This window comes from Aurantiacibacter gilvus (assembly GCF_038289935.1).
GTDB classification, from domain to species: domain Bacteria; phylum Pseudomonadota; class Alphaproteobacteria; order Sphingomonadales; family Sphingomonadaceae; genus Alteraurantiacibacter; species Alteraurantiacibacter gilvus.
Genome location: NZ_JBBYHV010000002.1, coordinates 57,079 through 114,228, shown reverse-complemented (window position 1 = coordinate 114,228; position 57,150 = coordinate 57,079). Strand labels below are relative to the sequence as shown.

The window sequence follows — 57,150 nt, the reverse complement described above, 5'->3', positions numbered from 1 at the left end:
CAAACTGGTTCAGGGGCCGTCAGTTCATGGAGTGGGCTTTTCATGACTGGGGCCGTGCAAGAAATGGGGTGCAAGATGACTTTTACAAAGAATATTGATTCACGCGTATTGACCGCTGGTGTCGCGCTTGCCGCTATGGCCTGGTCAACTTGTGCCGCTGCGCAGGATAGTGATGCCGGGGAGTCTTCGTCTGGCGACTTCGCGGGCAATACCATTATCGTGACAGCACAGCGCCAGGAACAGTCGCTGGACGATGTGCCGATCAGTGTGGCTGCGTTCGACACCCGCGCGATGGATGAGCGAGGTGTGCGCAGTATCGACGACCTTTCGCAGATTTCGCCTGGTCTCGTTATTCAGCGCAGCGATACCCGCAACGCCTCTGCCGCTCGGATTTCGATCCGCGGCATCAACTCGTCTGCGGGTGCGGCGACGACAGGTATCTATATCGATGACGTCCCCATCCAGGCGCGCAGCCTTGGTTATTCCAGCTACAGCGTATTTCCTCAGGTGTTCGATTTAGAGCGCGTCGAGGTCTTGCGTGGGCCGCAAGGGACGCTCTTCGGTGCCGGTGCGCAGGGCGGTGCCGTTCGCTTCATTACGCCTGCCCCGTCCCTCTATGATGTCTCGGCCTATGGCCGCGCCGAGGTGTCGACGACGGAGAACGGTGACGAAAGTTGGGAGGTCGGCGCTGCGATCGGTGTGCCACTGATCGAGGACAAGCTGGCGCTGCGCGTCAGTGCGTGGCATCGAACCGAAGGTGGCTATGTCGACCGCATGATGTACGACCGGCCTAACGGTGGAGGGCCGTACATTTCCTCCTTCTTCTTGCAGCACCCATATTTCCAGGCGTCCTATCCCGGCGTTCAGCCCGTCGATGGTACTCCGGAACCGACTACGGGCACCATCGTGGAAGAGGACTCCAACTATCTCGAAACTGATATCGTGCGTGCCGCGCTGCGATTTACGCCAATTGAGGAGCTCAATATTACTGCGTCGGTGTTCTACCAGAACACGTACAGTAACGACTCGGGGAATTACTGGCTCAACCTCTCCGATGTCGATGATCGAGATTTCGTGCAGGGTAACAACCAAGCGCAACCAAGCAGTGACGAGTTCTACATTCCTGCGCTTGAGGTGGAGTATGATGCCGGGCCGTTCTCAATCATTTCCAACACATCGTTCTTCAAGCGAGACCAGGAAGCGTTCAATGACTATACGGCTTTCGAACATTCGCTCTATTTCGGCTCCTACCTCTCTGACATCGACGAGTCGACTGACGCCTACCAGTTCAACGAACAGGAGAACTTCACGCAGGAATTGCGCTTCCAGTCCAATGGCGAGGGACCGCTCAGCTGGGTGCTCGGGTTTTTCTATACCGACAATTTCCAGGAAGCACGGCAGTACAACGACATCAGCACCTTGCCTGTACCCTTCCCATCCCAGGGTTGCCCGGCAAGTCCGTTTCCTCCGGGCTTCGTGACGCCGCCCTTCTGCTATGGTCCCCCGGTGACGGGCAGTGATCGCTCTCCGGTGGATGGCCCGGTTCTCGGCAATGCGCTCGATCCGATGACTCTGGACGAGACCCAGGCGGCCGTTTTCGCGCAGCTCGACTATGACATCACCGATCGTCTCACGTTGACGGCCGGCCTGCGGGTCGCCCAGACCGAAGTTGAAATTTCGGCAACGAACTATGGCCCGATCGTCGGTCCGACCCCGGTTATCGCAGAAGCTCAACAGAACGAGACGCCGATCACTCCCAAATTTGGCCTGAACTACCAGATCAATGACGATACGCTGGTTTACGCGAGTATCGCGAAGGGCTTCCGCACGGGCGGTGGCAATCCTGAGATTGGCCAAGGGTGTAACCTCAGCCTCGCGAACAACAACTTGAGCTTCTACAACTCCGACAGCTTGTGGAGCTATGAAGTCGGCGCCAAGGCCGGGTTCTTCGACAATCGCGTGCGGATCAACGCGAGTGGTTACCACATCGATTGGGACAATATTCAGCAAAGCATCGGCCTGCCGTGCGGGTTCCAGTTCGTTATCAACGGGGGGTCAGCGGTCAGCCGCGGTTTCGATGCCGACATTACGGTATGGGCAACCGATAACCTCATGCTGAGCACCGCGTTCGGCTACAACCATACCGAGTTCCAGGAAAACGTGCTCAATCCCGCGGGACCCGGCAACCTGCTGTCGGAAGGAGATCGCGTTGCCGGTTCTCCGTGGCAAATTGCCACCAGCGCCATGTATGAGCTGCCGCTGGGTTCGGTGGACAGCTATCTGCGTGCCGACTGGAACTATCTTTCCGGTTGGCCAGATGACCTTATCAACCAGAATCCCAACAACAACAGCTTCAACCCTGCACTTCGAGTTCAGCCAGGTTATCATCAGGTCAACTTCCGGGCGGGCGTGAGGCTGGATACGTTCGATCTCTCGCTGTTCGTTCGGAACGTCTTCAACGATGCTCCCGAACTTGGCTTCAGCCAATCGCCAGCTCCGTTCAGCGGAGTGGGTCCGAACCTGCTCCAGGCCGTCACCTTGCGGCCGCGGACTTTCGGGCTGACGCTCGTCGGTCGCTACTGACAAGAGAAAGGGAGGCGTCGAGCAGACGCCTCCCTTTCCAGCTTTCGAGATCGCCGCAAATCCAATCCAATCCAATCCAGTTGAGGTGCTCCTAATGCCAAACAAGATATCCAAGGTAGCGACATCTTTGTGCCTTGCCATGACCTGGGCAAGCGCTGCCACCGCGCAATCCGCCGAGGAACGCGCGGTCGCTATCGAGGAACCCGCGACCGTGGTTATCGTGAACGGGCGGGTGATGACTCCCGACGGGTTTGAAGAGGCCGTAGCGATCGAGAACGGCATTATCGTGGCGGTGGGCTCGAATGACGAAATCTCGGGCTTCGCGGGCTCTGCCACCCGGATTCTGGATGCGCAGGGAGGAGCGGTTCTGCCCGGCTTCCATGACCTCCACGTGCATTCGATCGGTGGCGGAATGTCGCAGACTGCCTGCGGATTCAGGCCGGCGGCTTCGCCAGAAGAAATTCGGCAGGCGGTTGCGGGATGCGTTGCAGAGAGCGAGGACGGCGAGTGGATTCAGGGGGGCAACTGGATCGCCAACGTCTTTGCTGATGGCCAGCAGACGAAAGAATTTCTCGACGAAGTCGCGCCGAACAATCCGGTCATGCTGTCCGATGAATCGCATCACAGTGCCTGGGTCAATTCGGCGGCGCTTGCCGCTGCCGGCGTCACGCGCGACACCCCCGATCCCGTCAATGGGCACATAGAACTCGACGCCGAGGGTGAGCCGACCGGGGTGCTGCGTGAAGCGGCGATGGGATTGGTATCCCGGGTAGTTCCACCGCCAACCACCGAAGCGATGGCAGAGGCGCTTGGCATCGCTGCCGATCTCATGTTGTCCTACGGTGTGACTTCCTACACGGATGCGGGGCTTAATCCCGTTAGCATGCAGGTCATTTCTGATGCCAGCCGGTCCGGCGATATCAGATTGCGGATACGCGGTTGCATGATGTGGAATCCCAACACGCCGGACGGTGGCGAAAGTGCGCTGGCAACGATCGCCAGCCGTCATATCTATGCCACCGATCGTTTCACGCCCGACTGCGTCAAGACCGGCCTCGACGGGGTTCCGACAGAAAGCCACACCGCCGCAATGCTGGAGCCCTATGCGCATTCCGAGGAAACCGGGATGAACAGCATTGCCCCGGAGGTTCTGTTCCCAGCCGTCATCGACTTTGATCGACAGGGCCTGCACGTGAAGTTCCACGCCGCGGGCGATGCGGCGGTTCGCAACGCGATCAATGCCATTGAGGCGGCACGGTCCGCCAACGGTGCTGGTGGGCCATTTCACGACGTAGCCCATGCCAGCTTCGTGTCGCCATCCGACGTCGACAGGGTGACCGAGCTCAATGCCAGTTGGGAGTTCTCACCCTACATCTGGTATCCTTCCACCATCACGCGAGACATTGTCCAAGCGATTGGACCCGAGCGGATGGAGCGTTGGATCCCGATTGCCGATGCGCTTGACGCGGACGCCCTCGTAGGTGCCGGTTCCGACTGGTCAGTGGTACCGTCGATCGATCCGTGGTTGGCGATCGAGACCATGGTCACGAGGCAATTACCGGGTGGAAGCGACGAAGCACTTGGCGCTGGCCAGGCCGTTTCGCTCGAACAGGCCTTGCAGATCTTTACGCTCAACGGAGCCAGGATCATGCAGCAGGCGGACCGGGTTGGCACGATCGAGCCCGGCAAGTTTGCCGACATCTTCGTGACGCTTCAGGACCCGTTTTCCATGCCGGTGACAGAGCTCCACAATGTCGAGGTGCGCTGGACCTTCATCGAGGGTGAGGTGGTCTACGATTCCACGACGCCGCCGGCTTCGCTCGAAGGCGTCAACCGTTAGAAAAGACGCCTCCAGGCGTGATCTCCGGTTTCCTTCGAATCCGAACTTGTCTGCGCCGATTGGTAAACTGAGGAGACGGCAATGGCGCCCTTTTCCAGCCTGACTCGCAGATCGATGCTCGTCGGAGCTGGCTGGGTGGGGGCGTGGGGGGCCTTGCCGTTTCACCCTGCCATCGCCTTATCGGGCAATCCCGATCCCGCCGCAGTAGTTGCAACGACCACCGGAAAGATACGGGGCGGACTCGTGCGGGGAGTCCATGTGTTCCGCGGTGTTCCCTTCGGCGAGCCAACGGGAGGTGAAAACCGTTTTCGGTACCCGCGGGCGCGAAGGGCTTGGGCGGGTGTCCGTGATTGCCTGCAATTCGGCGATCGTGCGCCGCAGGAGTTCGTGACGCTCGAACCGGCCAGGACCTCCGATGATCTTCGCCGCAATATCGATGACACCATGCCAACCTTCCAGGATGGCATGAGCGAAGACTGCCTCAACCTCAACCTGTGGACCCCGACCTTGGAGCGTGACGCGGGACTACCGGTCCTCGTCTGGCTGCATCCCGGAGGTTTCGAGTTCGGCAGCGCCAATCTTGCGTTCAGTGACGGCACCAACATCGCGCGGCGCGGTGATGCCATTGTCGTAGGGATAAATCACCGTCTCGGTGCACTGGGGTTCCTCCATCTTTCAGACCTCGTCGGTGACGGCCATTCGCACAATGGGAATCTCGGACTGCACGATATCATCCTTGGCCTGAAATGGGTCCGCGACAATATCGAGAGCTTTGGTGGCGATCCGCAACGCGTGTTGATCTTCGGTGAATCCGGAGGTGCGCGCAAGGTATCGACATTGCTGGCCATGAGAGAAGCTAAGGACTTGTTTTCGCGGGCTGCTATGCAAAGTGGCCCCGGCATTCGTTTCCCTTCGAACGAAAACCAGACGAGACGCGCAGAACTTGTGCTCGAGGAACTCGGTCTCGCCCGGAACGAGGCTGCACGGCTGCGCGATGTTCCCGCCGAGCTGCTGGTGCGTGCGGGGGTAAGGGCGGGGCAGCGCATACGAGCCCAACTGGAGCCGGGGGTGCCATTCTACGAAACCTACGGTTTTGCGCCGGTTGTCGGCAGCGGGCTTGAAAATGCGCCGTTCGATCCGGCGGCACCCGAGACTGCCCGCAATGTCCCCATTATGATCGGCACCAATCGCCATGAAATGTCGTTATCGTACACTGCCGATCGGCGGTTTGATCTGGTCGACCGCGAACAACTTGAGGGCGAAGCGGAGCGAATCGCGGGCCGCCATGCCGACCTTCTCCTCGCGGGTTACCGGCAATCCTATCCCGAGGTATCGAACCGGGACTTGCTGCTCTTGATGACGGCCGATCATTCGCATCGGAAGGATTCGATAACTCTGGCAGAGCGCAAGCTGCAGCTGGGCGGCGCAGACGTGTTCATGTACCGCTTCGACTGGGAGAGCCCCGTTTTTGGCGGGCTCATGAAGGCTGCGCACACCTATGAAATTCCACATGTATTCGATAACACGCAGCTGTGCGCCGGGATGACCGGCGGGACTGCGGATGCTTTGGTGCTAGCGCAGAGGATGAGCGATGCGTGGGTGAATTTCGCACGCGATGGCAGTCCGCAAACGCCAGACCTGCCGGAATGGCAGGCCTACAACCTGACCACGCGTACGACGATGGTATTCGACAATGACTGTCGCGCCGTTGCTGATCCGGGGCGGGCGGAACGCTTGTTGTGGCGAAAGGTTGAAAGCGAGCAAGGACTCTGGTCATGAACTTAAGCGGCCTGCGCCTCTTGCTATTGCGCAGGCCACTTTTGTCCCATTGCCTTACAAGGGCATTGGTCAGTCAGCCGCGCGGAAGTCCGGATCACCTGTGACAAACTTGCCGGCCAACATCGTGCCCAAAACCTGCGTCTGGTGCACCGTCTCGATCGGGACTTCGAAAATGTTGCGATCAAGAACGATAAGGTCGGCGATCTTTCCTGGCTCCAGCGTTCCGACTACGTCTGAACGATGCATGTGCCGGGCTGCATTGATGGTGAACATGTCGAATGCTTCTTCGACCGTGATCGCTTCGCTTCCGCCGACCTGTGGGCCATCCGTAGCACCGGGGGCTCGCCGCGTGACCAGGGTTTCGATTGCCAGCCAGGGGTTGATGGAGGGGACTACATTCCAGTCCGAACCAACCACGGTAAAGGCACCGGCATCGATCGCCTCTCGCACCGGGATGAAGCGCTCCATGCGTTCCTCGCCAATCGCCTGGGTTATTCCCGTCACAATAGGTGAAGGGAACCAGATGTAGGGCGAGAACTCGAGTACGGCGTCAATCTCGGCTGCACGGGCCAAGTCTTCTGTCGCAACAAAACTGTTGTGCGATACGTTGTGAAGAATCCCGGTTTGGCCATTGGCTTCGCGCGCGGCTTCGATCGCATCGAGGCTTTGTCGCACGGCTGCGTCTCCCGCGGCATGCAGCTTCACCGTCAGCCCCATGGCGTCGTAGCGGATAAGTTGCCGATCGAGAGACTCGCTCTCCACGAACAGCATACCGCGGTCGCTCCGTTCGGCGTGGCCGGCATGGGTGTCCGCGTAGGCATCCAGCATGGCTGCCGTGTGGCTGTCAGTCGGGACGCCATCGGTGATCAGTTTTACGCAAGACGGTGAGAAGCGATCGCGTGCATATACCTGTCGGCTTGCGATCAAGGCCTGATCACCACCTATCACGCACCCTCGAACATAGGGCAGCAGCTCACGACTGTCGGCCAAGTCGGCATAGGCCTGTGCCACGGTGCCCGAAACCAATGCGTCCTCGAACGATGTGATGCCGAAACTCAGGATATAGTCCAGAGCGGAGCCCAGCGCCTGGGCATTTTGTTCACGCGTCGGCGGCGGAACCAGCCGTGCCACAAGTTGGCTGGCGGATTCGCGCAGAACGCCGGTCGGATCGCCATTCCTATCCCGTTCGATGATCCCGCCTTCGGGATCGGGCGTGTCGCGATCGATCCCCGCCATTTCGAGCGCGAGAGAGTTGGCCCAGGAACTGTGGATGCTGACATCGGTCAGCAGGACGGGATTGTCTGGGGCAACACTGTCGAGCATTTCCCTCGTCGGTGTCACACCAAGCGCTGCGGGTTCATATGCCCGGCCGGTTATCCATTCGCCGGGCAACTTTTCAGCGACGCAGGCCTGCACTGCCTGCAAGGCTTCGTCGATCGTGCTATCCGGGTTCACCTGGCATTGCATGGCGGCCATGCCGCCGCTCAACGGGTGAACGTGCATGTCGTGTAGTCCGGGAAGCACAGTCCGCCCGGCAAGGTCGATCACCCGCGCGCCGGGAGCGGCGATTGCCCGGACAGTGGCTTCATCGCCCATCGCCAGGATTACGCCGTCGCGTAGCACCATCGCCTCGGCCCAGGTTTCGTCCATCCTGATTTCGCCGTTGACGAGGATCGTGTCGGCGCTTGGTGCTGCAACCTCGCCACCACCTAGCTGCGCATGGGCGGGTGTCGGCAGCGAGGTGGCCAAAGCGGATGCCGTGCAGGCAAGGAGGAAGCTACGCGGAATCATCAAAATTGACTCCTTGAATTGCCGGCATTTTCGCCAGCATCCAAAACCTTCTCGCCTTCGATATAGACTTCGAGGACGTTGGTGCGGTGAATCTGCGTCAGTGGGATCTCGAATATGTTCTGGTCGAGGATGAGGAAGTCAGCGAGCTTTCCGGTTTCGAGAGTTCCCAGAACCGACAGCTCGCCGCGACTGCGGGCCGCGTCATGCGTGAATAGGTCGAACGCATCTTCAAGGCTGATACGCTCGTCCTCGCCGAGGATTGGGCCACCACCTCCCGGCACCTGCCTCGTGACCAGCGTCTCGATCGCCAGCCAGGGATTGGCGGACGGCGTTACCGGCCAGTCCGACCCCGGCACCGAGTTTGCACCAAGGGTCAGGGCGTCGCCGACTGGAACCCAACGTGCCATGCGTTCTTCGCCAACTGCCCGCTCGATATCCACCGTAATGGGCGAGGGAAACCAGATATAGGGCGAAAACTCGAGCGTTGCACCAACTTCGCGGGCGCGCTCGATGTCACTCATCTGTGCAAGGCTTGTGTGCCCCACGTTGTGCATGTGCGGAGTGAACCCGTTTGCTTCACGTGCAGCTGCGATGGCATTGACGCCAGCACGTACTGCAGCGTCGCCTGCCGCATGAAATTTCACGGTCAGGCCCCGCGCGTCGAGGTCAGTCACCAGTTCGTTCAGCTCATCTTCGGGTATCATGAGGAGGCCCCGCTCGCGCCCTTCATAGCCGGCGTTATCGTGAGGCATGTAGGGATCGACCATCGCTGCCGTCCTGCCATCGGTTGGCACACCGTCCAGCATGATCTTCACGCAGGAAGGATCAAACCGGGGACGCCTGAACAAGGCCCGGTCGGCAATGAGACCTGGATCGCGCACCATCATGCAGCCCCGTACGCGCTGGTGCAGCCGCCCCTCGTCGGCAAGCTGGGCATAGGCAAGCGCGCCCGCTCGTGACAAGCCGGCATCGTCGAAGCTGGTAATGCCATAGGTCAGCAGGTGATCGAGCCCCCAGGCGAGGGCTTCGCGGTTCTCCTCAAGCGTCGGTCCGGGTATCTGTGAGTATACTAGCCGTGACGCACTTTCGCGCAAAATGCCGGTGGGCAAGCCGTCAGCGCCACGCTCGATCACGCCGCCTTCCGGATCGGGCGTGTCGCGGTCAATCCCGGCAATTTCGAGCGCGCGCGAATTGGCCCAGGTAGAATGGCCGCTGATATCGAAGAACAGCATCGGCTGCTCTTCGGAGATTTCGTCCAGCATGTAGCGGTTTGGCGGGGTCTGTCCGAACGAGGCATTATCGTGGCCATTGCCAACGACCCATTCATCGTCCCCTTTGTCTGCCGAGCACTCGCGAATGGTGGCGAGGACCTCGTCCCTTCCACTTCCCTGCGCGAGGGCGCAATTGCGCGCGTTGAGGCCCGCGCCCAGTGGATGGACATGCATGTCGTAAAGGCCGGGAACAACCAACCTCCCGCCAGCATCGAGGATTTCAGTGCTTTCGCCGAGGAACTGTTCGACTTCTGCTCGCGTTCCGATCGCGATGATCGCGCCGTCCTGGATGGCCATGGCGTCTGCCCATCCTTCGCCGGACAGGATCCGGGCATTGCTCACCATAAGCTCGGCTTGCGGGTCGGGAACCCGCTCACCCGGGCCGTGAAACTGGGCACCAGCTCCGCTCGCCGTCAGCAGGGCACCCGTTGTAACAAGCCATTTCAGTGAACCCATACTACCGTACTCCTGCTCTTTGCCGAGAGGTCAGGCTGGCAGGCATATCGGCGACCGACTACTCAACCAAAGGCTTAGAAGGCGGCAATCGCTCAAACTTGGCCGGAAATACAAAGCGCGGGCTCGGGATCTTCAGGAGACATGTCGTGAGAAGGACGCGGAGGCAGAGGGTTCCATATGCTACCGATACCCGGTTCAGTCATTGATCAATTGCTTGCTTCAATTCGCGACCTGATGCCCATCGCCGGTGCGAGCTGCTACTTCGTTGACGAGCAGGGACGCCCCTTCGGACACAGGCTGGATGGTTTGTCGCGCGAACAATTGCAGGAATACCGGCAGGACTACTGCGAATGCGATCCCTTCCTTCCTGCCCTGCATCAGCCTTCGGGGAAAGACATCGTCGCGCTGCAGGATATTTCAGCGCACCGCGACATTGCCGGCTATCTCGAGGGCTTCTTGCATCGTCATGGTTATTGCGACGAAGTGGAGATGTTTTTCAGAAGGCCTGACGGACGCATCGCCATGGGTATCGGCATGATTCGCGACGAGCGATCAGGGCGGTTTCGTGCCAGCGATCTCGAGTTGATCGAGAAGGTGAAGCCGTTCCTGCATCTGGCGCTCGCCGCCTATCTGAACGCCAGTACAGATGACGCAAAATGGCGTGCCTCAGCCTTCGCCAGCCAGTTGACCAATCGTGAAGTGGAGGTCGTCCAGCATCTGCTCAGTGGCGCAAGCAACCGGGAAATCGCCAACCTGTGCAACGTCACAGTCGCCACGGTTAAGGCGCATTTTTTCAATATCTTCGGTAAAACCGGGGTTTCATCCCGGACGGAACTGGTGACGAGGCTTCTCAGCCATTGAACGGGTCATGTCAGAATAACTGCACCGCTTGCGGATTGATGCGGCACGGGTAGGGCGATTGGATGCCCAGACGTCGCAAACCGGATAGCCCATTCAAACGTTTCAACTCATCGCCCGTGGTCATTCGGCTCGTTGTCATGATGTACGTCCGCTTCCCGCTGGGTTTGCGCAATGTAGAGGACCTGCTGTTTGAGCGAGGCATAGATATTTGCCACGAGACCGTGAGGTTTTGGTGGAACCGTTTTGGCCCGATGTTCGCGGCTGACATCAAGCGCCAACGGATCAGTAGGATGCGAGACTTCACGCATTGGCGCTGGCACCTCGATGAGGTCTTCGTGAAGATCAATGGCGAGACGCACTACCTATGGCGCGCGGTCGATCATGAGGGCGAGATCCTCGAAAGCTACGTCACCAAGAAACGCGACAAATCGGCCGCTTTGCGGTTCTTCAAGAAGACGCTGAAGCGGCACGGGCGAGCCGAGACCATCGTCACCGACGGCCTCAAATCCTACCCTGCTGCGATGCGCGAACTGGACATCGAAAATTGGCGCGAAATGGGCAGATGGCTCAACAATCGAGCCGAGAATTCGCACTTACCGTTTCGACGAAGAGAGCGGGTCATGCAGCGGTACCGCAGGATGAAAAGCTTGCAGAAATTCGCCTCGGTCCACGCCAATTTTTACAATCACTTTGATACTCAGCGCCACCTCGTAAATCGCCAGACCTACAAAGCAGCTCGCTCAGCCGCCTTGGCTGAGTGGCAGAAACTTGCGGCCTGAATTCTGGACGGCAAAGGCCGAGTTGTGCAAATCGGAGACGAGTTGCCGTTAGACTGACAGCACCATTGCAACGGGCGATGGAAAAATTGCCGGTTCAGCCTTTGAACTTGAGATAGGCTAGCGCCATCCGGGCCAGTTCGCCCTTGGTGACGCGCCAGACATCGACGTCGCCCGATTCCGCCGTTGCGCCCAAGCCGAATTGACGGACCATGGTGGCGAAGATGATCTGGAAGATGGCTTCGGCCTTGATGGCCTTGTCGGCGCCGCCAATTTCCTTCTCGAAGCTCATGATGGCGTCGATCGACATGGCCGCGGACTTGCGCGCGGTTTCCCGCCCTGGGCCGGATACCGCCGGATCGAAGGACGCGCGTTGCATGATCGTGCGCAGCAACGGGGCATTGTCCGCCAGGAAAGCGCTGTAGCGGTCGATATACATGGTCAGGAACTCGGAGAGGTCGCTCGCTTGCGCCAGCACCAGGTCGAGCATGGCCTTCTCGCTCTCGATCACCGTGGTCAGTTCCTGCGCGATCACTGCGTGAATCAGCCGGTCCTTGCTTTCGAAGCGCAGGTAGATCGAGCCGATCGACACGTTGCCGCGGTCGCTGACGTCTTGCAGGGTGAAGTCGTCGCTGCCCCGTTCCAGCATCAGCGCCTTGGTCGCGTCGAGCATGCGTTCGAACGAAGCAAGGCTGCGGCCCTGGCGCGGTTTCCGGCTGGGAGCACCTTCGGCGAGCGCAGCGGTTTCTGGTCCGATGATTGACATATCTGCTCCAATCGCTCAAAGGAATAAGAACTGCAATTCTAATTTTGATTCGTGGATCGGTTTTGATTCGATAACGGTTTGGAATTGTGGGTGGAGAGAGATGTGAAGAGGATTTGGGAAGCCTGAGATCGGGTGTTGCTGACGGGCGGAAGGCGCCAACGAGCACGCCAATGTATCCATAGAATTGATAGCGATTGATGGAAACATACAATTTGCTTCGATGTCTGGACTGCGCGATCACTGATCAGGTGGGAGAGATGCAAGACCAGGCTGCACGCGACGTGGCGGCGCCGAACTAAATCAGAGGATGTTGGCTGGCGGCAAACCGTCAGTCGCCGTGAAAAGGCGCAAACCAGAAAGATCAGAAAACGCGGTGCCGCCGGCGCCGTCTGGGAGGATGTAATGAAGATCATTTCGAACAAGTCGTTGCTGTTTGTCGGCTGCGCCGCAATGGCAATGTCGGTCCCTGCCATGGCGCAGGACGGGGAAGAAGGCGTACAGGCCGATTCCACCATTTACGTGACCGCGCAGAACCGCACCGAAGACGTGCAGGATGTGCCAATTGCCATGGACGTCGTCGGGAGCGACGAGCTGGCCGCAGCCGGTTTCAGCAGCGCCAACGACCTGACCGCGATTGCTCCGGCCGTACAGGTCGTGCAGGACCAGGGTACGGTGAAGATCACCCTGCGCGGCATCGGCACCACGTCGAACGACGAAGCGCAGGACACCTCGGTGGTCGCCAACATTGATGGCGAATACATCAACCGTCCCAACGTGCTGGGCATCGCCCTGTTCGACCTCGACCGCGTCGAAGTACTGCGCGGCCCGCAGGGCACGCTCTATGGTCGTAACTCGACTGCTGGTGCGATCAACTTCATCATCCGTCGCCCCAGCGGTGAATTCGGTTTCAACGCCTAGGTATCCTACGGCAACTATGACGCCGTTCGTGCTGACGCAGGTATCGACATCCCGGTCGGCGACATTGGCGGCCTACGTATCTCCGGCTTCTACGAAGATCGGGACGGCTATGTTGAGCACCCGGCAGGCTACGGCTTCGGTCCGTTCCCGGCTTTCGCTGGTGGCGCTTCCGACGACAACAACGCATTCGGTGGCCGCACTACGCTGCTGCTCGAAAGCGATGACGGCCTGACCTTCCAGATCGCCGCCGAATATGCCGAGCGCGAGTTCACTCCGTAGGCGTTTGCCTTTGGCGATCTCAATGGTGCTGGCAACGGTCCTACCGGCCCTGGCTGTAACGCAAGCGGTTACGAGCCGGTTGCCCCGGCATATACCCAGACGCTCTGCGTCCCCTCGGGCACCAACTTCCTCGACGGTATCGACCGCGGCGAATATGCTTCGCCCGGCTTCGGCTTGGGTCTTATCCAGGACGAGACCTGGGCTGTGCGTGGGCGCCTATCCTATGAATTCAGCCCTGCTGCGACCCTGAGCTACATCGCCGGTATTCGCGGCTTCTCGGCTGACGACAGCAACTTCGTCACCCTGCCGGTGGCTTACCGCAGCTTCACGTTCATGGATGAAGCCGAAACGCAGAGCCATGAGCTGCGCCTGAACGGCGAGTTCGACAACGGCATCGTCTACCAGGTCGGTGCCTTCTACTTCAACGAAACGCAGGACCGCGAAAGCGGCTTCTTTCTGCCGATCGGCAACAACGGTACTTTCCTCAGCTACTTCGGTCGTGACGTCGAAAGCGAGAGTACCTCTGTCTTCGGCCAGATCGAAGTTCCGTTGGGCGATGTGCTGACGGCAGTTGGCGGCATCCGATACACCGACAACGAGCGTTCGGCAGTCTACCTGAACGGTTCGCCGTTCGGTGCCGGCCCGCCTGACTCCTACCTGTTCAACGCAGGTCCGGCCCGCAAGGACTTCAACCAGATGGCCTTCCTGTCCACGCTCAACCTGGGCAGCCAGGATGACCGTGTGACCTGGCTGGCCGGCCTGAACTACGAGCCGAACCCCGACACCCTGTTGTTCGCCAAGGTTTCGACCGGCTTCAAGGGCGGCGGTTTCGACTCGGTCGGTACCTATGAACCCGAAACCAACATTGCCTACGAAATCGGCGGCAAGTTCACCTTCGGCAACATGGGCCAGTTCCAGCTGAACACCGGTGCCTTCTACTACGACTACTCGGGTTTGCAGGTCTCCGTCCTGCTCGACACGACTGTCGGCGGCCAGACCTTCAACGCCGGTGCGGCAACGATCTGGGACCAGGAAGCGGACTTCGTCGCCGAACTGACGCCAAACACCGTGTTCGACCTGTCGGTGAACTACCTCAGCGCCGAGTACGACGAGCTGTTTGCCCAGTTCAACGTCTTCACCGTTTCCGGTACCGGCGACGATATCAACGGTATCGGTGACCTTGATCCGACGACGGTCGCCGTGGAATCGCCCAACTTCGCTGGCAACACCGCGCCGTTCTCGCCGGAATGGGTGATCCGCGCAGGTCTGAACCACACCTTTGACCTGGGCAATTCCGGCTCGCTGACCGCTGGTGTCTCGACCACGTTCAAGAGCTCCTACTTCACCGACTTCTACAACTATTCGGACGGTGAGCAGGGCAGCTAAACGCAGACCGACCTGCTGCTTTACTGGCGCTCGGCGAACGACATGTTCGGCATCCAGCTGTTCGCTCGCAATCTCGAAAACGAGCGTCTGCTGACCTACGGCAGCTTCGTCTCGGCCGGTCCGGACGATATCTTCAACTGGCAGTTCGGCACGCCGCGTACCTACGGTGTCCGCTTGCTGGTCGACTACTAAGTACCTGATTACCGGGGGACGGATTGGCGACTGTCCCCCGCCATCCGGCAGCCTGCCGACCGTTGAAAGGTTGGCAGCAATGCGACTGTCGTCGTGTGTCGAATGGCAATTTGCCGAAGCCGGGGATGGCCTCCCCGAAAGGATCCGGGCGGCAGCAGCCGCGGGATACGAACTGGCCGAATTCCATCTCTGGCGTGACAAGGACCTGCCCGGCATTGCCGCGGCCATGGCCGAGACGGGCGTCGCCCTGACCGGCATCTGTGTCGACCCGCGCCGTTCCATCGTCGATCCTGCCGAGCATGGCGAAATGCTCGCCGCCGTGGCCGATACGCTGGCCGAAGCGGTGAAGCTGGGCTCACCCCCGCTGATCGTTGCCTCGGGCTTCCGCGTTGAGGGCATGAGCGAGGAGGAACACTTCGCCAATGCCGTGTGGGTGCTGAAACGCGCCGCCGCGCTGGCCGAGGAGGCCGGCGTCACGCTGGTGCCGGAACCGCTCAACACGGAGCTGTTCGCGACCATGTACCTCGTCGACACCAAGCTGGGCCTCGACCTGGTGGAAGCCGTGAACAGCCCGCGCCTCAAGCTGCTCTACGATGTCTACCACAGTCGCGTGATGGGCGAGGACCCGCGCGAGGTTCTGGCCGGCCGCATGCACCTGGTCGAACACGTTCAGGTCGCGGGATGCCCAGGCCGCAACGAGCCGGGCACGGGCGACCTCAACTATGCCGAGGTGATGCAGGCGCTGGCCGACCTTGGCTACAGCGGTCCCATCGGGCTCGAATACTTCCCCACCATGCCGAGCGAGCAATCGCTCGCCAAGGCACGCGAGGCGCTGGGTGGCTGACGCCGCTCCGCTCCGCTCCGCCCGCTCGAGCGCTGGAGCTAAGGGGGGCGTTCGCCTGGGCAGCGACCGAACTATCTGCCGACAGCACCACCGCCTTGACGCCCGAAGTGCCGAAGTCGATGCCGAGAAACACGATGATACCCTCCCGCAGATCAGGGCTATGACCCTTGACGCAAGGGTTGTTATCAAACTAGAATAAGCATTACAAATTGTTTGGGAGAGTGAGAATGCGGCGCCTCAGGATGGGCATGATTGGCGGCGGGCCGGGGGCCTTTATCGGTCCGGTGCATCGCTTCGCCGCCGAGCTGGATCGCGAGATCGAGCTGGTGGCGGGTGTGTTCTCTTCAGACCCCGATCGGTCGCGTTCTGCTGCCGCCCAGTACCTGATCGATCCGGCCCGCGCCTATGGTTCGCTGGACGAGATGTTCGCCGCCGAGAAAGCGCGGGAGGACGGGATCGACTTCGTCTCCGTGGTCACGCCCAACCACAACCACCTGCCTTCGGCGCGGGCAGCGCTGGCAGCGGGCTTGCCGGTGATGACCGACAAGCCGCTGACCGCCACGCTCGCCGAAGCGCAGGAGTTGGCGGGACTGGTGGCATCGGCTGGCCTGCCGTTCGGCGTCACATTCACCTACACCGGCTATCCGCTTGTCCGCGAAATGCGCGAGCGGATCGCGGCGGGCGCTATCGGGACCTTGCGCAAGGTGGTAGTCGAATATCCGCAAGGCTGGCTGTCACAGCCCGCAGAGGGCAAGCAGGCCGAATGGCGCGTCGATCCGGCGCAAGCGGGCGCGGGCGGCTGTATCGGCGATATCGGCGTCCACGCATTCAACCTCGCCGAGTTCGTTACGGGTCAGAAGGTCAAGTGCCTGCTGGCAGACCTTGCCGCCGTGGTGCCGAACCGCGCGCTCGACGACGATTGCGCCGTGCTGCTGCGCTTTGCCAATGGTGCGCGAGGCGTGCTGCTGGCCAGCCAGATCGAGGTGGGCGAACTCAACGGACTGCGCATCCGCTGCTACGGAGACAAGGGCGGGATGAACTGGAAGCAGGAAGAGCCCAACTCCTTCCTGCAACACCAGGCCGATGGCCGCACCGAAGTGGTGCGCGCCGGCGATGCTTCGCTCGGCCCGCTCGCAGCCAGCTTCACCCGCACGCCTGGTGGCCATCCCGAAGGCTACCTCGAGGCCTTCGCCAATATCTACCGCGATTTCGCCGCCAAGCTGCGCGGCGAAGACGCGCCATGCTTGCTGGGCATCGCCGAAGGGCTGCGCGGCATGGCCTTCATCGATACCGCCGTCCGCGCCAGCAATGCCGAGGCGGGTTGGGTGGACCTCAACGTCTGATTACCGGGAGAGAGCACATGAAAACGATCAAGGGACCGGCGATCTTCCTCGCCCAGTTCGCGGGCGACACAGCCCCGTTCCACTCGCTCGATGCGATCTGCGGATGGGTCTCGGGCCTAGGCTACAAGGGCATCCAGGTCCCCAGCTGGGACGGGCGTCTGTTCGACCTCGAGAAGGCTGCCGACAGCCAGGACTACTGCGATGAGGTGGCAGGTGTCGCCGCCTCGCATGGCCTCGAAATCACCGAGCTATCCACCCACCTGCAGGGCCAGCTGGTTGCCGTGCATCCTGCCTACGATGCCATGTTCGACGGCTTCGCGGCGGAACACGTACGTGGCAACCCGAAGGCGCGGCAGGAGTGGGCGGTCGACCAGGTGAAGAAGGCGGGCACGGCCAGCAAGCGTCTGGGACTCAACGCCCATGCCAGTTTCTCGGGTGCGTTGGCTTGGCCCTACATCTACCCTTGGCCGCAGCGGCCCGCCGGACTGGTGGAAGACGCCTTCGACGAACTGGCACGTCGCTGGCTGCCAATCCTCGACCACTTCGACGATTGCGGCGTGGACGTCGCCTACGAAATCCACCCCGGTGAAGACCTCCACGACGGGATCACCTACGAGATGTTCCTGGAGCGGGTGAACAACCATCCGCGTGCCAACATCCTCTACGATCCCAGCCACTTCGTGCTGCAATGCCTCGACTATCTCGATTACCTCGACATCTACCACGAGCGCATCAAGTGCTTCCACGTGAAGGACGCCGAGTTCAACCCGACCGGGCGGCAGGGCGTCTACGGCGGCTACCAGTCATGGGTCGAGCGCGCTGGACGGTTCCGTTCGCTGGGAGATGGGCAGGTCGACTTCTCGGCAATCTTCTCCAAGATGGCGCAGTACGATTTCGCCGGCTGGGCCGTGCTGGAATGGGAATGCGCGCTGAAGCACCCTGAACAGGGCGCGGCAGAAGGTGCACCGTTCATCGCCGACCACATCATTCGCGTGACCGAACATGCCTTCGATGACTTCGCCGCCGGCAGCGCCGACCGCGATCTCAATCGCCGGGTAATGGGGATCGACTAGCCCCAGTTGGGGTCCTGGCCGGCCTTCCACTTGATGGAACAGCCCGCGCTGGGCACTTGCGGCTGCGGCGCGGGCTGGCCTGCTAGTACGGCATCGGCGGCGCGGCGCAGGTCTTAGCCGGTAACCGGCAGGCTGCGGCGGTATGGCTCCGTACCCTCCATCGGCGGATGTGGCAGGCCCGGGCGGGATACTCGCCATGACGCGCCAGCTGGCCATGGAAGGTGCCCCTCACGGCATCCGCGCGAATACCATCAGTCCGGGCTTTATCCTGACCGAAGCCACGAGCCGCCATATGGAGGCCGAACCTGCGCTAAAGGAAAAGGTCTTGGCCAAGAACATGCTTAAGCGACTGGGAGAGCCCGAAGACATCGCCTTCTGTGCCATCTGGCTGGCCAGCGACGAGGCATGTTATGTCACCGGCGGAGATTTCCCGGTCGATTCTGGAGCAGCCGCCTGGTAGCCTAGACCACCAGCACGCGGCCGCAGTGTTTTTCCAGCAGGGCGCGGACTTCGTCATTGATGCCGCTGTCGGTGACAACCACGTCGATCCGGTCGAGCGGGCAGACGATGGCACCGGAGGAAACGGCAAACTTGCTCGAATCCACCAGCAATACGACCTCGTCCGACGCTTCCAGCAGGCGGCGCTGGCTGGCGACGAGTACGGTGTCCGCCTGGAAGATGCCGCGCGCGCTGACGGCTGCCGCGCCGATGAACAGGCGGGCGGCGTGGAATTCGGGCATCGAGTGCTCGCCGGAGGGGGCGAGGATGATGTTCTGTTCGCGGAAGATCGTGCCTGAAGGCACCAGAAGCGTCGTGCCATCCTGCGGCAGCAGCGCATTGATGATGTGCAGCGAGTTGGACAGCACCTGCAGGTCTTTCCCCGCCAGGTGCTCGCACATCTGGTAGGTGGTGCTGCCACCGTCGATGATCACGCCCTGCCCGGGTTGGCACAACTGTGCAGCGGCCTTGCCTATCGCACACTTGGCGGCAAGGTTCAGCGCGATCGACTTGGCGAACGGCGTGCCCTTCAGGGCCAACGGCGAGATTGTGTCCTCTTCCGTCTCCACCGCCTTCGCTCCGCCATGGACACGCCGGATGCGCCCCTGTTCCTCCAGCCGCGCAAGGTCGCGGCGGATGGTCGCGGGGGAGGCAGCCAGGCTCGCCTCCAGTTCACGATAACTGACGAAGCCGCTTCCGGACAGCGCCTCCAGGATCAGTTTCTCGCGTTCAGCGGCGTGCATGATCTGACCGTCAGGTTCCCTGCTGTTCCCGCTGGATCTGTTCCAGCGACTTACCGGCATTGTCAGGTGCCCATAGCCAACCGATCAGTGCGCTGACTACAAGAAATCCGGTAAGTATCCACGCCAATAGCGTGAAATCCCAACTGGCCAGTACCGGCACGAAGAAGCTGAAAATGCCCAGCACGATGCGCACGATGGCAAAACTGACGCCCTGCGCCGTGCTGCGAAGGGCGGTGGGAAACATCTCCGCGCTCCACAGCTGGAAGAAGCTCTGTGCGCCAAAGCCCTGGAAGAAACCGATGATCAACACGTGCGCCAGTACCACCGGAACGCTGAGCGGGAAAATCGCCAGCAGGCTCATGCCCACCACCTGCATCACAGCAGAGATCATGAACATCTTCTTGTGGCTGACCTTGTCGACGAACTTCATGAAAATCAGCCAGTTGGCGAGCATGCCAAGACCGAAGTTCAGGCATTGCAAGGCGATGGATTCGCTGCGTGTCGCGACTCCCAGCGTTTCCATCAGGTATGGGAAGAACAGGCCGTTGGTTCCTGCCCAGAGGTTCCAGAACCCGTAGATGCCGACGAGACCGAGGATCGAAACAAGGAACTTGCCTTTGAACAGTTCGGTCAGCGGCGGCGCCTTGAAGTCGGCCTTCTGGGTTTCCTCCCAGCGGCGGCTCTCGCGCATCTTGCGGCGCAGGAAAGTGAGGCCCAGCGCCACGACCACGAGGTGAGCGAAAACAAGGCGTGCGCCCAGGTCGCCCAGCCCGGACAGGCCCAGCGCCATCAAGAGAACCACGACCGGGCCGAGGTTCCACAGGATCTGCGCCACGCCCGAATGCTTACCGCGCCGGTCGTCTGGCGCTTCCTCGGCGATCAGGGACCAGCTGGCGGGAATGTCCGCGCCCACGGCAAGGCCGACGATGATGAAGCCCAGCACGATCATCCACGGGGCGACCGCGAAGACCAGGATGCTCATGCCGAAGGCGTAAACGAGCATGTCATACTGGTAGATGCGCTTACGCCCCAGCTTGTCGCACAGCCAACCGCCGATCATCGCGCCGACCCCCGCACCAATGGCATTGGGACCGAAGGCAGCGATGAGGCCGAGCAGGTTGTCGGACAGGCCGTAGAGCGATTGCCACAGCGCCAGCGCGGCTGCGCCCGAGACGATCGACCCGCTGTCGATATAGTTGGCAAGACCGGCAAGGATCGTGCCTTTCCAGTTGTCCTTCTCGATATGCGGATCGTCGACGATCTGTACCTGGTTCATGCTATCCCTTCCTGTGCAATTATGTTCGCGTCGATCTGGTTGATCGCGGTTGTTCCGGTGAGCGCCATGGCGACGCGCATTTCGTTTTCGATCAGTTGCAACACGTGGCGCACGCCCGTTTCGCCGCTGTCGCCGAGCGCGTAGACCCAGGGGCGGCCGATCAGTACGCCATCGGCCCCCAGCGCCAGCATCCGCACGACATCGAGGCCCGAGCGCACGCCGCCGTCGGCCAGCAGAGTCATTTCTCCACGCACGGCATCGGCTATCGCGGGTAGGGCGCGGGCGCTGGATAGCGCGCCGTCAAGCTGCCGCCCGCCATGGTTGGAGACCACGATCCCGTCCGCGCCCAGCTTTGCTGCTTCGCGCGCATCGCCCGGGTCGAGAATACCCTTGATGACAAGCGGGCGATCCCATTCCGAGCGGATGAAATCGAGGGTGTCCCACGTTACCGACGGGTCGAAGTTGCTGCCCAGCCAGGCGAGGAAATCGGAGATCGGTGCATCAGCTCCCATCACGCTGGCGACGTTACCGAGCGACAACGGGCGACCGTTCAGTCCCACGTCCCAGGCCCAGCGCGGGCGCTTGAGCACCTGCCACATGCGGCGAATCTCGCCCTTCAGGTTATCCGCCCCCGAGAGACCCGAGCGCACATCGCGATAGCGGCTGCCGGGCAAGGGCAGATCGACCGTGAACATCATCACCGGGCAGTCGACGGCTTTTGCCCGCGCGATCATCTCGCGCATGAAGCCGCGATCGCGCAGCATGTAGAGCTGGAACCAGAAGGGCCGCGAGGCCGCAGCGGCTACTTCCTCCATGGCGCAGGCAGAGACGGTGGAGAGCGTAAAAGGCACGCCGGCTGCATCGGCAGCGCGTACGGCCTGGCACTCGCCGCGCCGCGCGTTGAGCCCTGCCAGCCCGACAGGCGCAAGGGCCAGCGGCATGGAAAGCTCTTGCCCGAACAGCGTGGTCGACAGGTCGATCTTGGAAACGTCGCGCAGCACGCGCTGGCGCAAGGCGACCTGCTCCAGGTCGCTGACGTTCCGCCCTAATGTAACCTGCGCATAAGAGCCGCCGTCGACGTATTCGAACAGGAAGTGCGGCACGCGCCGCCGCGACAGCTCGCGATAGTCGGTGACGGAAGCAGCGATCACGCGGCACCTGCAATGCGTTCATGCCATGCTTCCTTGTAGGCAGTCAGGTCCTCGGGTAGCGGATCGACCTGCTGCAGTTCGCCATCGGGCTGGAGCGTGGGGTCGATCAGTCGCAGGGCGCCGAAGCTCACGTCGTTGTGCGCGTTCGCGGTGAACACCTTGGTGTCAGGCCGCAAGGACGCGAGGGCACGGACGAAGACTTCGGCCTCGGCAAAGCGGCCTTCGACTAGCAGGCGTTCCTGCGATCCGATCAGGTCGAGCGAGACGTCAGCCACCAGCGCGGCATAGAGGCAAGCACCGGCGCGGCGGGCGTACCATTCGGTCGGCCGGTTGGCCCAGCCGCCTGCAGCATCGGGGAAAGGCCCGTTGCCGGGCGCAAGCGTCGGCAGGACCATGGCCATGCTGTCCACCACGCCATCAACTGCGCTGAGGAGGTGGGACTGGTCTGGCTTGATGTCGACACGGCGGGTGTCGATCTCGATCAGGCTTTCGATTTCGCGCCCGCCCATAAACCGGGCTGACGGAACGGGTTGCCCGTAGGCATCGACATTGACGAGGCAATCGCGCGCTTCTGGCAAGTTTAGTAGGTTCAGGGACTGCTTGGCGAGCCGCATCGCTATGAACCAGGTGCCGGTTGAGAGCACTGTCGCTTCATTATCGGCAATCTCGGCGAAACCGCGCGCCGCCATGAGGGCAGCGTTGGAATCGTGGAGACCGGCAAGCACCTTGGCCGTGGCAGGTAGTCCGATGTAGTCGGCGAGATCCGCCTTCAGCGTACCGACCACGTCGCTCGCCTTTGCCAGCGGTGCGAAACGGTCAGCCCAGCCACGGCGCTTGGCCATGGTGGAGAATTGCCCGGAGCTCGGGTTCCACAAGTCCGAATGACAACCGAGGCTGGTGACCTCGCTCGTCGCCACGCCGGTTAGTAACCAGGCCCAGTACTGGGCATAGGGCATCAGAGTTTCGGAGCCGAACGGTATGCTGGCTTGCGCTTCGAGCATGTGCAACTGCGCACCAAGGTTGAGTCCCGCAGGCAGGGCGGGCGAGCCCGTTTCGGCGAAAGGATCGCGCTGCTCGCGGTAGCCGGCCAGTTCATGGGGCGGCAGTTCCATCTCGTAGTTCGGGGTTGCAAAGGCCGGCGCCTTGCCGCGAATGCCAGCCACTGCCGCGCCATGCGACACGGGTACGATGTATTCTACCGGATGGCTGGCCCATTGCTTGAGCGTTTCGATTGCCCAGTCCGTCGTTCCGGCGGTGTCGAGCACGCCATTGGTTGACTGGTTGGGGCGGGTGGCACGGTCGAGCATGCGGCCGTCGCGCGACCACAGGCTGAGCTTGCTCAGTGTCTTCCCGACATCAAGGACAATGGCCCAACCTTGACTCAAGACTTCCCTCCCGTAGCGCCTGTCATTGCACTTTCATGATTGCCTGTTAGCGAAAATGATTGTTATTGAAAAGTGCAAATGCTAGGGTCTCGATCGTGATGAACATGCAGACACCTCTGGCCGGAGAGGCCATTCCCTTCGCGATCCCCGCCAGTCGCTGGGACGATTCCACCGCAGCCGGGAAAAGCGAATCGGAGCTGCTGCTCTATCGCTCCAACCTGCTGGGCAGCGACCTGACCGTCACCAACTTTGGCGGCGGCAACACCTCGGCCAAGGTGATGGAGACCGATCCGCTGACCGGCGAACTGGTCGAGGTGCTGTGGGTCAAGGGCTCTGGCGGCGACATCGGCTCGATGAAGCTGGACGGCTTTGCCACGCTTTACGAAGACAAGCTGCTGGCGCTGGAAGGCCACTATGCGGGAGAGGAAGACGACGACAAGATGGTCGGCTTCCTGCCACATTGCACCTTCAACCTGAACAGCCGCGCGGCCTCGATCGACACGCCGCTGCATTCGCTGCTGCCCTACAAGCACATCGACCACGTCCACCCGGATGCGGTCATTGCGCTGGCCGCTTCGTCGAACGGCGAGGCGGTGACGAAAGAGATATGGGGGGATGCGATTGGCTGGCTGCCTTGGAAGCGCCCGGGCTTCACGCTGGGCGTGATGATCCGCGATTTCGCGAGGGCCAATCCCCAAGCCAAAGGCGCCATGCTGGCCGGTCACGGGATCATCTGCTGGGCCGACACGGCGAAAGATTGCTACGAGCAGACCGTCCACCTGATCGCCGAGGCAGCTGACTACCTGAACAACAAGCTTGCCGGGAATCCGGCCTTTGGCGGCGCGGTTACCGCTCCCAACGAAAACCGCGCCGCCATCGCAGCAGACCTGATGCCGCGCCTTCGCGGTTTGATGACCGGCGCGCGCCGAAAAGTCGGGCATTTCTCGGATGATGAGGCCAGCCTCGAGTTCGCCAATTCGGCTGACCTGCCGCGCCTTGCGGCGCTGGGCACAAGCTGTCCCGACCACTTCCTGCGCACCAAGATCGCGCCCTTGCTGCTCGATCCCGCGAAGCTGGACGATGACGCCTACTTGGCGGAATCGCTGGCCGAATACCGCGAGCTCTATGCGACCTATTACGAGCGCTGCAAGCGCGCCAACTCCCCAGCCATGCGCGATGCCAACCCGGTGGTGGTGCTGGTGCCCGGCGTGGGCCGGATCACCTTTGCCGCGGACAAGGCCACGGCGCGCATCGCAGGCGAGTTCTACCTCAACGCCATCAACGTCATGCGCGGAGCTGAAGCCATTGGCGACTATATCGCGCTGGACGAGCAGGAAGCTTTCGACATCGAGTACTGGCTGCTCGAGGAAGCCAAGCTGCAACGTATGCCTGCGCCGAAGGAAATGGTCGGCAAGATTGCGCTGGTCACCGGCGGTGCTGGCGGCATCGGTGCGGCAACCGCAGCGCGGCTGCTGAAGGGCGGCGCCTGCGTCATGCTGGCAGACCGTGACGGCGACGTGGTGGAAGAAGTCCGCGCGAGTTTCGCCAGGCAATACGGCAAGGACGTAGTCCGCTGCGTCACCTGCGACGTTACCGACGAGGCACAGGTTGCTGCGGCTTTCGCTAACTGCGCGCGCGAATTCGGCGGCCTGGACATCCTCGTCGCCAATGCCGGGATCGCCTCCAGCGCGCCAATCGAACAGACCACCGTGGAACTGTGGGACCGCAACTACGACGTACTCGCGCAGGGCTATTTCCTCACCGCCAAGCATGCCTGGGGCCTGCTGAAACAGATGAACGACCAGGGCGGTACTTCGGTAGTCTTCATCGGGTCCAAGAATGCGGTGGCCGCAGCCGCCGGCGCATCGGCCTATGCCAGCGCCAAGGCGGCGGCCAACCACCTCGCGCGCTGCCTCGCGCTGGAAGGCGCGCCCGAGGGCATCCGCGTCAACGTCGTCAACCCGGACGCTGTGATCAAGGGCAGCCGCATCTGGGATGGCGACTGGCGCAAGGAACGCGCCGCCTCCAACAAGGTGGACGCGGGCGAGGAGCTGGAAGCGCACTACCGCAACCGCTCGATGCTGAAACGCGACGTGCTGCCCGAGGATATCGCCGAAGCCGCCTATTGGCTCGCCAGCGAAGCCAGCGCAAAGTCGACCGGCAACATGATCAACGTCGATGCCGGTAACGTGCAGGCGTTTACGCGCTAGCAGGCGCGGGGAGAAGACATGCAGAACACGGTAATTTCGCCCGAGCTGATCGCCGAAAGCAACGCGCGCCATGCCGCCGCGTTGGAGGACGACTACGCCAGTCTCGGGCGCAAGCTGGAGCGGCAAGGCGTGGCTATCGATGCCGTTACCGACAAGGCCAAGGGCTGGGCTGTTGCCGTGCCCAGCTGGGGCGCAGGCCGGGGCGGTACGCGGTTCGCCAAGTTCCCGCTGGCAGGCGAGCCGACCAACATCCACGAGAAGCTGGAAGACTGCGCCGTCATCAACCAGCTGGGCCGCACGACGCCGGGCGTCTCGCCGCACCTCCCATGGGACTGCGTGGACGACTACTCCGCGCTGCGCGAGGAAGCAGAGGGCTACGGCTTGCACTTCGACGCGGTGAACTCCAACACCTTCCAGGACCAGCCGGGACAGGCGCAGACCTATGCCGCCGGTTCGCTTTCCAGCACGGTGGAAGCCACGCGCAAACAGGCCGTGGAACACAACATCGATTGCATAGAAATCGGCAAGCAGATCGGCTCGCAGCGGCTGACCGTCTGGGTCGGTGACGGCACAAACTTGCCAGGCCAGCAGGACCTTGGCCGCAGCCTTGATCGTTATCTTGATGCCGCTGCGGACGTTTACGCAGCCCTGCCCGAAGACTGGCTGATGATGCTCGAACACAAGATGTTCGAACCCGCATTCTACTCCAGCGTGATTTCCGACTGGGGCTCTTCGCTGATGGCGGCGCAGGAACTGGGCGACAAGTGCAAGTGCCTCGTCGACCTTGGCCACCACGCGCCCAATGTGAACATCGAGCAGATCGTCGCCCGCCTGCACCGCGCGGGCAAGCTAGGCGGGTTCCACTTCAACGACAGCAAGTACGGTGACGACGACCTCGATTCCGGGTCGATCAATCCGCACCAGCTGTTCCTGGTGTTCAATGAACTGGCCGAGGCCGAAGCCGATCCGCGTGGCGGCTTCGATCCCGCCTACATGATCGACCAGTCGCACAACGTTACCGATCCGATCGAGTCCATGTTGTCGTCCGCCGAAGCCATCGCCGGATGCTATGTCCGCTCGCAGCTGGTGGACCGCGAGGCGCTTCGCGCCGCGCAGGAGGCGAACGACGTCATGCTGGCCTTCCGCACCTTGCGGCAGGCCTACGAAACCGACGTCGGCCCAATCCTTGCCAAGGCGCGTGCGGAGCAGGGCGGGGCGATCGACTGGCTTGGCACCTATCGCGCCAGCCAGTACCGCGAGCGCAAGGCGCAGGAACGCAAGGCCGTGGGGCAGGGCGCGGGTATCGTCTGAGGCAGCAAGTGCTGCGGTGGATAGCCAGCTATCAGCAATTTCGATTTACCTGCGCGGCTCAAGTCCGGCATGAACGTCCACTTGGGAAAAGGGGATATTGCATGCTGAAGGCAGCACTTGGATTTCTTGCAGCTTTGCTGATTACCGCAACGGCGACCGCACAGCCGGACCCGTCGATGTTTGCGGCGGAGGTGGTGCCGCCGGTACAGGGCGAGTTGATCCCGCTGCCGACGGTTGACCCCCAAAGCGAGAATGCCGAGCAGTGGAACCGCGTGTTCGGGCAGGTCTGGGTGCGCAACGTGTCGCATCCGGGGCTGTACCGCGTGGCGCCGAAGAACGGCCGTGGCAACGGGCGCGCGGTCATCGTTGTGCCGGGCGGTGGCTATTCCTTCGTCTCGATCGAAAGCGAGGGGTTCTGGGTCGCGGAAAGGCTGGCCGCGCAGGGGTATACCGCCTTCGTACTCAAGTACCGACCGCGCACCACGCCCGCCGGGATGGAGGAATTCATCGCCGCGCTGGTCGCCGATTTCGGCAACCTGGGGCAGCGCCAACTGCCCGACCATCCGCCTGCGGTGGACGATCTCGCCGCCGCGATCACCTTGATCCGCGAACGCGCCGCAGAATGGGAAATCGATCCCGGCTCCATCGGCGCAATCGGGTTTTCCGCCGGTTCGCGCACCACCATCCGCCTGTTGGAAAACCATCCCGAGGCTGCCCTGCTTGACCATGTCGGCCTGATCTATCCGCCGATGGCGCAGACCATCGCCCCGGGGCCGCGCCCGGACCTGTTCATGGCCATCGCCGTGGACGATCCGCTGTTCCGGCAAGGCGGCCTAACCATGGTCGACAGCTGGCTGGCGGAAAGCCAGGCGGTGGAGTTCCACCTCTATTCGGGCGGGGAGCACGGCTTTGGTTTGCGACCGCAGGGCACCACTAGCGACCTGTGGATCGACCAGTACCTAGCCTGGCTGGCGCTACAGTAAGATAACAGAACAAGACGGGACGAAAGAGGGATCACGATGACTGATGAGGCCCAAACGGTACCCGCGAATGCGCGGGCGATTTTCTGGATCTGCGTGCTGCTGCTGTTCACGGCGGCACTCGGCTTCTCGATCCGCACGGGCGTTTCCGGCGCGATCAAGGAGACGCTGCTCGATCCCTACATGCCGATGGCTTCAGGCGAGATGATCGCCGCCACGCTTGGCTATTCCTTCCTCGGTTTCGCGCTCAGCCTGCTGGCGATCAGTCCGCTGCTGGACCTGTTCGGCGCCAAGAAGGTGGTGCTGTTCTCCGCTGCCACCTTTATCGTCGGCCCGGTGCTGATCCTGCTGTCGCCGTCCGCGGGTGACGGGGCAACCACCTACATCGTGCTCAACATCGGCATGGTCGTTTGCGGCCTAGGCTGGGGCGCGATGGAAGCATCTGTGAACCCCGTGACAACGGCAATCTATCCCGAAGACAAGACCGGCAAGCTCAACGCGCTTCATGCTTGGTGGCCTTTCGGGATCATCGTTGGCGGGCTGGCCTCGGTGTTCCTGTACGAAGCGTCGGGCGTGTCCTGGCAGGTCATGATCGCGCTTATCATCGTGCCTGCCGTACTGTGCGGCGCATGGGCGCTGGCGCAGGACTTCCCGCCGACCGAGACCAACGCCAAGGGCGTGCCGTTCGCCACCATGATGGCTGAGCCGTTCAAGCGTCCCGGCTTCTGGATTTTCCCGGCGATTATGTTCCTGACTGCTTCGGCGGAACTGGCACCAGGCAGCTGGGTGGACGTGGCATTGACCGAGACGGTGGGCATGCCGGGCATCCTGGTGCTGGTCTATGTCTCTGCAATCATGTTCGTCATGCGCCACTTTGCCGGTCCGCTGGAGCGACGCTTTTCCGACATCGGCCTGCTGTGCGTCTGCACGATCCCGGCGGCCATCGGCCTCTACCTGCTGAGCCTTGCCAACTCGCCCGCCACGGCGCTGCTGGCGGCGACGGCATGGGCGATCGGCGTGTGCTTCATGTGGCCGACGATGCTGGCTGCCGTCTCCCGCCGCTATCCCGCAAGCGGGCCCTGGGGCATCGGCATCACCGGCTTTGCCGGAGCCATGGCGATCTACGCTGTGCTGCCCGAAATCGGCAAGATCTACGACGAGGCCAAGCTTGAGGCCGCAGGCGGGACTGAGGCCTTCGCCGCCCTGCAACCGGGTCCGGAACTGCATGCCGCACTTGCCCATGCCGCCGAGCAGAGCTTCCAGGCGATTGCCGTGGTGCCGGTGGTGCTGTTCGTGGTGTTCGGGTTGGTCTGGCTGGTGGAACGCGCGCGGCGCAAGGCCTGATCCGACATGCGGATCGGCATCAACCTGCTGCTGTGGACCGGGCACGTAACCCGCGACCTGCGGCCGGTGCTGGAAGAGATCGCCGCGACCGGCTTTGACGGGGTCGAGGTGCCGATATTCGACGCCACCGATCCGGCGCACTATCGTGATCTTGGCAGGCTGCTCGACGACCTCGGGCTGGCGCGGACTGTGTCCAGCGCCTTCACTGGCGCCGCGGGCAACCCGGTCTCGCCTGATGAACCCGAACAGGCCGCCGCGCGAACTTTCCTTGGTGATGTCGTCAACTGCACAGCCGAATTGGGCGCAGACATGGTCGTCGGACCGATGTTCCAGCAATTGGGCCAGTTCACTGGTGTCGGGCCGACCGAATCCGAGCTGGAGCGGTGCGCCGCCTTCCTGTCGGACATGGTGCCGCAGCTCGATGGCAGAGGGGTGACGCTGGCGCTGGAGCCGCTCAACCGGTTCGAAGCCTACCTGCTCAATACCGCCGAGCAGGGGCAGGCGCTATGCAGCCGAGTGGGCCATTCGCGCGTGGGCGTACTCTACGACACCTTCCACGCGAACATCGAGGAAAAGGACCCCGTCACCGCGCTGGGCGACCTGCACGCCAGCGGCAGGCTGGTGCACGTCCATATTTCGGAGAACGACCGCGGCACCCCGGGCAAGGGGCATGCGAAGATCCGCGAGACGATCCACCTGCTTGATGCGCTGGACTACGACGGTTGGCTGACCATCGAGGCATTCGGCAAAGCCGTGCCCGAACTGGCTGCTGCCACCTGCGTCTGGCGTGACTTCTTTGCCGACCCGCTGGAGGTCGTGCACGAGGGTCACGCCTATATCCGCGACCGTCTAGAGACCGCCTAGGCTTCCAGGTTCTGCAGGTATGCCAGCGACTGCGCCATGGCTTCCTCGCGCGGCATGGCGAAGGGCGGTTCCTGCTCGACGAAATAGTGCGAGACGCCAGCGGCTTCGGCGGTAGGCAGGATGTTCGCCCAGTCGAGCGTGCCCGAGCCGACCTCGGTCGGGCTCATGCCGAAATAGAAGCTTTGGCCGCTGTCGGCAGCGATGTCCTTCACGTGTAGCGAGACGACGCGTCCAGACAGGGATTGTAGCTCGGCAACGGGATCGCGGCCCGCTTGCGCCACCCAGCCGAGGTCGAGCTGGAACTTGAGCAGGTCCGGGTCGGTTTCGGCCATCAGCACGTCCCAGGCCGTGGTGTCGCCCAGCGGCGCGAACTCGAGGTTGTGGTTGTGATAGCCCAGCGTGATCCCGCGATCGCGCATGGCGCTGCCCAGCTGGTTGAACAGTTCGGCTGAGGCCTGCCAATGCTCCAGCGTGGCCGCCTGGAAGGTGCGGCTGATCGCCTGCGGGAACTGCTCGCCCTCCTGAACACCGAAATCGTCCGGCAAGACGGGGAAGGGGATCACCACGTTGGTGACGCCCAGCGCCGCTGCCGCATCTGCGACTGCGCCGGGATTGTCGCCGAACACCAGCCCGTCGCCGGTCAGGTCGAAGGCCTTGGCTGGTACGTGCAGGCTGGCAATCGGGATACCGGCAGCATCGGCCGCCGCCTTGAGTGCAGCCGGTTCGTGGCCCAGCAGGTTAGGCAGTTCCATCTCGCCAAAGCCCATGTTGCGCACTTGCGCGAACAGGGCCGCCGGGTCCTCCACCGGATCCTGCCCGACCAGCGCGTAGAGCTGGATGCCCACCGGCTTGCCGATCCGCTCGAAGAACCTCGCCGAGGCCGCCGGAGTTTCCGATCCGCTGCATCCGGGAATGAACGCTGCTGCGCCCACGGCCCCCATACCGCGCAACAGCGCGCGCCTGCCCAATACGATCATTTTTTTCAGGTCCTTTCCACTCCCCGGCATATTCGCCGAGCCGATTTCATTCTATCCGATGGATCGATTTGCCGGAAGCTTGTGCGTTTCGTAGTTTACCGGAAGTCTGGGAGGATAATGGATGTTTGAAACTGGCGGGATGAACCGCCGCGCGTTGCTGCAACGCGCGTTGGTGCTGGCGGGTGCGACCGCCGCGATCGGGGCATGCGACGCCATCGGCTTTGCCGATTCGGACAGCCCGTTCCGCCACAGTGCGGAAGACATGGCCCTGATCACCGCGCTGGCGAATGTCATCGTCCCCACGGGAGACACGGTCGGCGCGATCGATGCCGGGGTGCCTGCCAGTTTCGAAGGCCTGATGGCCAACTGGGCCTCACCCGAAACGCGCGAAGCGATGGCCAGTGTGCTGGAGACGCTCGGCGCTCTCGATCCGGATGGCGCGGACTTTGCCGGATTGTCCGAAGCCCGTCAGGCCGAACTACTCACTGCCTTCGATACAGAGGCGCTGGCACCGGCAGAAGGTGGCGGGGGAAGCCCCTTTGGCCCGCCGCCTGCCAGCAACCCTGATTACCAGCGCTTCAAGCAGCTGGTGGTCGTGCTGTTCTACCTGTCAGAGCCCGCGCTCACGCAGGAGATCGCCTACACCCACATTCCCGGACGGTGGGATCCCTCCGTGCCCGTGACGCCCGAGACTCGCCCACAGGGCGGGCCGGGCATGTTCTGAGTTGCGAAGGGACGCATTCCATGGATTTTGACGCAATCGTAATCGGCTCGGGCATGAGCGGCGGCATCGCTGCCAAGGAATTGACCGAGCGCGGCCTGAAGACGCTGGTGCTGGAGCGCGGCGGCAATATCGACCGCAGCAACCAGGCCGACCAGACCGACTGGATGCAGCCGTGGGACCTGCCAAATGCGGGCAACATCCCGGAAGTGGAGCTGGCCGAGGACTATCCGGTGCAGAGCCAGTGCTATGCCCTGTCCAGCGCCACCAAGCACCTGTTCGTCAAGGACAGCGAGCATCCCTACCAGACGCCCGAAAACAAGCCGTTCAGCTGGATCCGCGGCTATCACCTGGGTGGCCGCTCGATCATGTGGGGCCGCCAGTCCTACCGCCTCTCGGCGATGGATTTCGAGGCCAATGCGCGCGACGGGCACGGGTCCGACTGGCCGATCCGCTACGACGATATCGCCCCGTGGTACGACCACATCGAGAACTTCATCGGCGTGTCCGGTTCGCGCGAGGGGCTGCCGCAATTGCCCGATGGCGACTTCCTGCCGCCGTTCGAGCTCAACGATGCCGAACTGCAGTTCAAGCGCGCGGTGGAGAGCAATTTTCCCGGCCGCAAGGTGATCCCCGGACGCGTGGCCAACCTGCGCGAGGCGCGCGAACATCACCGCGAACTGGGCCGCGGCCCGTGCCAGGTCCGCAGCCTGTGCGAACGCGGCTGCACCTTCGGCGCCTACCACTCCAGCCTGAACTCCTCGCTGCCGGCGGCGCAGCGCACGGGCAACCTCACCGTGATCACCGATGCCATCGTCCATTCGATCGAATACGATGCGGCATCGGGCAAGGCGACCGGCGTGCGCGTGATCGATGCCAATACGAAGGAAGGATCGACGCACACCGCCAAGGTGATCTTTTGCAACGCCTCGACCATCGGCACGGCGCAGATCCTGCTCAATTCCACCAGCGAGGCCATGCCGCGCGGGCTGGCCAATTCCAGCGACATGGTCGGCCGCAACATCATGGACCATCTCTATGGCCTGCTGACCGTGGCCACCTTCGACAACATGCCTGATACCTTCTATTTCGGGCGGCGGCCGACCGGGTTCTACATCCCGCGGTATCGCAACCTTGGCGGTGCAGACGGGGATTACCTGCGCGGCTACGGCTTCCAGGGCGGCTTTTCCCGCAACGGCGGGGCAGGGGCCGCGATGGCGGGGCCGGGCATCGGCGAAGACCTGAAGGCACGCGGCCGTCAGCTTGGCACATGGCAGATGTTCTTGGCTGGTTTCGGCGAGATCCTGCCGCACCCCGACAACCGCGTTTCCTTGTCCACCAGCGAAACCGACCAGTGGGGTATTCCGGTCGCGCACATCGACGTGGCTCTGCGCGAGAACGAGCTTAAGCTTGCCGCCGCGATCCAGGAGGACGGGCGCGCCATGGCAGAGGCGGCGGGCGGCACGGTGGTCACCTCGCTCGGCACGCCGTCCCCACCGGGGCTGGGCATTCACGAGATGGGCACAGCGCGCATGGGCGCCGATCCGGCGACGTCGGTACTCAATAAGTGGAACCAGGCGCACGACGTACCCAACCTGTTCATCACCGACGGCGCGGCCATGGCATCCAGCGGGTGCGTCAATCCGTCGCTTACCTATATGGCCCTGTCGGCGCGCGCCGCCGATGCAACTGCGAGCATGCTTGCGGAAGGCGCACTGTAGAGAAAAAGCGAAGCGGCTAGCCGCCTAAATGATCATTTGTTAGTGAAAATGATTGATTGTGAAATTGCCGGGTGTTAGCCTCCCTCCATTGAATGGCCGACTGTCCGAAATCGGGCGGCGAGCACGGGAGTTCGGGGAGTAGGTATGAAGACTGGCTTGAAACTTGTAGCAGCAACCGTTGCTCTGACTCTGGCTGGTTGTGCGACCACGGCTCCGGTCGGAGATGCGGGAGTGGCGCAGTCGTCACAGCAGGCGGACCCGCTGATGCAGGGCTTTGTCGCACCTCCCAATGCCGCTCGTCCGCGCGTGTGGTGGCACTGGATGAACGGCAATATCACGCAAGAAGGCATTGCCGCAGACCTTGCCTGGATGGACGAAGTCGGCATCGGCGGTTTCCAGAACTTCGACGCCGATCTGGGTACCCCGCAGATCGTCGAGAACCGGCTGGCCTACATGACGCCCGAATGGCGCGAGGCCTTCCGCTTCGCTGCGTCCGAGGCTGACCGTTACGGGCTGGAAATGGCCATCGCCGCTTCGCCCGGCTGGTCCGAGACCGGTGGCCCCTGGGTGCCGGCTGAGGACGGGGTGAAGAAGATCGTCTGGGGCCAGACGCTGCTGACCGGCGGCACGGCCTTCCACGGTGCGATCAACCGTGCACCCACTAATACTGGCCCCTATCAGGCCATGCCTGTGCCGGAGCCGGAGATTGCGCTGAGCGACAGCCATCCGCCCGAATTGCCTGATGCGTCTGGCCATATCGCCGTGCTGGCCGTTCCGGTCAGCGAACCGACCCTGCCAACGCCGCAGTTCTCGCTCGCTGACGGTACGGCGGTGTCGCCTGCTGCTATGGTCGATGCGGACCTTGAAAGCGGCCATGCCTTGCCGCTGGCGGCGGACAAGTCGGGTGCGCTCTATGTTACCTATCCGCAGCCGGTCATCGTGCGCTCTCTGGACCTGGCCATTCCGGGCCTTGTCCGCCCCTTCCGCAGCCCGCCGGTACTGCCGCTGCTGGAAGTGCGCACTGCTGACGGCTGGCAACAGGTAGGCGATATCCCGCTGATCAATACCCCGATGACCCTGGGCTTCGAACCGGTCACCGGCAGCGAGTTCCGCCTCCGCATAATCGAGAACCCCAACATTGTCCCTCCGACCGAAATGGACGGTGTAGAAGGTGCCGTCGCATTGGACGTTTTTGCCTTGGGTGACCTGTCAACCGTGTCAGTCAACCAGTTTGCCTTTGGCGCCGGCCACCGCATGAACCGCGTGCAGGAAAAGGCCGGTTTCGCGGGCGTGATGGACTACTATGCCATTATGTCTGACGACGAGACGCCGGTTGAACTGGCGCTGGGCGACGTCATCGATATCTCCGACCGCGTCGCCGCCGATGGCACGCTCGACTGGACTCCGCCCGCAGGCAGCGACTGGCTGGTGCTCGATTTCGGCTGGTCGCTGATCGGCACCACCAACCATCCCGCACCGCCCGAGGCGACCGGGCTGGAAGTCGACAAGTACGACCCCCATGCCGTGCGTCGCTATCTCGAGACCTACCTTGGCATGTACCGCGAGGCGACGGGCGACGACCTGATCGGCGAGCGCGGCCTGCGTGCGATCCTGACCGATTCCATCGAAACCGGTTTTGCCAACTGGACTCCGGCGATGGAGCGCGAGTTCGAGGAACGACGCGGCTATGCCCTGCGCCCCTGGCTGCCTGCGCTCACCGGCCTGGTGATCGGCTCCGAAGCGGAGACCGAGGCATTCCTTTACGACTGGCGCGACACCCTCGCCGAACTGCTGACCGACAACCACTACGGCACCGTTGCCGACGTGGCCCATGAGAACGGCCTGATCGTTTACGGCGAAGCACTGGAAGACAAGCGGCCTATGCTGGGTGACGACCTGTCGATGCGTCGCCATGCCGACATCCCGATGGCAGCCCTGTGGACCTATCCCAGCCACGGTTCGGTGCGGACAACGCTGATCGGAGACATGCGCGGCGCGGCTTCCACCGCGCACGTTTATGGCCAGAACCTGGTGGCAGCGGAATCGATGACGGCGGCCAATTCGCCCTGGGCCTTCTCGCCGCGCGACCTGCGGCGCTTTATAGACTTGGAATTCGCCCACGGCATCAACCGCCCCGTGATCCACACCTCGGTCCACCAGCCGCTGGACGATTTCCAGCCCGGTGTGACGCTGGCGATCTTTGGCCAGTACTTCAATCGCCACGAGACCTGGGCCGGCATGGCGCGGCCGTGGGTCGATTACATGTCGCGCAATGCCTACATGCTCCAACAGGGCCACTTCTTTGCCGACGTGGCCTGGTTCCGCGGCGAGGAGGCCCCCGTGACCGCGCAATATGCGGCCGCAGTGCCCGACGGTCTGCCGCAGGAATACGCCTTCGACTTCGTCAATGCGGACATGCTGGCCGATGCAATGCACGTCGAAGACGGCATGCTGGTGACGCAAGGCGGCACGCGCTACCGCGCGCTGGTACTGGGCCCGGACGCCCGGAATATGACCTTGCCGACGCTGCGCCGCATTGCCGACCTTGTCGGGCAGGGCGCAACCGTAATCGGCGAGCGTCCGGCGGCGACGCCGTCATTGGCCGATGACAAGGAGGAGTTTGCCCGGCTTGCTGACCAACTCTGGACCGGTCCGAACGTGCACGGCACCGCTGACTATTCCGCAGTACTGCACGAACTAGGCGTGGCCCCGGACTTCGCCTTCACCGGCGGTGGCAGCGATGCGGAGATCCTGTTCCTGCACCGCCAGATGGCCGACGGATCGCACAGCTATTTCCTCAACAACCGCCGCAATCGCGCCGAACAGGTGGAAGCGCGCTTCCGCGTCACCGGCTATGCGCCGGAATTGTGGGATGCGGTAACCGGCGAAGCGCGACCGCTGAGCTACCGGTTTGATGGAGACCACACCGTCGTGCCCGTCGCAATGGGTCCCGAAGAGTCGTTCTTCGTGGTCTTCCGCGAGGCGACGAGCGCCCAATCACGCACTGTCCCGCAGGCTTCGGCGCAAGCCGTCGCAACTATCGATGGGCCGTGGCAGGTTGTCTTCCAGGAAGGGCGCGGCGCACCCGCTGGCATCGCCATGGACGAGCTATCGCCGCTCAACGAGCATGCGGACGACGGCGTGCGCTATTTCTCGGGCGTGGCCAGTTATACCACCACGTTCACTGTCGAGGATGCGGATGAGGGGCTGTGGGTCGATCTCGGCCAGGTTGCTGATGTTGCGGAGGTTTATATCAACGGTACCTACGCCGGCACCAGCTGGTGGGCACCGGACCGCGTGGCCATTGGGGAATTCCTGCAGCCGGGCGAAAACCGCCTAGAAGTGCGCGTCGCCAATCGCTGGATCAATCGTCTGATCGGTGATGCCCAGCCGGGAGCGGAGCCGCTGACTCAGGCAACGGCACCGACCTATATGCCCGATGCACCGCTACGCCCGGCAGGCCTGATCGGGCCGGTGCGGCTGCTTTCCACGCCATAAACTGGAATGGTTCTTCTATAATCTACCGCGTCAATTAGCATCTATCCAAACAGCCCGTTTTACTTAGCGCCCCCTCCCGCAGATGACCCACGTGGGAGCAATCACAGTGCGGCAATTGTCCGCGAACAATATATCGGGTGAGGAGTTTGAGAATGAGTTTCTCCGCAATGAAGGTGGGTCTGCTGTCGTCGGTGTTTACAGGGACGGCCATGTTTGCGGCTCCGGCGGCCCACGGCCAGGACGGGCCTGCCGAGGCCGAGCAACAGGAGCAGGGGTCGACGATTTACGTCACCGCGCGTAAGCGTGAGGAAGACCTGATCGACGTGCCTCTGCCGGTGACGGTGGCCACACAGGAACAGCTGAACCGCGACCAAGTCTACAGCTTGAACGACCTGCAGCGCATCACCCCGGCACTGGAAATCAGCCAGACTTCGGGCGGTGAATCGAACGGAGGCGGACGCCTGCGCGGCGTCGGTACCGGCGTGTTCAACCCCTCGGTTGCCTCGTCGGTAGCACTGGTGATCGACCAGGTCCCGGTCGGCAACATGTCATTCCCGCAACTGTTCGACATGGCGCAGGTCGAAGTGCTGCGCGGTCCGCAGGGTACCCTGTTCGGCCAGGGCGCTTCGGCTGGTGTGCTGAACGTTACCACTCGCGCGCCGGTGCTTGGCGAATTCGGCATGAACGCCAGTGTGGACTGGGCGGACAAGGGAACCGTTGGTTCCGAAGTCGGCGAATGGGTGATCAATGCTGGTGTCAACGTGCCCTTGGGTCAGATCGGTGCCCTGCGCGTGGCCACGCAGTTCAAGGAAGAGACGGGCCTGCAGCATTCGGTCACCACCGGGCAGGACAACGTCATCCAGGACTGGGGCCTGCGCGGCCGCCTGCTGCTTGAACCCAGCGACGCGCTGACGATCAATCTCAACGCAGAATATGCCCAGAACACGTCTGACGGGCAGACCTTCTTCGCGGTTGCCATTGCGCCCAACGCTACCACGCCGTTCGGCCCTCCGGGTGCCACCATTGGCGGCATTTCGACCGGCGCCTACACCGATCCCGCTGGTTGTGCGATGCCGGTGATCGACGAGCGGGCGGAGTTCTACTGCGAGAATGACCCGAGCTACCTGCGCACCGAAGTGCAGGCCTATTCGGCGGTGTTCGACCTCGACCTGAGCGACGACCTGAGCGTAACTTCGGTCACGTCCTACCGCGCCCGCCGCTTCGACCAGGAACACCGCGATTTCTCGCGTATCCTGCCGGCACCGGCCGCGCAGCAGAACCTGACGCGCGAAGACGCCAACGGCTTGAGCCAGGAACTGCGCCTGAGCTATGTCGGCGATACCTTCGACTTCGTCGCGGGTGGCTTTTACCAGGACTTCGAATTCGACCGCATTCCGCTGGGGGGCGTGTTCGGATCGAACCTTCCTGGCGAGCGTGTCGGCTTCAGCGTCTGCAACCCGGGCGGTACCTTCTGCCCGGTCGGCAACCAGTTCACTGACGAATTGACCGAAAACCGCACGCTGGCACTGTTCGCAGACGCCACCGTGCAGGTTAGCGAGGTGGTCAGCATCTTCGGTGGCCTGCGCCTGGATGATTACAAGAACACCACCACGGTGCAGACCTTCCCGGCGATTCCGGGCAATGCCGGTGGTCCGAACGGCACCGCAGGCACTTTTGTCACCGAGGACAGCAACATCTCGGGCCGCATCGGTGTCAGCTTCCAGCCGAACCCCGACACCAACATCTTTGCTTCCTACTCGCGCGGCTACAAGCCGCCGGCCGTGGGCACGAACCCGGCTGGCCAGCTGTTCCAGCTTGAGCCCGAAAAGGCCAATGCCTTCGAACTGGGTGCGCGCTTCAACATCGGTGACGTGCAGCTTTCGGGCAACGTGTTCTACAATGAACTGCTCGACTTCCAGAGCCAGACCAGTGTCTTCGTCGGCACGGCCCTGGTTTCGCAGCCGCTCAACATCGACCAGATCGAAAGCTATGGCTTCGAGGTCGGCGCGGTGGGCGAGATCCTGCCGGGCTGGGTGGTGAACGCGGGCTACCAGTTCAACAACATCACCTTCCCCTCCGGCTATGTCGGCGATGATGGCGGCAACCTGGGCGGAACGCAGTTCCTCAACGCTCCGCGCCACAAGTTCACGCTGTCGAGCGAGTTCTCGACCCCGGTGACGGAGTCCATCGAGTTCTTCGTGAACGCCAACCTCGTCTACAAGAGCGACGTCCTGCTCGCTGCCCGTGCAGACGATCGCTTCCGCTATCCGGCGCACGAGTTGATCAACGGCGGACTCGGCATTCGTGATGCGGACGGTGGCTGGAACCTCAGCGTGTTCGTTCGCAACCTGACCGAAGAGCGTGAGCCCACGGCCTATCTCGCCAGCACCTTCGCGGGCCGGCCAGACGGCGGCATCCGTGCCTGGCCGGTGGCAGGCCTGACCGCCCGCGTCGTCGGCATCCGCGCCGGCTTCGAGTTCTAGGGACCCGAAAGTCTCTCCCTGAAGGCCGGGGAGGTGTTGCGGCACCTCCCCGGCCTTTTGCTTTGGGAGCCAGGAATTGCAACGGTGTGGAGGAGGCTATTGCGCCTCCGAATCCTCTCGCTTGGCGATCTTGTGGGCCTCTTCGTTGATGCCGCTCTTCCAGTAGCTGGAAATGTAGAGCCGGTCCGGGCCGAGGCCGCGCTCGTCGCGCAGGTAGGCACGTAGCGCCTGCATGGCGCTGAACTCGCTGGCACACCAGGCATAGACCTTGCCCTCCGGCCAGCCTGCTCCCCGCAGGGCCGTTGCCAGCGCGAGCGGTTGCGAGCCGGGTTGCGGCACCACCAACCAGCGCAGTTCGACACCGGCAGGGCGCGGCAGGTCCTGCGCGTCCTCGGCGCTCATTACCTCGATCACGGCAAGGCCGCGCGCATCGTCCGGCAGGGCAGCGAGGTTGACTGAGATTGCGGGCAGGGCAGTCATGTCGCCTGCAAGCAGGTAAAAGTCATGGCCCGGCGGCAGCGGCTTGGCTGGCCCCGGCCCGCCTGCTTCGATGTTGTCACCGGGTTCGACGTTTAGTGCCCAGTCGGTGGCAGGTCCGGCATGGCCGGTAGCGGTTTCCGCATGGAGGGCGAAGTCGACAACCAGTGCGTCCTCGCGCTGATGCCGGATCGTGTAGGTGCGGACGGCGGGCTTGCCACCATCCTGCGCCAGTCGCAGCTTGACGTAGGCGCCTTCGCTGTTCGGCGGGAATTCCGCCATTCCTTCACCGCCGAGCGTTACGCGCAGCAGATTGGGGGTAACATTGGCCTTGGCCAGCACTGTGAACCCACGCGGCGGCGGGCGATTGGGGGGTGCGATAATTTCTTCTCCTTGGGGCCGGAGCGCTAGGCGGCGGTATTGCCGCCCAGCGTTTCGGCGAACCAGTCGGCGATGTAGTCGATCGCGAAGGCGTGGTTGTCCGCGCCTACGTGTTCGACACCGCCTTCGCGCGGAGTGAACCACTTGAGCTCACGGCGCGGCGAATTGACCAGTTGGTCATAGGCCTGCTGCGCATAGTCCTTGCTGATCTGCCGGTCTTCCACGCCGTGAGTGACCAGGAAGGGCACCTTGATCCGGTCCATGTGGCCGTTGAGGTTCATGTCGGTCGTCTTGGCGAGGAAGTCGTCCATGTCCTTGGCACCGAATACCCAAAAAACGTGGCCCCAGTAGTGCGGCACGGGGTTCTCGCCCTCGCGCTTGATGCGCTTGTCCTGCACTTCGCGCCAGTTGTGGTTGGCACCCCAGGCCGCGCCGCTGGCAAAGCGAGGTTCGTAGGCCACCGCGCGCGGAGCGAAATGGCCACCCAGCGAGATGCCGGTCATGCCGATCTTGTCGTTGAGCACGTCGTCGCGGGTTTCGAGGTTGTCGACCCATGCGCTGGCCCATTCCTCGCTGTGCGGGGTGGCGGGCAGGTCGTGCAGGCGCAGCGCCTCGCCGGTGCCCGGCTGGTCAACGCAGATCGAGTGGATGCCGCGCTGGGCGAGCGCCTTGGGGAAGCCGCCCATCCACAGCATTTCCTTCATGGAATCGAGACCATTGCAATAGACCACGCAGGGCGCGGGGCCATCGACGGGTGCCTTGTGAAACAGGCCGGTGATCTCCTTGCCCTGGTAGGGAATGGTGATCTTCTCGACCGGTTCGTTGGTAAGCTCCATCCCGCGCATGAAGTTGGTGATGGAGTTCATGTAGGTCTTCATGCGGCCTTCGCTGCCGTGGGCCTGCATGCGTTCGCCGGTCTGGTAATAGATGGCGCTACGCTTGAATTTGTTGCCCGCGGAAAACTCGCGACCCAGCGCAAGGTCTTCCTCGCCCAGTTCCACCAGCTTATCGGCCATGCCGACCCAGGCCCTCATGAAGTCCTGCGTACCAGCATCCTCGCCAGCCTCGGCCTTGTCCTTCAACTGGTTGATGATGTCGACGATCTCGCCGATCTTGCCGCCGTTTTCTACCGCGATTGAAACCGACAGGTTCCAGACGTAATTCGGGAAGGGTTCGAACAGGGCCAAGTCTTATACTCCTGAAGGCTGGAAAAGCCCGGCGTCGGGCGCGGGCTTCGGCATGGTCTGCGGACCGCCGGTGCCGATGCCCCACTGGTCCATGATGTCGGGTGCGGGCGTGAAGGTACGCGGCTCCCAGGTGTCGGGGTCGATCGTCTCCAGCTCGCTGGTATATTCCACCGTGAAGCCGGCAGGGGTCACGAAATATGCGAAGGTATTATCGCCCGCGGTGTGGCGGCCGGGGCCCCAGACGGTGTCGTAACCGCCGCGGCGCAGGCGCTTAAGTCCCCGCATCATCTCGTCCACGTCGGGCATGTCGTAGGCGATGTGGTTGAGGCACGGCGGTCCGGGCAGGAAGGCGATCCGGTGGTGCGCCGTGTTGCAGTAGATCAGGCTCATGAAGTCGCCGATCCAGTCCGCCAGGCCGAAGCCCAGCGTGTTGATGAACCACTGGGTGATTTCCTTGTGCTGCGGCGAGTGGAACACGACATGGCTGATCTTTTCGGGCACTGCCTCGCGTTCTTCCAGTTCGCGCGCTTCGCCACGCGCGACGTCGCAGGAGATCTCCATCTCGATGCCGTCGGGATTGAAGAAGCGGAAGCCGTAGCCACCACCGAAACTTTCCAGCTCGCGAGGTTCGAAGATGATCTTGCAGCCAGAGGTGACGACCTTGACGTGCAGCGCATCGACATCGGCGCGGCTGTCCGCTGCCAGTGCCACCACGTCTACGCGGCGCACGTCCGACTGGCGCAGGCGGACGACGTACAATTCGTCATGGCCCTGCGTGGCAAGGTAGCTGAGGCCGTTCTCTTCGGCGACCAGCTTTAACTTCCACTGATCGAGGTAGAAGGCCTTCTCCGCCTCCAGGTCTGGCACGGCATATCCGACATAGCGGACATCGGTAACGCGGCTCATTTCTGTCTCCTTTGCCAGTGGACCTAGTTGGGCGTGGCGCGGGTTAGAACCCCATTCTATCGATATCGCGGCATCGAAAGGCTCCATGCAACTATCGGCGGCGGCTGGGCTATGGCAGGCTGGAGGGGAGCATGCGATGAAGCGAATTGTCGTTGTAGCAGCCGCAATGGCGCTGTCGGCCTGCCAGCAGCAGGAAGAGCAGGACAGCGAACAGCGGGCGCAGATGGAGATTCCCGCCGACCTGTTGGAGCGTTATGAGTTCAGCCCGGCTGACACCCCCAACAAGCGCATCGCGCTGGTCTACCTCTATTCCGCTTGGAACGATGGCGAACTGGCCGATGCGCGGGCAACCTACTGGGTGCCGGGTTATTTCCCGCCGGTCATCCCGCAATACCGCATCCACCGGGTGATCGAGGAAGGCGACCAGGTGGTGGTGCTGGCGCTGGTCGAAGGGATCGGCATCGGCGACGAGATCACCACGATCTTTGGCACCCCCGGCGGCACCAAGATCGGCGATGCCGTGGTCGAGGTCATGCGCTTCGATCCTGCCACCGGCCTGATCGCGGAGAAAGTCGATATCATCGAGCCAATGTCGGAGGAGAGCTATGATTTCCGCTAGGTTGCTCGCTACAGCTGCTGTCCTGGCAGCTATTGCAACGCCCTCCGTCGCGCAGGAAAGCTGCCCTACCATGCGCTGGACCACGCTAGGCACGGCAGGCGGCCCGATTCCGACGCCGGACCGTTCCGAACCCGCCAACCTGCTGGACGTGGGCGGCGAGGTAATCCTCGTCGATACCGGCGACGGCACGGCCGATGCCTTTGCGCAGCTGGGTCGCGACATTGGCGAGCCGCGCCACGTCCTGATCAGCCACCTGCACTGGGACCATGTTGGCGGGCTGGCCGCCTATGTCGGTCTGCGCTGGATGAACAACTTCTCCGACCCGCTGACGATCTACGGCCCTCCCGGTATCGCCGAATTGGTCGACGGGATCGTGGCCTCGCTGCGTCCCCAAGAGCGGGTCGGTTTCGGTACTGGCGCTGCGACGGCCGATCCGGCGGCGAACATCTTCGTGGTCGAACTGTCCGAATCAGAGCAACAGTTCGCCATCGGCGATGTCATCGTGACCGCGCGGACCAACACCCATTACGACTTCCCGCTGGAGGAGATCGGCACAACCTCGCTCAGCTACCGTTTCGACATGGATGGGCGCTCGATCACCTACAGCGGCGATACCGGCCCCAGCAGCGAGCTAACCGAGCTGGCGCAAGGCAGCGACCTGCTGGTGACCGAGGTCATCGCGCTGGAGCCGCTGCTGGCGGAAATCCTGGCGCTACGCCCGGATATGCCGCCTCCCGTACAATCCGCGTTGCGACAACATCTCGCCACGCACCATGTCGACGCGGCGGAGGTTGGTCGCATGGCAGCGGCGGCGGACGTAGACCACCTGGTATTGACCCACTTTGCCGTGCCGCCCACCCCCTTGCGTGAAAGCGAAAACTATCTGCGCGACGGGGTGCGGCAGTCCTATCTGGGGCCGCTGGACCTCGCCATCGACCTGGCAAGCTTTGACGTAGGTTGTGATTAGCTGCCGTCGGTAATCACAGTCCCGCCGTCGACCACCAGCGTCTGGCCGGTGACGAAGCTGCCCGCATCGCTGGCGAGGAACTGAGCGGCGACGGCCACCTCTTCGGGCTGTCCGGGCCGGCGCAGCGGGGTCATGGCCATGCGTCGGGCCATGAAAGCCTCGTTTTCCAGCAGTGGCCGCGACAGGTCGGTGGCGATGAATCCCGGCGCAATGGCATTGACGCGAACGTTGCGCGGTCCCCATTCCACCGCCAGGTTGCGCGCCAGTTGCGAGACACCCGCCTTGCTTAGCGCATAGGCGTTGATCGCGCCGTTGCCGCGCAGGGCGGAGATGCTGCTCATCAGCACCGCCGCGCCGCCACCGCCCGCGGCAATATGTGGCAAGGCAAGGTTGGCGAGCATGACCTGACTGCGCAGGTTCAGTGCCATCACCCGGTCGAAATCGTCCATTTCGACGCTGGCAAAGGGGCCGGGCTTGCCGGTGATCCCGGCGTTGCAGACGAGAATGTCGATCCCGTCGAACTCGGACAGCGCGAAGTCGACCAGCGTTTCGAGGTCGCCGTCGATGGTCACGTCAGCGGCGATCCCCGGCTGGCCCAATTCGCGTGAGACGGTTTCAGTGTCTTCCACGCTCTCGCTGGACACCAACACCTGCGCGCCAGCGGCAAGAAAGGCTTCGGCAATCGCGCGTCCTATCCCACGCGTCGAACCGGTGACGATTGCGCGCTTGCCCGACAGGTCGAAGGGTGAGGTCAAGCTGCCTCACCCGTGGCCTGCATGGCGCGCAACAGTGGCTTGCGGGCGATCACGAACAGGACAAATGTCGCCACCATGGATAGCGTCGCCACCAGCCGCATGGCTTCGCCTAGTCGCGCCTCGCCGAAGACGAATTCCGACAGCCAGCCGACCAGCGCCGGCCCGAGACCAAAGCCGATGATGCTGATAGAGAAGATGAAAAGCGCCGAGATGCGGCTTCGCAATCCTGGTGGAGCGATCATTTGGGCGACCGTGTTGTTGATGGCATTGAACGGCGCGATGGCCATGGCGAAGGCGAACAGCAAGGCATAGAAGGCCGTGCTGCCTTCGGCGCTGAAGGCGATCCATGCCAGCGGGATGGCAAGGAAGGTCGGCAGCAGGCCAACGCGGATCGGCGCATCGAGGTGCCCGTGAGCGGCGAACCAGTCCACAATCGCGGCATAGGTGCCTTGTCCGGCGAAGGCGGTGACCAGCATGATTGCACCCAGCGTGCTGCCCGCAGCGGCTGGCGATACTTCCAGCGTGCGTTGCAGGTATTCTGGCACCCAGCCGGTCACCACGCCAGCGGCCATCGCTGAAATACCGCTACCCAGCAGCATGGCGGCAAACAGAAGCCGGTTTTCGCGAATGAAGGGCATGATGGAGACCTTCGGTTCGGTACTGGTGGCAGCGCTCTGCTGGCGCGCGCGGTCCGGGTCGTGCAACAGCGGGATTAGCAGCAGGGCGAGCAGGCCCGGCAGGCCGATCAAGATAAAGGCTACGCGCCACGGAGCGAGGTCTTGCAGCAGCGGGATGCCCTCGAAGGCACCTGCCGCGCCCGCGCCAAGGATACCACCAGCTGCCGCCACGCCTACGGCTGGGCCGACCTGGAATCCGATGCCTTGCAAGGCGAGTGGTTTGGACAGGCGTTCACGCGGGAAGCTGGCGCCGATGATGCCGTGCGAGCAGGGGCCGATCCCGGCTTCACCCGCTCCCATCAGCATGCGCAGGATGAACAGGCTGATGAAGCCAGTGGCGAACCCGCAGGCGACCGTCGTGATCGACCAGATGAACAGGCAGATCCCCAGCACCTTCGCGCGACTGAACTTGTCCGCCGCCGCGCCGATGGGCAGCAGGAAGATGACGTAGAACAGGGTGAAGGCGAGGCCGATCAGCAGGCTGGCCTGGAAATCGCCGATGCCGAACTCCGCCTTGATCGGGCCGATCAGCATGGAGATCGCCATCCGGTCTGCCAGCGCAATCGCGGTCAGGACGAAAACGATGATTGCCGATCGCCAGGCTACGGCGCGCGGCGGATAGGCTGGTGTGCTGGCTTCCATTGTGTTCCTCTCCCTGCCGGCGATCATGGTTGCCTTTGGCCTAGTTGATCTTGGCGTCGCCGTACCGGTCGTCCACCTGCTCGGGCTTGGCTTCCTCGAGCGGCTGGCCGTTGTGCAGGTAAGGCGGGGCCTCGATCAGCACGAAGGCGATCCGGCATACCTTGTCGGTGGTGTTGCGCCACAAGTGGTTGGTGCCGCGCTGGATGATCACGCCGTGCTCGCCGATGGACTTCTTGCGGCCGTCCTCCAGCTCCAGCTCGATCTCGCCTTGCAGGACGATGCCGTAGTCGATGGAGTTGGTGCGGTGGAACGGGCTCTGCTCCCCCGGCAGGATATCGGTGATGCGGATGACCGAACCGCCGTTGAGCGTCACCCCGGCATCGCGTTCACGCCCGTCGGTTTCGTCGTTGTTGTCGGCCGGCACCGTCTCGGTGGTCCACATCAGCAGGAAGGCGGCATCGCCGGTGGGGATCATCTTCGTCGGCGAGAAATCCTCTGACTTGAAGACCGAACGGCCGTTCTCGTCGTGGCCCGTCACCACCCGCTGGACCAGCGGCAGGCCGCTGTCGGAAATGGCATCGCTCAAAGGGAGACGACCTTCTGGTCGATCGCGCCGAAGGGCGTGCGTCCGTCCGCCGTGCGCGCTTCCATGCGAACCGTGTCGCCGAACTTCATGAACTCGGTCTTGGGGCTACCCTCGTCGACGATCTCGATCCCGCGACGCTCGGCGATGCATGAGGAGCCGACTTCGCGGAAGTTCTCGTTGGAGACGGTGCCCGAACCGATCACCGTGCCCGCCACCAGCTCGCGGGTGCGCGCAGCGTGGGCCACCAGCTTGTCGAAGCCGTAGCCCATGGCCTTGCCGTGGGCATTGCCGAACTGTTCGCCGTTCCAGTTGACCGTCAGGTGCATGTTGGGCTGGAAGTCCTGCCAGGCATCGCCAAGCTCGTCCGGCGTGACCGCAAAGGGCGCCATCGAGCACGGCGGCTTGGCCTGGATCCAGCCGAAGCCGGTCTTCATTTCCGGGCCAGCTAGCGAGCGCAGGCTCCAGTCGTTGATTTGCACTACCAGCGCTATATGCGGCGCGGCGGCATCGGCCTTGGTGCCCATCGGGGTCCGGGTGGTGAGAATGCCGAACTCGCCTTCGAAATCGATGCCGAGGTCTTCCTCGGCCATGACCACGTCCTCGGTCGGGCCGTAGAACTTGCTCGATACGCCCTGGTACATCAGCGGCCATTCGACCGGCGGCTTGTCGATCCCGATCACCTTGTCCATCAGCGCGCCGTGGCTGGCATAGACCGATCCGTCGAGCCACTGCCACGCCCGCGGCAGCGGGGCGGTGACCTTTCCCATGTCGAGCACATCGGGGAAGTCACTGATCGCGCGCAGTTGCGGCTCGACAGTGTCCCACTGTTCCAGCGCATCCTGCATGGTCTTCACCGGTCCCGCGGCGCAGTGGCTGCCATCGGGCGATACCACCACCAGCCGTCCGTCCGGCGTTCCATCGATCAGTGTTGCGAGGCGCATTCGAACCTTCTCCCTGCATATATCTACATTGTCGGGCTAACCCGCCGCCTGCGCACCAGCAATGGCATTTGGCCGATAGCAAGCCATCGATAACATGCGTTGGTCCGCGCAGGCAGGCTGGGGCATTGGCCAGCCGATCACAGCCAACCTGGAAGAGGATACCCCATGGCCACCTGGCTCAAGCGCGGCGCGACTGCCGAGGCAAAACGCGATGCGGACAAGAAGGTCCGCGAGATCGTGGAAGCAGCCCTGCTCGACATCGAGGAACGCGGCGATGCCGCCGTGCGCGAAATGAGCGTGAAGTTCGACGGCTGGGACCGCGAGGACTACCAGCTGTCGCAGGCCGAGATCGACAATTGCGTGGAGCGCCTGACCGCGCAGGAACGCAAGGATATCGAGTTCGCCCAGGCACAGGTGCGCAACTTCGCGCAGATCCAGAAGGACTCGATGAAGGAAGTTGAGGTCGAAACCATGCCGGGCGTGGTGCTGGGTCACAAGCACATCCCCGTGAACGCTGCCGGTTGCTATGTGCCTGGCGGCAAGTACCCGCTGCTGGCCAGCGCGCACATGAGCGTGATCACTGCCAAGGTGGCGGGCGTGCCGCGTGTCATTACCTGCGCCCCGCCGTTCGAAGGCAAGCCGGCGGACAAGATCGTTGCGGCACAGGCCATGGCCGGGGCGGACGCGATCTATGCGCTGGGCGGCATCCAGGCCATCGGCGCCATGGCTATCGGCACCGAGTCCATCGGCGGCGTCGACATGCTGGTCGGCCCGGGCAATGCCTTCGTCGCAGAGGCCAAGCGCCAGTTGTTCGGCCGCGTGGGCATCGACCTGTTCGCCGGCCCGACCGAAACCATGGTGATCGCCGACGAGACCGTCGACGGCGAGATCTGCGCCACCGACCTGCTCGGACAGGCCGAACACGGCCCCGAAAGCCCGGCGATCCTGATCACCAATTCGGAGAAGCTCGCGCGCGACACCATGCGCGAGGTCGAGCGGCTGCTCGATATCCTGCCGACCGCCGACTATGCTCGTCCGGCCTGGGAGAACTTCGGCGAAGTGGTGGTCTGCGACAGCTACGAGGAAATGCGGATCGTCGCCGACGACTATGCCAACGAGCACGTGCAGGTGATGACCGAGGGCCCCGATTACTTCCTCAAGAACATGACCAACTACGGCGCGCTGTTCCTCGGCCCGCGCACCAATGTCAGCTACGGCGACAAGGTGATCGGCACCAACCACACGCTGCCAACCAAGAAAAGCGCACGCTACACCGGCGGCCTGTGGGTGGGCAAGTTCCTCAAGACCTGCACCTACCAGAACGTGCTGACCGACGAGGCGACCACCTTGGTGGGCGAATACTGCAGCCGTCTCTGCGCGATGGAAGGCTTTGCCGGGCACGGCGAACAGGCCAATATCCGCGTGCGCCGCTATGGTGGCCGTAACGTGCCCTATGCGGGCGCGGTGGAGCCCAGCAAGGAGACTGCCGCCTGATGGTGGATATACCCGCAACCCCGAGCTTCCGGCTGGATGGCAAGCGCGCGCTGGTGACCGGCGCCGGGCGAGGGATCGGGCTGGCTGCCGCTGCGGCCGTGGCCGAGGCGGGCGCCGAAGTAACACTGGTGGCGCGAACCGCCAGCGAGATCGAGGCCGCAGCACAGGCGATAGGTAAGAACGCCAGTGCTGCGGTCCTCGACGTTTCGGACATCGCGGCGGTTGAAACGTTCTTCGACAGCCGCGCTCCGTTCCACGTGCTGGTCAACAATGCCGGGACCAACCGGCCCAAGCCGATGTGGGAAGCTTCGGAAGAAGATTTCGATGCGGTGATGGACCTCAACGTGAAGTCTGCTTTCTTCGTTGCGCAGGCCTGTGCGAAGCGGCTGATCGATGCGGGCGAGCATGGCAGCCTCATCCACATGGGCAGCCAGATGGGCCACGTCGGTGGCTCCAACCGCAGCCTCTATTGTGCCAGCAAGTGGGCGATGGAAGGCATGAACAAGGCCTTCGCGCTCGACCTTGCCCCGCACGGCATCCGCTCGAACACCATCGCGCCGACCTTCATCGAAACGCCGCTGACCAAGCCGATGTTCGAAGACGCTGATTTCAAGGCCAGCGTGCTGTCGAAGATCAAGCTGGGTCGGATCGGCTCAGTCGAGGACCTGATGGGCGCCATCGTGTTCCTCGCCAGCGACGCCTCCGCATTGATGACCGGCACCAGCCTGGTGGTTGACGGCGGCTGGACCGCCGAATGACCTTTCCGGTCGTCGACATCGATCCGTTCGACGAACAGTTCCTCGCCGATCCCTACGCCCACCACCCGGCCTTGCGCGATGCCGGTCCGGTCATCTGGCTTGAGGCGATCGGCTGTTACGCCATGGCGCGCTTTGCCGAGGTGCAGCCTGCACTGAAGGACTGGGAGACCTATATTTCCGCACGGGGTGTCGGCTTGTCCGACTTCGCACATGAGGAGCCGTGGCGGCCGCCATCGCTGCTGCTAGAAACCGATCCGCCGCTGCACGACCGGACGCGCGGGCTGATGAACAAGGTCGCCAGCCTTTCCGGCCTGCGCGCACTCCAGCCCGAATGGCGCGCCAAGGCCGATGCATTGGTGACCGAGGTGGTTTCGCGCGGCGAGGTCGACGCGGTCGAGGCCTTGGCGGAGGAATTCCCGTTGCGCGTCTTCCCCGATCTGATCGGCCTGCGTGACGAGGGGCGCGAACACCTGATCCCCTACGGCACCATAGCCTTCAACGCTTTCGGTCCGAAGAACCGGCTGGTGGAGGAATCGATGGCACGCGGGGCCGAGGCGGCGGCGTGGGTCAACGAAAGCTGCAAGCGCGAGAACCTGAAGCCGGGTGGCTGGGGCATGTCGGTTTATGAGGCCGCAGACCGTGGTGATTGTTCGCCCGAAGAGGCCGAACGGTTGGTGCGCAGCTTCCTTACCGCCGGGGTAGATACCACGGTGAACGGCATTGCCAACCTCGTCCACGCCCTTGCCGAACATCCGTCCGAATGGAGCAAGCTGCGCGCCGACCCGTCGCTGGCCAAGCGCGCGATCGAGGAATCGCTGCGGTGGGGCGGGGTGGTGCAGACGTTCTTCCGCACCACGAGCCTCGATGTTGCTGTCGAAGGCGGGACCATCCCTGCAGGCAACAAGGTGCTGCTGTTCCTCGCCGCCGCCAACCGCGACCCGCGCAAGTGGGACGAACCCGACCGTTTCGATATCAGCCGCAACGCCGGTGGCCACGTCGGCTTCGGTTTCGGCATTCACCAGTGCCTGGGCCAGATGGTCGCGCGGCTGGAGATGGAGGCCGTGCTTGGTGCCCTTCTCGACCGGGTGACCGAGATGCGCGCGAATGGCCCGGCGGAGTTCCGGCTCAACAATACCCTGCACGCCCTTGCGCGGGTGCCGGTCAAACTGGTCCCCGCCTGACCTGGATCAGGGCTTGGGTTCGGTTCCTAGCAGCCCGCGCAGTTCGTCGTCGTAATCACCGTCCAGCAGCACGAAGCAGATGCGTGCGTTCTTGTCGCTGCGGTTGGTCCAGCTGTGGTTGGTGCCGACCTGTACGACAATGTCGCCGGGGGTGAGCACACGCTCGCCTTCTTCCATCACCAGCACCAGTTCGCCTTCGATCATGATGCCAAAGTCGATGGACTCGGTGCGGTGCATGAAGGCGTGCTTCCACTTGTCCTTCGGCGGCACGGCGTCTTCGGAGCCTGCTTCCTTGAAGTGCTCGACGATCTCTTCGTAGGTCAGTGCCTCGGCCTTTTTCCCGGCGGGGTCGAAATCGTGCATGCGGATGCGCACACCGCCGCGCGGCGGCGGGTGGTTCAGCGAATCCTCGTTGTCCTGCATGTGCCTGGACACGGTGACGGGCACCTGCTTCTCGTTCCATACCTCGTAGAAGGTCGTCAGGAACTTGGGGTTGGGATAGGTGCGCGGGGCCTTGTCGGAAATGATGATGGCGGTGCCATTGTCGTCGTGGCCGGTGACGACCACCCGTGGTTCGCGGGACATTGTGGGAAGCTCCTCTTGCTCGGTTAGGCAAGGCAATGGACGGGCCGCCCGCTGATTTGAAATTGATTAGGCCGGATTTGTGAAATCGGCTCAGTCGATAAGCTTGTCAGCGCGGCTGCGGACGGGCAGACTCTGGCTGGCAAAACAACCAAGATTGCACAGGAACGCCCATGGTCCGCCGCTACGTTGACCTGTCGATGACGCTGGAGAACGACATTGTCAGCGATCCGCCCTTCCTGAAGCCGACCATCGAGTACGAGGTCCACGCGGATACGAAGCACGAACTGGCGCACTGGTTCGATCCGGAGGAAGCCGAAGGGATGCACGGCGGCGAGCCGTTTTGCGCTGCCGAATGGGTGCGGCTGACCACGCACAGCGGCACGCACGTCGATGCGCCGTGGCACTACCACCCGACGCAGGACGCCGCGCTGCCCGGCGGCAGCCGCCCGGCGCAGACCATCGACCAGATGCCGCTCGACTGGTTCTTCAACCCCGGCGTCAAACTCGACTTTCGTCACTACGACGATGGCTACGTGGCCACCGCCGCCGATGTCGAGGCGGAGTTGCAGCGGATCGGGCACGAATTGCAGCCGCTGGATATCGTCGTGGTCAACACCAGCGCCGGGATGGCGCTTGCCGACCGCGATCCGGGCTATGTCGGGCGCGGTGCAGGCATGGGTTACGAGGCGACCATGTACCTGCTCGAACGCGGTGTGCGCGTGACCGGCACCGATGCTTGGTCGTGGGACGCACCGTTCAACCACACGGCGGAAAAGGTGAAGGAAACCGGCAACCCCAAGCTGATCTGGGAAGGCCACCGCGCGGGCGTGGATATCGGCTACTGCCACATCGAGAAGATGCACAACCTCGAAGCGATCCCCGGCACCGGTTTCATGATCTCGTGCTTTCCGCACAAGATCAAAGGGGCCAGCGCGGGCTGGACCCGGGCCGTCGCCATCTTCGAGGAATAGGGGGGCGACATGGGGGAGTTTCCGAAGAACTGCTGGTACATGGCCGGATGGGCCGAGGAACTGGGCGAGAGCGGGATGTTCACCCGCCGGATCGCCGATCGACCCACGGTCGTCTACCGCAAGGAAGACGGATCGCTGGCGGCCCTGCTGGATCGCTGTCCCCACCGCTTTGCCCCGCTCAGCCTGGGTGATCGGGAAGGCGACAACCTTGTCTGCCCCTATCACGGATTGACCTTCGATCCGGCTGGCCAATGCGTGCGCAATCCTTTCTTCGACCGCATCCCCGCAGCTGCCAAGGTCGATAGCTGGGCTTGCGAGGAGCGCGACGGGATCGTCTGGCTGTGGGGCGGCGATGCAGCGAAAGCCGACATCTCACTGATCCCCGATTTCGCGGTGGTGCGCGACAAACCCGGTCGCAAGGTGCTGCGTGGCTATACACATGTGAAGGCACCCTACGAGTTCTGCACCGACAACCTGATGGACCTCAGCCATATCGAGTTCGTCCACCGCGGCACCTTTGCCGGGGACGGGGTAATCTTCGCCGGCGAACACTCGGTGATCGACGAAGGCGCGACGCTGCACTCTAACTGGTGGATGCCCGACGTGCCTGCGCCTTCGGCCTGCCGCCCGCCTTACACGGAAGGCCAGCAGACCGACCACTGGCTCGACATGCGCTGCAACGCGCCCGCCTCGATGCGGCTGCAACTGGGCGCGACGCTGCCCGGCAGGCCGCGTGAGGAAGGCTACGAAGTCGGCGGGCAGGCGCATATCGTGACGCCTGAGACCGCCACCAACAGCCACTATTTCACCGCCAATGCGCGGCATTACGAAGTCGACAATGCAGAGATCGATGCCTTTCTCTCCCAGTTGTTCGACCAGGCCTTCAACGTCGAGGACAAGCCGATCATCGAGGCCGCCTTTGCCAACATGGAGGCCGACGATTTCTGGGCCGGCAAGCCCCTCTCACTCGGTGTGGACCAGGGCGGCACCCGCGCCCGGCGCAAGATCGAGGCTATGTTGAAGACAGAGGACTCCGATGACTGACATTACCCTGTACCACCTGCCCGGCGCCTGTTCGCGCGTTGTCATGACCGCGCTGGAACAGTGTGGCGTGGACTATGCCGATCACCCGGTGAACCTGATGAAGGGCGAACAGCACAGCCCCGAATTCCGCCGCGTCAATCCGCGCGGCAAGATTCCCGTACTGCTTGTCGACGGTGAACTGATTGGCGAGAACGCGGCGATCCAGTGGTGGCTCGACAAGGCCTATCCAGAGGCGGGCCTGCTGCCGAAGTCGGCCAATGACTGGGATGCGGCGCAGGTGCTGTCCGACCTGTTCTGGATATCTTCCGGCTGGCACCCCAGCGTGCGCGCCAACATGATGCCGATCCGCTGGACCACCGGCGATCCGGCCCCGGTGCGCGAACGCGGCAAGGAACTGGTGAAGCCGCTGGTCCAAGCCTTCGACGCGCGCATGGCCGATCGCCCGTGGTGGTACGGCGATGACTGGTCGATCATCGACGTCTATTTCTACTGGAACTATACCACGGCGGAGGAAGGCCAGTACGACCTGTCCGGCCTCGACAACCTCGCCGCGCACCGTGCGCGGGTGGAGGCCTGGCCGGCGTTCCAGCGTGCCCTCGCGCGCGAGAATGCTGCCCGCGAAAGGATGGCCAATGCCGCATGACCTGAAGCTGTTCGCCGCCTACACCGCCTGCACGCGGGTGACCATGACGGCGCTCGAAGTGACCGGTGCGGCCTACGACCTGCACATGATCGACTTTCATGCGGGCGCCAACCGCACGCCGGAATACCTCGCGCTGAATCCGCAGGGTAAGGTGCCGTGCCTGGTGATCGACGGTCAGCCGCTGACCGAAAACCTCGCCATCTTACGCTGGCTCCACGCTGCCTATCCCGAGGCCAAGCTGTTCCCCGCAGCCGACAGCGCCCTCGACGAGGCGAGGCACCTCGCCGTGCTCGGCTCGCTCGGATCGGTCTGGCATCCCAGCGTGCGCGCCATAAAGGTGCCCTTCCTCTGGACCAAGGGCGATCCCGCCGGGGTGAAGGCTCGCGGCGAGGAAATCTATCGCGGCCTGCTCGACCAGCTCGACAGCGAACTGGCCGAGCGCCGCTGGTGCTTTGGTGACGAGTGGTCGATTGCCGACACCTATTACTGGTGGGCCTACATCAATTCCGAGTTCGGCGGTTTCGACCTCTCGCCGTGGCAGAACGTCGCCCGCCACCGCGCCGACAACGAGGCGCTGCCGCAATTGCAGCGGGCACTGGCGAAGGAGCGGGCCGCGCACGAAGCCATGGAGGCCGCCAAGCAATGAATTTCGACGATCCCAAGGTGCAGGCCGTCCTCGACGGTTATCGCAGGCGGCTGGAGGAAGATGACGGCCGGATGCGCGAGCTGGGACCGGAAGGCTTCGCCCGCCGCGACGAATTCCTTCTGCCGGTGGGAGAGGAAGCCGCGTGGTTCCTCCATTCCCTGATCGTTGCGCGCAGGCCCCAGCGGATCTGCGAACTTGGCACCAGCTACGGCTATTCTACCTTGTTCCTCTCCCATGCGGCGCGTGAGGTGGGGGCGAAAGTCGTGACCATGGACGTGGCCGACTACAAGCAGGCCTATGCCGCCGAGCAGTTGCAGGCTGCGGGCCTCGCCGACCATGTCGAGCTGAGATGCGGCGATGCGATCCAACTGCTGGCGGACGATCCCGGCCCATGGGATTTCGCCCTGCTGGATATCTGGAAGGACCTCTACGTCCCCGGTTTCGAGGCGCTCTATCCCAAGCTGTCGGAGGAGGCCGTAGTCTGCTCCGACAACATGATCAGCCCCAAAGCCGCACGGCCCAACGCCCGCGATCTGCGCGCCGCGATCAAGGCCAAGGGCGACATGCACACCGCGCTGCTGCCGGTGGGGCAGGGCATCGAGCTCAGCGTGAAATGGAGCGCTGGGAACGCCAAGCTGTGAGGGCAAGGTTCCTGCCGGCAGGTCTTGCCTGCGCGCTCTCAGCCTGCGCCACCATGCCTGCCGCTCCGGCCCCGCTGGATGCATCCAGCCTGCCGCAGATCGCGCGGGTCGATCCACGCTTCCAGTCCTACAACATCGAGATGGTGGAGGTCACAGGTGGCCGCTTCTGGGCCCCCTACGGCGGACCGGAGGGCGACATGTTCCGCATGCGCCAGCCTGCCGACCTCGCCTGCGAGCGCTCGCTGTCCATCTTGCCCCGACCTATGTGCGGGTCAGCGGGACCTGGGCCAATTCAACCTACGTGCCACTCGCAGGCGAGAACACGACAAGCGCTCCCGAAGGCTTCGTACAGGTCCTGACGCGCGATCAGTGGCGCGGTCTGGTGGAGTTTTCCGAGGCGCTTGATGCCCCCATGGTCACCAGCTTTGCGGCCAGTGCTGGTACCCGCGATGCGGCGGACAACTGGACTCCGGTACAGGCGGATCGTCTGCGGGCCATGACGCGGGAGTTCGGCGGAAGCCTTCACGCTGCCGAGTTCATCAACGAGCCGTCGCTGGTCAGTCAGGGCAGCTTGCCGGAAGGCTAGGATGCTGATGCCTTCGCCCGCGACTTTGCAGCCTTCCGCAGCTGGGCTCGCGCCAATGCGCCCGACATGCCGGTGGTCGGCCCCGGCAACCTTGGCGAAAGGACGATCGCTCCGGAGGTTGCCAAACAATTGCTGGCGCCGGGAGAGGCGATGGCTACCCGCCGCCTCCTCGCCGGGATCGCTCCGGAAATCGATGCCGTCTCGTGGCATTTCTACGGCGGGGTTTCACCGCGCTGCCAGGGCGGTCGCGGCATCGACGCGAGCGAAGCCGCGCTATCTGACGCGTGGCTGGATTTGACTCGCGTGGAGTGGGCTTATGTGCGCGGGATGCGCGATGCGTTGGCTTCCGACAAACCGATGTGGCTGACTGAAACCGCGCAGGCAGCCTGCGGTCGAAGCCCGTGGGCGAGCGGCCTTCGTGACACCTTCCGTTGCCTCGACCAGCTCGGCTTGCTTGCCCGCCGTGACGTGCAGGTGGTGATGCACAATACCTTGGCGGCGTCGGAGTACGGTTTGATCGATCAGGACACGCTGGAGCCGCGGCCCAATTACTGGGGCGCGGTGCTGTGGCAGCGGCTGATGGGGCCGGTGGTGCTGGACGCAAGCGCAGTTGCCGAAGATGCGCGTGTCTACGCCCATTGCCTGCCGCAGATGGACGGCGGCGTGGGGCTGATGGCGATCAACAACAGCCCTGCGCCGATGCGGCTCGCGGTTCGCGGTGGTGGCCAGTCATGGCTGCTGCAGTCTGACGATTTCGATGCGGAGACCTTGACGGTGAATGGTTCAGTGCCGGCAATGGCGGAGGACGGCGCGATCATGAACTTGGCCGGACGCGCCTTCGTCGGGGAACTGGAACTGCCGGGGCAGTCGATTGCCTTCCTAACCTTGCCAGAGGTCGAGAACCCGGCTTGGCGCTGAACGTTGCAGGCTATCGGCCGTCAGATCGCGTGTTCGTCGTCCTCGGTAAGTTCGGCCAGTTTGCCTTCCGCGGGCCGCTTGCCCGGCTTGGTCTTTCGGTAGGCTTCGAAGCTCTTGCGATCGAGGTCGAACTGCATGTCCCACGGGATGTTGTCGCCGCGGAAGATCGGCGGAGCATTGTTGCTCCACAGTAGCGATCCGAAGCGGAAGTCCCAGGCGCGCGGC

General features: G+C 63.1%; 50 protein-coding genes (1 of these 50 only partly in view). 33 read left to right on the top strand and 17 right to left on the bottom strand.

The window, feature by feature from the left end:
- Nucleotides 1-42 precede the first annotated feature (42 nt).
- From AAEO60_RS10490 to AAEO60_RS10480, 3 genes are all read left to right on the top strand, one after another.
- Nucleotides 43-2,583: a TonB-dependent receptor gene (locus AAEO60_RS10490; RefSeq protein WP_341673666.1), complete on the top strand. Its 2,541-nt coding sequence runs from the start codon at nt 43-45 to the stop codon at nt 2,581-2,583.
- 94 nt (nt 2,584-2,677) lie between these two features.
- Nucleotides 2,678-4,423 (top strand): amidohydrolase, encoded by a 1,746-nt coding sequence (locus AAEO60_RS10485; protein WP_341673665.1) that lies wholly within the window; start codon nt 2,678-2,680, stop codon nt 4,421-4,423.
- An 81-nt stretch (nt 4,424-4,504) separates the two neighbouring features.
- Nucleotides 4,505-6,202, top strand: a complete 1,698-nt coding sequence (locus tag AAEO60_RS10480) for a carboxylesterase/lipase family protein (RefSeq protein ID WP_341673664.1) — start codon at nt 4,505-4,507, stop codon at nt 6,200-6,202.
- Nucleotides 6,203-6,271: 69 nt separating this feature from the next.
- On the opposite strand, the gene AAEO60_RS10475 is transcribed toward AAEO60_RS10480, so the two are convergent.
- Both AAEO60_RS10475 and AAEO60_RS10470 read right to left on the bottom strand, forming a co-directional pair.
- On the bottom strand, nt 6,272-7,993 hold the full coding sequence (locus AAEO60_RS10475) for an amidohydrolase (RefSeq protein WP_341674676.1): 1,722 nt from the start codon (nt 7,991-7,993) through the stop codon (nt 6,272-6,274).
- The gene (locus AAEO60_RS10470; protein ID WP_341673663.1) at nt 7,993-9,561 is read right to left on the bottom strand and encodes an amidohydrolase; all 1,569 of its coding nucleotides are present in this window, start codon (nt 9,559-9,561) and stop codon (nt 7,993-7,995) included. Before AAEO60_RS10470 ends, AAEO60_RS10475 begins: the two co-directional genes overlap by 1 nt.
- 336 nt (nt 9,562-9,897) lie before the next feature.
- On the opposite strand from AAEO60_RS10470, the gene AAEO60_RS10465 reads away from it, so the two are divergent.
- Nucleotides 9,898-10,581: a helix-turn-helix transcriptional regulator gene (locus AAEO60_RS10465; RefSeq protein ID WP_341673662.1), complete on the top strand. Its 684-nt coding sequence runs from the start codon at nt 9,898-9,900 to the stop codon at nt 10,579-10,581.
- 62 nt (nt 10,582-10,643) lie between these two features.
- Entirely contained in the window at nt 10,644-11,360 is a 717-nt protein-coding gene (locus tag AAEO60_RS10460) for an IS6 family transposase (protein WP_341673661.1), read from the top strand.
- A gap of 94 nt (nt 11,361-11,454) precedes the next feature.
- On the opposite strand, the gene AAEO60_RS10455 is transcribed toward AAEO60_RS10460, so the two are convergent.
- Nucleotides 11,455-12,123 carry a TetR/AcrR family transcriptional regulator gene (locus AAEO60_RS10455; protein WP_341673660.1) on the bottom strand — a complete coding sequence of 223 codons (669 nt, stop codon included), beginning with the start codon at nt 12,121-12,123 and terminating at the stop codon, nt 11,455-11,457.
- Between the two features lie 402 nt (nt 12,124-12,525).
- Between AAEO60_RS10455 and AAEO60_RS10450 the strand changes: the two genes are divergently transcribed.
- The 7 genes from AAEO60_RS10450 (at nt 12,526) to AAEO60_RS10420 (ending at nt 18,618) form a co-directional block, all read left to right on the top strand.
- Nucleotides 12,526-13,041: a TonB-dependent receptor plug domain-containing protein gene (locus tag AAEO60_RS10450; protein ID WP_341673659.1), complete on the top strand. Its 516-nt coding sequence runs from the start codon at nt 12,526-12,528 to the stop codon at nt 13,039-13,041.
- Nucleotides 13,042-13,458: 417 nt separating this feature from the next.
- Complete coding sequence (locus AAEO60_RS10445; protein ID WP_341674675.1) at nt 13,459-14,706, top strand: TonB-dependent receptor domain-containing protein; 1,248 nt, start codon at nt 13,459-13,461, stop codon at nt 14,704-14,706.
- Between the two features lie 42 nt (nt 14,707-14,748).
- Nucleotides 14,749-14,898, top strand: a complete 150-nt coding sequence (locus AAEO60_RS10440) for a hypothetical protein (protein WP_341673658.1) — start codon at nt 14,749-14,751, stop codon at nt 14,896-14,898.
- A 79-nt stretch (nt 14,899-14,977) separates the two neighbouring features.
- Nucleotides 14,978-15,742: a TIM barrel protein gene (locus AAEO60_RS10435; RefSeq protein WP_341673657.1), complete on the top strand. Its 765-nt coding sequence runs from the start codon at nt 14,978-14,980 to the stop codon at nt 15,740-15,742.
- Between the two features lie 227 nt (nt 15,743-15,969).
- A complete protein-coding gene (locus AAEO60_RS10430; RefSeq protein WP_341673656.1) occupies nt 15,970-17,085 on the top strand; it encodes a Gfo/Idh/MocA family protein in 1,116 nt (371 codons plus the stop codon).
- 17 nt (nt 17,086-17,102) lie between these two features.
- Entirely contained in the window at nt 17,103-18,158 is a 1,056-nt protein-coding gene (locus tag AAEO60_RS10425; RefSeq protein ID WP_341673655.1) for a sugar phosphate isomerase/epimerase family protein, read from the top strand.
- A gap of 196 nt (nt 18,159-18,354) precedes the next feature.
- Complete coding sequence (locus tag AAEO60_RS10420) at nt 18,355-18,618, top strand: SDR family NAD(P)-dependent oxidoreductase (protein ID WP_341673654.1); 264 nt, start codon at nt 18,355-18,357, stop codon at nt 18,616-18,618.
- Nucleotide 18,619: 1 nt separating this feature from the next.
- Here AAEO60_RS10420 and AAEO60_RS10415 read toward each other — a convergent pair whose 3' ends face one another.
- The 4 genes from AAEO60_RS10415 to AAEO60_RS10400 are packed head-to-tail and all read right to left on the bottom strand — an operon-like array spanning nt 18,620 to nt 23,211.
- Nucleotides 18,620-19,399, bottom strand: coding sequence for a DeoR/GlpR family DNA-binding transcription regulator (locus tag AAEO60_RS10415; RefSeq protein ID WP_341673653.1), 780 nt, complete (start codon nt 19,397-19,399; stop codon nt 18,620-18,622).
- Nucleotides 19,400-19,409: 10 nt separating this feature from the next.
- Entirely contained in the window at nt 19,410-20,675 is a 1,266-nt protein-coding gene (locus AAEO60_RS10410; protein WP_341673652.1) for an MFS transporter, read from the bottom strand.
- Nucleotides 20,672-21,826, bottom strand: coding sequence for an FMN-dependent L-lactate dehydrogenase LldD (lldD, locus tag AAEO60_RS10405; protein WP_341673651.1), 1,155 nt, complete (start codon nt 21,824-21,826; stop codon nt 20,672-20,674). Before lldD ends, AAEO60_RS10410 begins: the two co-directional genes overlap by 4 nt.
- Nucleotides 21,823-23,211 carry an FGGY-family carbohydrate kinase gene (locus tag AAEO60_RS10400; protein ID WP_341673650.1) on the bottom strand — a complete coding sequence of 463 codons (1,389 nt, stop codon included), beginning with the start codon at nt 23,209-23,211 and terminating at the stop codon, nt 21,823-21,825. The genes lldD and AAEO60_RS10400 overlap by 4 nt, the downstream gene beginning before the upstream one ends.
- 104 nt (nt 23,212-23,315) lie before the next feature.
- Between AAEO60_RS10400 and AAEO60_RS10395 the strand changes: the two genes are divergently transcribed.
- The 5 genes from AAEO60_RS10395 (at nt 23,316) to AAEO60_RS10375 (ending at nt 29,920) form a co-directional block, all read left to right on the top strand.
- A complete protein-coding gene (locus AAEO60_RS10395; RefSeq protein WP_341673649.1) occupies nt 23,316-25,421 on the top strand; it encodes a bifunctional rhamnulose-1-phosphate aldolase/short-chain dehydrogenase in 2,106 nt (701 codons plus the stop codon).
- Between the two features lie 18 nt (nt 25,422-25,439).
- The gene (locus tag AAEO60_RS10390) at nt 25,440-26,732 is read left to right on the top strand and encodes a sugar isomerase (RefSeq protein WP_341673648.1); all 1,293 of its coding nucleotides are present in this window, start codon (nt 25,440-25,442) and stop codon (nt 26,730-26,732) included.
- Nucleotides 26,733-26,833: 101 nt separating this feature from the next.
- Nucleotides 26,834-27,715, top strand: coding sequence for an alpha/beta hydrolase (locus AAEO60_RS10385; protein ID WP_341673647.1), 882 nt, complete (start codon nt 26,834-26,836; stop codon nt 27,713-27,715).
- A gap of 36 nt (nt 27,716-27,751) precedes the next feature.
- Complete coding sequence (locus tag AAEO60_RS10380) at nt 27,752-29,056, top strand: MFS transporter (protein WP_341673646.1); 1,305 nt, start codon at nt 27,752-27,754, stop codon at nt 29,054-29,056.
- A gap of 6 nt (nt 29,057-29,062) precedes the next feature.
- A complete protein-coding gene (locus tag AAEO60_RS10375; protein ID WP_341673645.1) occupies nt 29,063-29,920 on the top strand; it encodes a sugar phosphate isomerase/epimerase family protein in 858 nt (285 codons plus the stop codon).
- On the opposite strand, the gene AAEO60_RS10370 is transcribed toward AAEO60_RS10375, so the two are convergent.
- The gene (locus tag AAEO60_RS10370) at nt 29,917-30,897 is read right to left on the bottom strand and encodes a sugar phosphate isomerase/epimerase family protein (RefSeq protein WP_341673644.1); all 981 of its coding nucleotides are present in this window, start codon (nt 30,895-30,897) and stop codon (nt 29,917-29,919) included. The genes AAEO60_RS10375 and AAEO60_RS10370 overlap by 4 nt on opposite strands.
- A gap of 121 nt (nt 30,898-31,018) precedes the next feature.
- On the opposite strand from AAEO60_RS10370, the gene AAEO60_RS10365 reads away from it, so the two are divergent.
- From AAEO60_RS10365 to AAEO60_RS10350, 4 genes are all read left to right on the top strand, one after another.
- Nucleotides 31,019-31,621, top strand: a complete 603-nt coding sequence (locus AAEO60_RS10365) for a gluconate 2-dehydrogenase subunit 3 family protein (protein ID WP_341673643.1) — start codon at nt 31,019-31,021, stop codon at nt 31,619-31,621.
- A gap of 20 nt (nt 31,622-31,641) precedes the next feature.
- Nucleotides 31,642-33,339, top strand: coding sequence for a GMC oxidoreductase (locus AAEO60_RS10360; RefSeq protein ID WP_341673642.1), 1,698 nt, complete (start codon nt 31,642-31,644; stop codon nt 33,337-33,339).
- 231 nt (nt 33,340-33,570) lie between these two features.
- On the top strand, nt 33,571-36,837 hold the full coding sequence (locus AAEO60_RS10355) for a glycosyl hydrolase (protein ID WP_341673641.1): 3,267 nt from the start codon (nt 33,571-33,573) through the stop codon (nt 36,835-36,837).
- Between the two features lie 152 nt (nt 36,838-36,989).
- Nucleotides 36,990-39,320 (top strand): TonB-dependent receptor, encoded by a 2,331-nt coding sequence (locus AAEO60_RS10350; RefSeq protein WP_341673640.1) that lies wholly within the window; start codon nt 36,990-36,992, stop codon nt 39,318-39,320.
- Between the two features lie 96 nt (nt 39,321-39,416).
- Here the strand turns inward: AAEO60_RS10350 and AAEO60_RS10345 are convergent, their stop codons facing one another.
- The 3 genes from AAEO60_RS10345 to AAEO60_RS10335 all read right to left on the bottom strand — a co-directional run bounded on the left by AAEO60_RS10345 (nt 39,417) and on the right by AAEO60_RS10335 (nt 42,271).
- Nucleotides 39,417-40,139, bottom strand: coding sequence for a siderophore-interacting protein (locus AAEO60_RS10345; protein WP_341673639.1), 723 nt, complete (start codon nt 40,137-40,139; stop codon nt 39,417-39,419).
- A 65-nt stretch (nt 40,140-40,204) separates the two neighbouring features.
- The gene (locus tag AAEO60_RS10340) at nt 40,205-41,365 is read right to left on the bottom strand and encodes an alpha/beta hydrolase family protein (protein ID WP_341673638.1); all 1,161 of its coding nucleotides are present in this window, start codon (nt 41,363-41,365) and stop codon (nt 40,205-40,207) included.
- A gap of 3 nt (nt 41,366-41,368) precedes the next feature.
- Nucleotides 41,369-42,271, bottom strand: coding sequence for a VOC family protein (locus AAEO60_RS10335; protein ID WP_341673637.1), 903 nt, complete (start codon nt 42,269-42,271; stop codon nt 41,369-41,371).
- Nucleotides 42,272-42,407: 136 nt separating this feature from the next.
- On the opposite strand from AAEO60_RS10335, the gene AAEO60_RS10330 reads away from it, so the two are divergent.
- Together AAEO60_RS10330 and AAEO60_RS10325 are read left to right on the top strand one after the other, a co-directional pair.
- The gene (locus AAEO60_RS10330) at nt 42,408-42,890 is read left to right on the top strand and encodes a hypothetical protein (RefSeq protein ID WP_341673636.1); all 483 of its coding nucleotides are present in this window, start codon (nt 42,408-42,410) and stop codon (nt 42,888-42,890) included.
- Nucleotides 42,891-42,960: 70 nt separating this feature from the next.
- Nucleotides 42,961-43,857 (top strand): MBL fold metallo-hydrolase, encoded by an 897-nt coding sequence (locus tag AAEO60_RS10325; protein WP_341673635.1) that lies wholly within the window; start codon nt 42,961-42,963, stop codon nt 43,855-43,857.
- On the opposite strand, the gene AAEO60_RS10320 is transcribed toward AAEO60_RS10325, so the two are convergent.
- From AAEO60_RS10320 to AAEO60_RS10305, 4 genes are read right to left on the bottom strand one after another with little or no spacing between them, the layout of a single operon-like run.
- Complete coding sequence (locus AAEO60_RS10320) at nt 43,854-44,612, bottom strand: SDR family NAD(P)-dependent oxidoreductase (protein ID WP_341673634.1); 759 nt, start codon at nt 44,610-44,612, stop codon at nt 43,854-43,856. The genes AAEO60_RS10325 and AAEO60_RS10320 overlap by 4 nt on opposite strands.
- Entirely contained in the window at nt 44,609-45,931 is a 1,323-nt protein-coding gene (locus AAEO60_RS10315) for an MFS transporter (protein ID WP_341673633.1), read from the bottom strand. Before AAEO60_RS10315 ends, AAEO60_RS10320 begins: the two co-directional genes overlap by 4 nt.
- A gap of 40 nt (nt 45,932-45,971) precedes the next feature.
- Nucleotides 45,972-46,517 (bottom strand): cupin domain-containing protein, encoded by a 546-nt coding sequence (locus AAEO60_RS10310; RefSeq protein WP_341673632.1) that lies wholly within the window; start codon nt 46,515-46,517, stop codon nt 45,972-45,974.
- The gene (locus AAEO60_RS10305) at nt 46,514-47,458 is read right to left on the bottom strand and encodes a fumarylacetoacetate hydrolase family protein (RefSeq protein WP_341673631.1); all 945 of its coding nucleotides are present in this window, start codon (nt 47,456-47,458) and stop codon (nt 46,514-46,516) included. Before AAEO60_RS10305 ends, AAEO60_RS10310 begins: the two co-directional genes overlap by 4 nt.
- Nucleotides 47,459-47,623: 165 nt before the next feature.
- On the opposite strand from AAEO60_RS10305, the gene hisD reads away from it, so the two are divergent.
- The 3 genes from hisD to AAEO60_RS10290 are packed head-to-tail and all read left to right on the top strand — an operon-like array spanning nt 47,624 to nt 50,891.
- The gene (gene hisD / locus AAEO60_RS10300) at nt 47,624-48,952 is read left to right on the top strand and encodes a histidinol dehydrogenase (RefSeq protein ID WP_341673630.1); all 1,329 of its coding nucleotides are present in this window, start codon (nt 47,624-47,626) and stop codon (nt 48,950-48,952) included.
- Nucleotides 48,952-49,710 (top strand): SDR family NAD(P)-dependent oxidoreductase, encoded by a 759-nt coding sequence (locus tag AAEO60_RS10295; RefSeq protein ID WP_423970151.1) that lies wholly within the window; start codon nt 48,952-48,954, stop codon nt 49,708-49,710. The genes hisD and AAEO60_RS10295 overlap by 1 nt, the downstream gene beginning before the upstream one ends.
- A complete protein-coding gene (locus tag AAEO60_RS10290; RefSeq protein ID WP_341673629.1) occupies nt 49,707-50,891 on the top strand; it encodes a cytochrome P450 in 1,185 nt (394 codons plus the stop codon). Before AAEO60_RS10295 ends, AAEO60_RS10290 begins: the two co-directional genes overlap by 4 nt.
- Nucleotides 50,892-50,897: 6 nt before the next feature.
- Here the strand turns inward: AAEO60_RS10290 and AAEO60_RS10285 are convergent, their stop codons facing one another.
- Nucleotides 50,898-51,476 carry a cupin domain-containing protein gene (locus AAEO60_RS10285; protein WP_341673628.1) on the bottom strand — a complete coding sequence of 193 codons (579 nt, stop codon included), beginning with the start codon at nt 51,474-51,476 and terminating at the stop codon, nt 50,898-50,900.
- Between the two features lie 170 nt (nt 51,477-51,646).
- On the opposite strand from AAEO60_RS10285, the gene AAEO60_RS10280 reads away from it, so the two are divergent.
- The 7 genes from AAEO60_RS10280 to AAEO60_RS10250 all read left to right on the top strand — a co-directional run bounded on the left by AAEO60_RS10280 (nt 51,647) and on the right by AAEO60_RS10250 (nt 56,925).
- Nucleotides 51,647-52,447 carry a cyclase family protein gene (locus AAEO60_RS10280; protein ID WP_341673627.1) on the top strand — a complete coding sequence of 267 codons (801 nt, stop codon included), beginning with the start codon at nt 51,647-51,649 and terminating at the stop codon, nt 52,445-52,447.
- Nucleotides 52,448-52,456: 9 nt separating this feature from the next.
- Complete coding sequence (locus tag AAEO60_RS10275; RefSeq protein ID WP_341673626.1) at nt 52,457-53,491, top strand: Rieske 2Fe-2S domain-containing protein; 1,035 nt, start codon at nt 52,457-52,459, stop codon at nt 53,489-53,491.
- On the top strand, nt 53,484-54,134 hold the full coding sequence (locus tag AAEO60_RS10270; protein ID WP_341673625.1) for a glutathione S-transferase family protein: 651 nt from the start codon (nt 53,484-53,486) through the stop codon (nt 54,132-54,134). The genes AAEO60_RS10275 and AAEO60_RS10270 overlap by 8 nt, the downstream gene beginning before the upstream one ends.
- Nucleotides 54,124-54,780, top strand: a complete 657-nt coding sequence (locus AAEO60_RS10265) for a glutathione S-transferase family protein (RefSeq protein ID WP_341673624.1) — start codon at nt 54,124-54,126, stop codon at nt 54,778-54,780. The genes AAEO60_RS10270 and AAEO60_RS10265 overlap by 11 nt, the downstream gene beginning before the upstream one ends.
- Entirely contained in the window at nt 54,777-55,421 is a 645-nt protein-coding gene (locus tag AAEO60_RS10260) for an O-methyltransferase (RefSeq protein ID WP_341673623.1), read from the top strand. Before AAEO60_RS10265 ends, AAEO60_RS10260 begins: the two co-directional genes overlap by 4 nt.
- A 265-nt stretch (nt 55,422-55,686) precedes the next feature.
- The gene (locus tag AAEO60_RS10255) at nt 55,687-56,007 is read left to right on the top strand and encodes a hypothetical protein (protein WP_341673622.1); all 321 of its coding nucleotides are present in this window, start codon (nt 55,687-55,689) and stop codon (nt 56,005-56,007) included.
- Nucleotides 56,008-56,073: 66 nt separating this feature from the next.
- Nucleotides 56,074-56,925, top strand: a complete 852-nt coding sequence (locus AAEO60_RS10250; RefSeq protein ID WP_341673621.1) for a hypothetical protein — start codon at nt 56,074-56,076, stop codon at nt 56,923-56,925.
- A gap of 20 nt (nt 56,926-56,945) precedes the next feature.
- Here AAEO60_RS10250 and AAEO60_RS10245 read toward each other — a convergent pair whose 3' ends face one another.
- A protein-coding gene (locus AAEO60_RS10245) for a VOC family protein (RefSeq protein WP_341673620.1) crosses the window boundary here: on the bottom strand, nt 56,946-57,150 show its 3' portion. The gene runs 866 nt beyond the window's last position; 205 of the gene's 1,071 nt are visible here — the last part of the coding sequence; its start codon lies off the right edge, out of view; the stop codon is at nt 56,946-56,948.

What these genes read in the sequence shown, in the direction of transcription:
- AAEO60_RS10490 (WP_341673666.1), top strand. Translation starts at nt 43, where the DNA reads ATGACTGGGGCCGTGCAAGAAATGGGGTGCAAGATGACTTTTACAAAG.
- AAEO60_RS10485 (WP_341673665.1), top strand. Translation starts at nt 2,678, where the DNA reads ATGCCAAACAAGATATCCAAGGTAGCGACATCTTTGTGCCTTGCCATG.
- AAEO60_RS10480 (WP_341673664.1), top strand. Translation starts at nt 4,505, where the DNA reads ATGGCGCCCTTTTCCAGCCTGACTCGCAGATCGATGCTCGTCGGAGCT.
- AAEO60_RS10475 (WP_341674676.1), bottom strand. Translation starts at nt 7,993, where the DNA reads ATGATTCCGCGTAGCTTCCTCCTTGCCTGCACGGCATCCGCTTTGGCC.
- AAEO60_RS10470 (WP_341673663.1), bottom strand. Translation starts at nt 9,561, where the DNA reads ATGGCCATCCAGGACGGCGCGATCATCGCGATCGGAACGCGAGCAGAA.
- AAEO60_RS10465 (WP_341673662.1), top strand. Translation starts at nt 9,898, where the DNA reads ATGCTACCGATACCCGGTTCAGTCATTGATCAATTGCTTGCTTCAATT.
- AAEO60_RS10460 (WP_341673661.1), top strand. Translation starts at nt 10,644, where the DNA reads ATGCCCAGACGTCGCAAACCGGATAGCCCATTCAAACGTTTCAACTCA.
- AAEO60_RS10455 (WP_341673660.1), bottom strand. Translation starts at nt 12,123, where the DNA reads ATGTCAATCATCGGACCAGAAACCGCTGCGCTCGCCGAAGGTGCTCCC.
- AAEO60_RS10450 (WP_341673659.1), top strand. Translation starts at nt 12,526, where the DNA reads ATGAAGATCATTTCGAACAAGTCGTTGCTGTTTGTCGGCTGCGCCGCA.
- AAEO60_RS10440 (WP_341673658.1), top strand. Translation starts at nt 14,749, where the DNA reads ATGTTCGGCATCCAGCTGTTCGCTCGCAATCTCGAAAACGAGCGTCTG.
- AAEO60_RS10435 (WP_341673657.1), top strand. Translation starts at nt 14,978, where the DNA reads ATGCGACTGTCGTCGTGTGTCGAATGGCAATTTGCCGAAGCCGGGGAT.
- AAEO60_RS10430 (WP_341673656.1), top strand. Translation starts at nt 15,970, where the DNA reads ATGCGGCGCCTCAGGATGGGCATGATTGGCGGCGGGCCGGGGGCCTTT.
- AAEO60_RS10425 (WP_341673655.1), top strand. Translation starts at nt 17,103, where the DNA reads ATGAAAACGATCAAGGGACCGGCGATCTTCCTCGCCCAGTTCGCGGGC.
- AAEO60_RS10420 (WP_341673654.1), top strand. Translation starts at nt 18,355, where the DNA reads ATGACGCGCCAGCTGGCCATGGAAGGTGCCCCTCACGGCATCCGCGCG.
- AAEO60_RS10415 (WP_341673653.1), bottom strand. Translation starts at nt 19,399, where the DNA reads ATGCACGCCGCTGAACGCGAGAAACTGATCCTGGAGGCGCTGTCCGGA.
- AAEO60_RS10410 (WP_341673652.1), bottom strand. Translation starts at nt 20,675, where the DNA reads ATGAACCAGGTACAGATCGTCGACGATCCGCATATCGAGAAGGACAAC.
- AAEO60_RS10395 (WP_341673649.1), top strand. Translation starts at nt 23,316, where the DNA reads ATGCAGACACCTCTGGCCGGAGAGGCCATTCCCTTCGCGATCCCCGCC.
- AAEO60_RS10390 (WP_341673648.1), top strand. Translation starts at nt 25,440, where the DNA reads ATGCAGAACACGGTAATTTCGCCCGAGCTGATCGCCGAAAGCAACGCG.
- AAEO60_RS10385 (WP_341673647.1), top strand. Translation starts at nt 26,834, where the DNA reads ATGCTGAAGGCAGCACTTGGATTTCTTGCAGCTTTGCTGATTACCGCA.
- AAEO60_RS10380 (WP_341673646.1), top strand. Translation starts at nt 27,752, where the DNA reads ATGACTGATGAGGCCCAAACGGTACCCGCGAATGCGCGGGCGATTTTC.
- AAEO60_RS10375 (WP_341673645.1), top strand. Translation starts at nt 29,063, where the DNA reads ATGCGGATCGGCATCAACCTGCTGCTGTGGACCGGGCACGTAACCCGC.
- AAEO60_RS10370 (WP_341673644.1), bottom strand. Translation starts at nt 30,897, where the DNA reads ATGATCGTATTGGGCAGGCGCGCGCTGTTGCGCGGTATGGGGGCCGTG.
- AAEO60_RS10365 (WP_341673643.1), top strand. Translation starts at nt 31,019, where the DNA reads ATGTTTGAAACTGGCGGGATGAACCGCCGCGCGTTGCTGCAACGCGCG.
- AAEO60_RS10360 (WP_341673642.1), top strand. Translation starts at nt 31,642, where the DNA reads ATGGATTTTGACGCAATCGTAATCGGCTCGGGCATGAGCGGCGGCATC.
- AAEO60_RS10350 (WP_341673640.1), top strand. Translation starts at nt 36,990, where the DNA reads ATGAGTTTCTCCGCAATGAAGGTGGGTCTGCTGTCGTCGGTGTTTACA.
- AAEO60_RS10335 (WP_341673637.1), bottom strand. Translation starts at nt 42,271, where the DNA reads ATGAGCCGCGTTACCGATGTCCGCTATGTCGGATATGCCGTGCCAGAC.
- AAEO60_RS10330 (WP_341673636.1), top strand. Translation starts at nt 42,408, where the DNA reads ATGAAGCGAATTGTCGTTGTAGCAGCCGCAATGGCGCTGTCGGCCTGC.
- AAEO60_RS10325 (WP_341673635.1), top strand. Translation starts at nt 42,961, where the DNA reads ATGCGCTGGACCACGCTAGGCACGGCAGGCGGCCCGATTCCGACGCCG.
- AAEO60_RS10315 (WP_341673633.1), bottom strand. Translation starts at nt 45,931, where the DNA reads ATGGAAGCCAGCACACCAGCCTATCCGCCGCGCGCCGTAGCCTGGCGA.
- AAEO60_RS10305 (WP_341673631.1), bottom strand. Translation starts at nt 47,458, where the DNA reads ATGCGCCTCGCAACACTGATCGATGGAACGCCGGACGGACGGCTGGTG.
- hisD (WP_341673630.1), top strand. Translation starts at nt 47,624, where the DNA reads ATGGCCACCTGGCTCAAGCGCGGCGCGACTGCCGAGGCAAAACGCGAT.
- AAEO60_RS10295 (WP_423970151.1), top strand. Translation starts at nt 48,952, where the DNA reads ATGGTGGATATACCCGCAACCCCGAGCTTCCGGCTGGATGGCAAGCGC.
- AAEO60_RS10290 (WP_341673629.1), top strand. Translation starts at nt 49,707, where the DNA reads ATGACCTTTCCGGTCGTCGACATCGATCCGTTCGACGAACAGTTCCTC.
- AAEO60_RS10285 (WP_341673628.1), bottom strand. Translation starts at nt 51,476, where the DNA reads ATGTCCCGCGAACCACGGGTGGTCGTCACCGGCCACGACGACAATGGC.
- AAEO60_RS10280 (WP_341673627.1), top strand. Translation starts at nt 51,647, where the DNA reads ATGGTCCGCCGCTACGTTGACCTGTCGATGACGCTGGAGAACGACATT.
- AAEO60_RS10275 (WP_341673626.1), top strand. Translation starts at nt 52,457, where the DNA reads ATGGGGGAGTTTCCGAAGAACTGCTGGTACATGGCCGGATGGGCCGAG.
- AAEO60_RS10270 (WP_341673625.1), top strand. Translation starts at nt 53,484, where the DNA reads ATGACTGACATTACCCTGTACCACCTGCCCGGCGCCTGTTCGCGCGTT.
- AAEO60_RS10265 (WP_341673624.1), top strand. Translation starts at nt 54,124, where the DNA reads ATGCCGCATGACCTGAAGCTGTTCGCCGCCTACACCGCCTGCACGCGG.
- AAEO60_RS10260 (WP_341673623.1), top strand. Translation starts at nt 54,777, where the DNA reads ATGAATTTCGACGATCCCAAGGTGCAGGCCGTCCTCGACGGTTATCGC.
- AAEO60_RS10250 (WP_341673621.1), top strand. Translation starts at nt 56,074, where the DNA reads ATGCCGGTGGTCGGCCCCGGCAACCTTGGCGAAAGGACGATCGCTCCG.